Consider the following 55,855-nt stretch of genomic DNA (forward strand, 5'->3'; position numbering starts at 1 on the left):
CGAGGTGCTCGCCGAGGCGATGAACACGGTCGGCACCACCGGCGATCGCACCGGTCACGCCGAGCGCAACCTGATGACGGACGTGTCCGTCCGGTTCGGGGTCGACGTGCTGAGTGCCAGCACGATGTACACGAGCACCGAACCGTGCGCGATGTGTGCCGCATCGGTGTACTGGGTGGGGGTGCGACGGGTGGTGTTCGGCCTCGCCGGGTCGGTGCTCGCCGCCATGACCGCCGATGGCCCCGACGACGAGTCGCTCTCGCTCCCGTGCGACACGGTGTTCGACGCCGGCGGCCGACCGACCGAGGTCGTCGGCCCGGTGCTGCCCGACGAAGCGGCCGAGCCCCACGAAGGGTTTTGGGTCGACCGTTGAACGCGGTGCGTCCCCGCATCGCCTACTAGCGTCGGGCCCATGAGTTCGACCGCCTCGTCGATGTCGACGATCGACCGCCTCGAGCACGCAGCCGACCTCGGCACCGGCGTTCGCTTCGTCGGCCACTCCGTCGCCCCCGATGGCCCCGTCCACGTCCCGTGGCGCCAGATCCACGACGAGGCGCTGACCGTCGCCGCCGCCCTCCAGGCCAGAGGGTTGCTGCCGGGCGACCACGTCGCCGTGCTCGGACCGACCAGCCGCGAGTTGATGACGATCGTGCGCGGTTGCTGGCTCGCCGGCATCGCCTCGATGGTGCTGCCGTTGCCGATGCGAATGGGTTCGCTCGACGAGTTCGTGAACTCGACTCGTGCGCGCATTCGTCATGGTGACGCCAAGCTCGTGTTGATCGACGACCAGCTCGCTGCGTTCTACGAGGCGACGGCCGGCGATCCGCCGATCGAACCGATGGGCTCCGTGCTGCCCGGGGCGCCCGGGGTGCCGTCGGCCGACCGGTGGGAACGCCCCGATCACGATCCGGAACGGCTCGTGATCCTCCAGTACACGAGCGGGTCGACCAGCGAGCCGAAGGGCGTCATGATCCCCGACCGGGTGCTGTCGGCCAACATCGACGCCTGCTGCGAGGCGGCCGTACTCGGTGTCGGTGAGACGATGGTGTCGTGGTTGCCGCTGTACCACGACATGGGGCTCGTCGGGTTCCTGGCGCTCCCGATGACCAAGGGCGTCGACCTGGTGCAGGCCGCCCCGCAGGATTTCATGGCCAAGCCGGGCAACTGGATGCAGTGGATCTCCGAGTACGGCGGCACGGCCACGGCCGGCCCGAACTTCTCGTGGGTGCTCGCGACCCGCGCGCTCAAGCGTGCGGAAGGGCTCGACCTGTCGACGCTGACCCTGGCGCTGAGCGGTGCCGAGCCGGTCGACCCGAAGGCGGTCGATGCGTTCGTCGCCGCCGCCGAACCGTTCGGGTTCCGGGCCGGCAGCGTGTTCCCGGCGTTCGGCATGGCCGAGACCGCGATCGGAGCATCGTTCCCGAAGCGCGGTGCGGGGCTGCAGTGCGACACGGTCGACCGGGAGGTGCTCGAACGCACCCGGGTCGCGAAACCGATCGAGATCGACGACCCCGACGACCTCGCGGTCCGTGCCCGACGGCTCCCGATGCTCGGCACCGCCGTGCCCGGGATGGAGATGAAGGTCGCCGATCCCGACACCCGCGACGAGCTGCCCGAACGCCACGTCGGCGAGCTGCTGCTGCGCGGCACGTCGGTCACGCCCGGCTACTACAAGCGCGAGGCGGCCACGCAGGCGCTGTTCCACGACGGCTGGCTCTGCACCGGCGACCTCGCGTACATGCTCGACGGTCAGCTGATCCTCTGCGGGCGGATCAAGGACGTCATCATCGTCGGCGGTCGCAACGTGTTCCCGGAGGACATCGAGCGAGCGGTCGGCGGACTCGACGGAGTGCGCGCCGGCAACGTGATCGCGTTCGGCATGGAGGGGTACAAGGGCAAGGAATCGGTCGTGGTGGTCGCCGAGGTGCGCGCCGACGATCTCGACGTCGTGCGTCACGACATCCATCACCGCACGCTCGAGGTCTGTGGTCTGCCACCTCGCGACATCATGCTGGTTCGACCGGGCACGCTGCCCAAGACCAGCTCGGGCAAGCTCCAGCGCGCGAAGTGCAAAGAGCACTACCTCGCCGAAGACCTCGAACTCGTCGACGCCGGCTGAGATCGGCCGGGAACCGATGACGCCCGGCCCACGTCCAACCTCCATGCTGCACCGCATCGCCCGTGCCTCGCGCCTGCTCGTCGTGGCGGCCCTACTCGGCGTGGCCGGGGCCTCGGTCGGGTCGGCGCCGGCGGCCGCGTGCAGCTGCACGCTCTGGACGGCCCGCCAGATCGTGGGCGACGCGCTCGCGATCGTTTCCGGCGAACCGATCGACCGATGGGACGAGACGATCGATGGCTTCGACCGCAACGTCTGGGCGTTCGAGGTCGACGAACGCTGGGTCGGCGACACACCGGATGTCATCGAGATCCAAGCCGAGGCGGGCGAGAGCTCGTGCGGGCCACCGGCTGAGGTGGGCCCGTCGATTCTCCGCCTGGGCTGGCGGGCGTCGAACGGGCGGTTCGACGTGACGACGGGTTGTGGTGCCCACACCGTGAGTCGTGACGTGCTCGACCGGCTGTTCGAACCGCCCGAGCTGGTGGAGGGCGAGCCGGTCGCGGTCGTGAGTGCCGACGCCGGTGGGCACGCGGCGATGCTGGCCGATGCGGACGGTCGCGCCCTGGGATACCTGCCCGGCGAGGGAGAGACCCACGGGCTGGCGCCCTGCCCGGGCGGCGAGCACTTCGTGCAGCTGCGCGGAGGGCCCGGCGACCAGCACGGCATGGTCCGGTCGTTCGAACTCGCGACCTGGAGCTACGACGGGTGGACCGAGGTGGGTGTGGTGCCGGTGGAGTCACCCGAGGCGATCGAGACCGCGGAAACGATCGTCTGCAACGCGCCCCACGCCGGCGACGTCGTGGTCGTGTGGTCCACCTACTCCGACGCCACCAGGGTGGTCGACGGTGTCGCCACGGTGGAGGCGCGGGCACCGGAGCGGCCGATCGACATCGTGGGCCCCGACGACGCCTCCTTCAGGTTGGTGCGTGAACAGCCGCCACGGGTGGCGGCGGGAGCGACGACGTCCGAGGTCGTGTGGGATCTGGGTGACGGCTGGACCCGGACGATCCGTGGCGACGACCTGATGTCGGTGCTCGCGATCGGCGACGGATGGGAACTGACCGTCGACGACTGGCGTGAGACGTCGCCCGACACGTCGGAGTCCGGCTTCCGGGTGATTCGGGCCGGGCCGGACGGTCGTGCGACCGCCACGTCCGAGTTCGTGCCGATCCGTTCGCTCGGCTGGACGAGCGGTCTGCTGATCCCGCCCGAGCGTCGCAGCCTCGACGGTCTCGAGCCGAGCGTGCCACCACCGCTCTTCGTTCGAACCGGAACAGCCGTCGAGGCCCCGTCGCCGACGACCGTCGAACCGACCCGACCGACCGACGTGCGGGAGTCGGCCGATGCGCCGGAGCCGACCGATACCGCCCAGGCGGGCGGAGGGGTCGACGACGAACCGGGCGATCGGGCCGACGACGACGATGGCATGTCGCCGCGATGGATCTCCGGCGGTCTGCTGGTGCTCGTCGTTGCTGCGGCCGGCGTGCTCCTCGCTCGGCGCGGTCGGCATCGATGATGTCACGGCGCCGACTCGCTCGCCTCGGAGCGATCGCACTGCTCGTGGGTGCCGTCGCCGGTGCATCGGTCGGTCACGGAGCGGTGGTTGCGTGCTCGTGCTCGATCCCGGACCTGGCCGCTGACCTCGAGCGGGCGAGGATCATCGTCAGCGGTCAGACGGTCGACTTCCGGGAAGAGATCGTGGACGAGACGCAGATCGGTCGCCGATGGCTGGTCGAGGTCGACGAGCGGTATCGCGGTGAGACACCCGATGTCCTCGAGGTCGTGCTCGACACCGAGTTGCACTCGTGTTCCGACACGCGTGTCTCGCTCCCGCAGGTCATGCTGCTCGTTCGTCGAAACGACGGTGCCTACGAACTCCCCGAGTGCATCTCGACGCCGACCGAGTCCGACCTCGTGCCGTTCTTCGACGAGCCGTGGCCGGCGACCGCCGATGGTCCTCCGGTGGCGATCGGCAAGGCAACGACCGGGGATCACGACCTGGCGCTGGTCGACGACGCTGGGGGAGTGGTCGGCTATCTCCCCGGTGTCGGGCGCACGATCGGCCTGTCGAACTGTCCCGGCGACACGCATTTCGTGCAGCTCCGGACACCGACGCGGCTCACCAGGAGCCTCGACCCGCGCACAGCGGTCGAACTCGTGCGATGGCGGTACGGCGAGGCCGCGCCCGCCGAGGTGATCGAGATCGACGCAACGATCACGCAGTACCTCGACGGCGGCGCCGGAATACCCGTCAACTGCCGGGGTGCCGATGGGAACGACGTCGGCATCGAGGCGGAGGCGGTGCTCGCCGGCAAGCGCGTCACCGGCATCGAGTACGTCGGTGGTTCGTTCGCTGCGAGCGAGGACGTCTTCGACCAGGTCACGGCGTTCGGACGAGTCATCGTGCTCGGCCCCGGCGACCTCGCGTTCGTTCCATCGGACGGGGTGATCCGTCCGCCGTTGGTCGACGGCGACAATGAATCGGGTCCCGCCATCGCGGTCGAATTGCCCGACGGTGTGCCCGAGTTCACCGGTTGGGAGAACTACCAGTCCGTTCGACCGACGCCCGCGGGATGGGAGGTCACCGTTCGTGAGTACGGCGATCACGTCGACACGTTCTTCGTCGTCGACGTCACCGTCGACGGCGAGGCCACCCTGGTCGATCGGGCCGTCGGTACCGCGTCGGCCCGCGGACCGGCGATCGTCATCGCGTCGTCGATCCGGCGTGGATTGACCGATCTCGGTAGCACGTCGGCGGCTCCGTTGTTCGACCGCTCCGGGGAACGGATCGAGTTGCCGGCGCCGACCCTGCCGCCCGTCGTCGAGACGGCGGCGACGACCGTCGAGCGGACTCCGACTCCTGCCCAGACCGCTGACGCGGTGACGGACGATGCCACACCGGTGGCGGACGCGGACGGCGAGGCGCCGTGGGCGCGCTGGGCGACGGCAGCCTTGCTCGTACTCGTCGTCCTCGGCGCCGTCGGATTCGTCGTGCGGCGCCGCGCGACGCGGTGACGCGGCGAACGGAGGGGGTCCGAACCCCTCCGTTCGATACCGGCCGGTCGCGCCGAGGCTCAGACGCCGGCGTAGTGCTGTTCGAGCTCGGCGACCTGATGTTCGCTCAAGAGGTGGTCGCCGTTGGCCTTGGGCGCCGACTTGATCCATCGCTTGTCCCACGGCACGACGACCTGTCCCGTGCCGGTGACGTACGAACCCTGGATCGGAACGTAATGGGCTGCTCGGAGCGGGCCGGGATCGACGACCAGCCAGTTCGGCGTCATCGATCCGTCGTCGCTCGTGGCCGGATCGGTGTAGATCACGTCGACCACGCGGCCGACGCCGTCGCCGTGTTCATCGACCACCTGGTGTCCGGTGTAGGTGGGGCGAGTCTCGCCGTGTTCCGTCATGTGAAGCCTCCAGGAGTGCAGGCCCGCTGTCATCATTCTGTAACAATCGGACCGGTCATGGCAAGTCACCTGATGGGATGATGGACACGTGAAGGTCGTGTACACACTGCGACATCGCCTGCACCACCCCGAACAGGAGATCGAGGGTGGTCGGGCGCAGGAGCCCTTCGAACACCCCGGGCGCGCCGAGATCATCCGGGCCGCGCTGGCCGCCGACGACACGTTCGAGTTCGTCGCACCCGACGAGTGGGGCACGGCGCCGATCGAGGCCGTGCACGACCCCGGGCTGGTCGCGTTCCTCGAGACCGCGTGGGAGGAGTATCAACAGCATCATCCGTACACGCACGACGTGGTGCCCGACGTGTTCGCGCTCCCGGCGATCAGGGCGGGGATGGGCGCGGCCAAGGAGCCGACCGCGATCGGCATGCGGCTCGGCTGGTGGTGTTTCGAGACCACGACGCCGCTGACACACGGCACGTACGCCGCGGCTCGTTCGTCGGTCGACGTGGCGTTGACCGCCGCCGACCACGTGCTCGGCGGCGACCCGGTCGCCTACGGCCTGTGTCGGCCCCCGGGGCACCACGCCGCTCGCGACGCGTACGGCGGCTACTGCTTCTTCAACAACGCGGCCGTCGCCGCCAACCACCTCGCGGTCAGCACCGGCAGCAAGGTCGCCGTGCTCGACGTCGACTACCACCACGGCAACGGGACCCAGCAGATCTTCTACGGCCGTGACGACGTGCAGTTCGTCTCGCTGCACGGCGACCCGGATCGCGCCTACCCGTACCTCACCGGATTCCGCGACGAGCGGGGCGCCGGCGTCGGAACGGGCACCACGTCGAACTATCCGCTGGCTGCCGAGACCGAGGACGACGACTACCTCGACGCGCTGGGCGCGGCGTGCGCCGACATCGCGGCGTTCGGCGCCGACCTGGTCGTGGTCTCACTCGGACTCGACACGTACTACGACGACCCGATCAGCGACCTGGCGGTCACACCCGACGGGTTCGAGCGGTCCGGTGCGATGATTCGCGAGTTGGGGCTCCCGACGGTCGTCCTGCAAGAGGGTGGCTACGCCACCGAGGAGTTGGGTGAGAACGCCCGCCGTTGGCTCCGGGGGATCAACTCGCCGGGGCGCCACGCCGACCGGGGCTGATGATCCGGATCACGGTCGCCGCGACCGCCACCATCGTCAGCAGGATCGCCAGCGCCTGATACGCGCGGTTGACCGTGTCGGTGCCCGCCATGCCGGCATGGATCGCGGCGGTCCACACGAGTCCGTACGAGAGCACGTGGATCCCTCGCCACACCCGCTTCGAGAGCCGGTGTCGGAGATACGACGTCGCCTGCACGGCGACGAGGACGTAGAACGAGAACACGCCAACCGCCACGGCGAGGGGCCGGTAGTCGCTGGTGCCCGGCACAAGGAGTTCGGTGAACCCGAACTCGACGTACCCGTCGAGATAGAGCCCCAGCATGTGGAGCCCGGTCATCACGAGTGCCATGCCGCCGAGCCACTTGTGCAGGTCGAGGAGCCACGCCGGCCGGTCGATCGGGCGGAGCGCCCGGGTGGCGAGGAGGACCCCCCACACCACGCTGAGCACGAGGAGGACCAGCGCGACGATGCCCGAGCTCCGTGACAGGTACCACCAGGTCTGTTCGCTCATCGTCGGAACGCCTCCCAGCCGGGCGTGGCGACGACGCCCGCCGATGTCGTGATCGCGGCGGCGAGCCCTCGGCGCCGGCACACGGTGATCGCGTCGGTCGCTCCCCGACTGAAGGCGACCTTGGTGAACGCCTCGGCCCACGCGGCGGTGCCCGCGATCACCGTGCACGACTCGACGTCGGTGCCGGCGCTGCGCAGCGTGGACGGGTCGACCAGGTGGTGCCGGTGCTCGCCGTCGGTCGTCCACGTTCGGATCCGTGACGTCGACGTCGCGACGGCACCGTGTGTGATCTCGACCACCTCGCCCGTCCCGTCGATCGAGATCGGCCAGGCGGCGCCCGCCGGCGGCGTGCCCTCGGCGCGCAGGTCGCCACCGACCTCGACGAGTGCTCCGGTGGCGCCGGCGGCGAGGATCTCGTCGACGATCAAGTCGGCGGCGAGCCCCTTGCCGAGTCCTCCGGGGTCGAGCGTGGTGCCGGGTGGCAGCATCACCACTCGGTCGGACGAGCGCGTGACGATCTCGTCCGGGCGGCCGCGGACCCCGGTCCCCGGCGCGAGGGACGTGGTCCGGTCGGCGCGGTCCCGACTCGCTCCGTAGCCGAGATGGACGAGCGTGCCCAGCAGGGTCGGATCGAAGGCTCCATCCGTCGCGTGCCACGCCTGCACGAGCGCCTCGACGAGTCGGAACGTCGGCTCGCTGACCTGTCGCAACGTGCCGGCCGAGGTGTTCAGTTCGCTGATCTCGCTGGACGGCAGGAACCGGCTCCACCGCTGCTCCAACTCGTGCAGGCGCCCGATGGCTCGGGCGGCGACCCGGTCGCCCTCGACCTTGTCGGGTTCGGACGTGACGACGACGGAGGCGTCGCAGCTCATGACGTGCGTCCTGGCCCGGGTGGTCACGACGCCGGTGATTCGGGTGTCAACTGCCGCCACTCGACGCCTCCGGTGCTGCTGCTGACGCCGGAGCCGCGACCGGAGCGGGTGCCGGGGTCGGCACCGCGACCGTGACCGGTTGGGGGCTCGGCGGCGGTGGTGCGACGGCCGGCGCGTTCGAGGCCGTCGCGGTCTGAGGGGAGGTCGGCGTCGTGGCCGACAGCGGTGCTGCGTCGAGTTCGCCGTCGATGGCGGCGCGGGCGACCGCGTCGGTGTCGATCGGACGGCCGGTCTGTCCGTCGATCACCACCACGATCACTTGGGCCGGAGCGGGCGCAGCGGCGAGCGTGGTCGGTGTCGGTGTCGGTGTCGGTGTCGGTGTCGGTGTCGGCGTCGGTGTCGTGACGGACTCGCTCGCACCGGTCGCCGGTTCGAGGGTCGATGCCTGCTGGGACCGCCCTTCGGCGATGCCGTAGCCGGCCATCATGCCGAGCATCGCCGTGGTGGACGCGCCCACCGTGATCACCTTGGCGGAGAGGGCCGGCGATCGCCGCCGGACGGCAGCCGTCCCGGCGGGCGGCGCAGCGGGCGGTGGTTGCCGGGCCGTCGTCGGTTCGTCGACGGTGGCGGACCGACGGGCCTGCAGCCGGGCGAGCCGTTCCGCCCGGTCGTCAGTCGTCGTCACGGTCGTCGTCATCCTCGTCATCGCGATCGTCGTCATGATCATCGTCGTCGCGATCGTCGTCGTCATGATCGTCGTCATGATCGTCGTCGTGATCGTCGTCCCGGTCGTCGTCGTCATGATCATCGTCACGGTCGTCGTCGTCATGATCATCGTCACGGTCGTCGTCGTGCGGCGTGGTGGTCGTCGGGCCGTTCGTGGGGATGGCCTCCGACGAGACCGACGGTGTGATCACGCTGCCGTCGAAGCTCGCCTCGAACTCCACTCGGACGGTGGCGGACGTGAACTCGACCTCGACGTCGTTGTCGTCGCGGTCCTCCTCGGTCGATGCGACGGTCCAACCGGCGGCCGCCTCGGCGTTCACCAGGATCAGGCGTCCATCGACGACGTCGACGGTGACGACGCCGGACGCGCCCACGTTGAACGCCGTCAGGAACTCTGCCGTGGAGGGTGCCGACGTCGTGGGAGCGATCGTCGCCGCGTCGGGCACCGACGTGGTGACCACGGTGGTCGAGGTCGTCCCGTCGTCATCGTCGTCGTCGTTGTTGTTGTTGTCGTCGTCGCTGTCGTCGATCGTCGTCGGGGGCACGGTGAGGTCGACCGTGGCCGCCGGCGGCAGCACGGCGGCCGAGGCCGCCGATTCGTCCGCCGCGCCGTCGAGGATCTGGGTGTTGACGAGCGCGGCGGCCGATCCGGCGCCGAGCACGCCGACGATCGAGAGGACGGTGGCGATCTTCGTCTTCATGGTGACTCCTGGTGGTTGAGATCCGAACGCGGATCTGCGGGTGGGTACGAACGACGGTACGGATCCATCGGCCAACGACGAGGCGGCAACGATCCAAGAAACGTCCAAGAACGGGCCCGGGAACGCGAGAACGGCCGATCGGTCCTGGCATCGGTTGCGTTCGGCGGCGATGATGTCGCCGTGAAGGTCCTGTTGGTCGAAGACGACGCTTCGATCGCGCGCTCGCTGTCCGAGTCACTCGAGATGGCCGGGTGCTCGGTCACCCACGTCGCCACCGGTCGGGAAGCCGTCGGCGCCGAACTGGGCGACATCGTCCTGCTCGACCTGGGTCTGCCGGACATGGACGGGTACGACGTGTGCCGCCGCATCCGTGAACGCTCCGGCGTGCCGATCATCGTCATCACCGCTCGCGGCGAGGAGTTCGATCGCGTGCTCGGCCTCGAACTCGGTGCTGACGACTATGTGGTCAAACCGTTCGGTTTCCGCGAACTGATGGCCAGGATGCGTGCCGTTCGTCGCCGTTTCGAAGGGGCGCCGGGCGATCCCGACGCGGTGGCCGACGATGCTGCCGATGTGTTGCGGTGCGGGCCGCTGGCCGTGGACCGTCGCACGCATCGGGTCACGCTCGACGGGCCGGATGGCCCGGTCGAGATCGCACTCACGCCGAAGGAGTTCGGACTCCTGGCCTATCTCCTGGAAGACCCCGGCGCCGTTCGGACCCGGACCGACATCATCGAGCACGTCTGGGACGCCAACTGGTTCGGGCCGACCAAGACACTCGACGCCCACGTCGCCGGGATCCGACGCAAGCTCGGTGATCCCGGCTGGGTGCTGGCAGTGCGCGGGGTGGGCTTCCGGATCGAGGACCCCGGCCGATGAGGACCCGCCTGTTGCTGGTGATGGTCGGTGTCGTGGCGATCGTGCTGTTCGTGCACGACGTGCCACTCGCCCGACATCTCGAGCGGGTCGAACGCGACCGGCTGACGACCGGCCTCGAACGCGACGCGTTCATCCTGGCCGGACGGGCGGAGGAGGCGCTCGAAGCCGGGACGACCGGTTCCGACCCGGTCATCCGGGCGATCGTGGCCCGGTTCAACGCCGAGGAGGGTGTGCGGGTCGCGATCGTCGATTCCGATCTGGTCGGTGTGCTCGGGTCGGATGCCGACGTGGAGGGGGAGGACTACTCCAACCGTCCGGAGATGCAGCAGGCACTGACGGGTGCTCCTGACACCGGCCAGCGGTACTCGCAAACGCTCGGCGAGGACCTCTTCTTCGTGGCGGTCCCGGTGCTGTCGGGCGACGAGATCGTGGGGGTCGTGCGCCTGAGCGCGCCCGAGCGGGTCGTCGCCGATCGCGTGAACGGCAAGGTGCGGGGGCTGACGGTCGTCGCCGGTATCTCGCTCCTGATCGCCGTGGCGGTGGCCTGGCTGTTCGCACGGAGCGTCACCCGACCGCTCGACGAGTTGGAAGCCGCCACCGACCAGCTCGCTTCCGGCGATCTCGGTGCTCGCGCGAACAACGCCGAGGGGCCGCCCGAGGTACGTCGTCTTGCGGACTCGTTCAACTCGATGGCGTCACGATTGCAGCGCCTGGTCGATCAGCAACGCAGCTTGGCGGGCGATGCCTCACATCAGCTTCGGACACCGTTGACCGCGCTGCGCCTCCGGCTCGAGCAGGCGGCGATGTCGGTCGAGGCCGGCGATCCGGCCGCGGAAGCGATCGAGGAGGCGCTCAACGAGACCGAGCGCCTCCGGCGGATGATCGAAGGGCTCCTGGTGCTCAGCCGGGCCGAGGACACCTCGTCGGCGATCGAGGTGACCGATGTCGGGGCGATCACCCGCGATCGGGCCGAGTACTGGCGTCCGTTGGCCCAGGAGCGCGGCGTGTCGATCGTGGTCGAGTCCCCGATGTCGATCGAGGCCAGCGCGGTCGCCGGTGGCGTCGAGCAGATCGTCGACAACCTGATCGACAACGCGCTGGAGGTTTCGCCCGATGGTGCGACCTTGCGGCTCGTCATCGAGCAGCTCGACGGATCGGTGGCGCTGCACGTGATCGACGAAGGGCCTGGTCTGGGCGAGGAACAGCGCGAGCGTGCCTTCGAGCGCTTCTGGCGGTCGAAGGATGCGGCCGTCGGCGGTTCGGGGCTCGGTTTGGCGATCGTCCGGCAACTGGCAGCCGCGGGCGAGGGATCGGCGGTGCTTCGCGAAGCGCCGGGCGGCGGGATCGACGCCGTCGTGACGCTCAGATCGCCTTGAGCGCGTCCATGACCGGGAGCCATCGCTCGGGGTCGCTCTCGTACGGTGCGTAGAACGACACGCGGTCGATCACGTCGCCGTACCTGCGCTCCAGCTCGGGCGCGATCGTCTCGGGGGGACCGACGACGGCGAACGTGTTGAGGATCTCGTCGTCGATCAACGTGCCCATCTGTTCCCATTCGCCCCGCTTGGACAGGGCGTTCAGCTCATCCTGCAGGCCGCCCCACCCGTGGAGGTCGAGCACCTTGCGATACGCGGGCGTCGAGCCGTAGAACGCGATCTGCTGTCGGGTGGCGACCGCCGCCTGCTCGATCTGCTCGTCGGTCGTGCCGGTCACCACGAACGACGGGCCGACGATCTCGAAGTCGTCGAGGCGTTTGCCCGCCTTGGCGCGGCCGCGTTCGAGCGCCGGGATCGTGACCTCGCGCAGGTAGCGCTCGGTCGTGAACCCGTGGCAGAAGAAGCCGTCGCACACCTCACCGGCGACTTCGGTCATCAGCTCGCCCACGCCGGCGAGGAAGATCTTGGGGACCCCGAAGTCGCCGAGCTCCTTCGCATCGGGCGCGAAGAACGGGGTCATCAGCGTGTGCTTGTAGTACTCGCCGCGGAACTGGAGGGGCGTACCGTGCTCCCAGGTGTCCCAGATCGCGCGGATCGCCTGGATCATCTCGCGCATGCGCGCGGCCGGATGGCTCCACTCCATCGAGAACCGCTTGGTGATGTGCGGTTTGATCTGGCTGCCGAGACCGAGCACGAATCGACCCTGCGACAGCGCCTGCAGGTCCCAGCCGATGTTGGCGAGCAGCATCGGGTTCCGGGCGAAGGCAACCGCGATCGACGTGCCGAGTTCGATCGTCTCGGTGCGTTCGGCCGCGACCGCGAGCGGGAGGAACGGGTCGTGTGCGGTCTCGGCCGTCCACACGCCCGAGTAGCCCGCCGTCTCCAACTCGGCGGCTCGTCGACCGGCCTGCGAAATGGAGCCGTTGAGTCCGGTGTCGATCTTCATGACCGGTCACGGTACCTGCCCCGTCGTATCGGGTTGGCGTCGAGAATCGGCTCGGTATACTGGTCCGATGCGCCCCTCGGTCAGAACTCACCTGCTGTCGATCGTCGCCTTGTCGGTGGTCGCGACGGCCGCCTGCGGTACGTCGTCCGGCGACGACACCGCCTCGGCGACATCGTGCGCGCCGGCGTCGGACATCGACGACGGGCCGATTCGGGTCGCGGCCACGGTCGCTCCGATCACCAACATCGTGTCGGTGGTCGCTGCGGGGTCGGGCATCGAGATCGAGGGAATCGTGCCCGAGGGTGTCAACAGCCACCTGTACGAGCCGTCGCCGGGTGCCGCCGCCACCATCGAGTCCGCCGACGTCGTGTTCCTCAACGGGCTCGACCTGGAGGCGCCGACCAAACAGCTCGCGCTCGCGAACATCGACGACGGTGTGGTGTGCGAACTCGGCAACGAGATCCTGCCCGAGGACGCCTACCTGTTCGACTTCTCGTTCCCCGAGTCGGCCGGCTCCCCGAACCCGCACCTGTGGACCAACCCGCCGATGGCCCGGGCATACGCCGCGGTGGTGCGCGACGTGTTGACGGTGATCGACCCCGATCATGCCGACGTGTTCGCGGCGAACGACGCGGCGTTCGCCGAGCGGGTCGAGGCGCTCGACGCGGCGATCCGCACCGCGAGTGGGACGCTCGCACCCGAGGAGCGCCTACTGCTGACGTACCACGACGCGTACGCCTACTTCGCCGAGGAGTACGACTGGTCGGTGGTGGGTGCGGTGCAACCGTCGTCGTTCGACGAGCCGACGCCGCGCGAGGTGGCGTCGCTCATCGAGCAGGTCCGCGATGCCGGCGTCACGGCGATCTTCGGCAGCGAGGTGTTCCCGTCGCCGGTGCTCCGTCAGATCGCGGACGAGACCGGCGTCGAGTACGTCGACGACCTGCGCGACGACGACCTGCCGGGGGATCCGGGTGACGTCGGCCACTCGTGGCTCGGGTTGATGCAGGTCAACATGGTCACGATCATCGAAGCGCTCGGCGGAGACGCCTCCGCGATCGCCGAACTCGACGTGACCCCTGACGCAGACGACGTGGCGGCCTACGCGCAGTAGCCGAGGGCTCGGTCAGTCCTGGTCGCGCAGGAACTGTTCGAGTTCGGCAGCCAACTCGTCGCCGGACGCCAGTTCCATCGACGGGCCACCGTCGATCACGTCGACGACGTCGTCGGACGCGTCGTAGATCTGCTCGAGTTGATCGATCATCTTGGCGTGCTCGTCGTTGCCGCTGATCATGCCGTCGAGACGCCGTCCCTGCACCAGGACCTCGCTGCGCAGCGCCGTCGCGTCGATCACGACCTGGGTGGCTTCACGGAGCCCGTCGAGCAACGCCACGCTCGCGGCCGGGTACGCCATGGCCGCGATGTAGTGGGGGACCTGCGCCCAGACGCCGAGCGACGGGATGCCGCGGTCGTGCATCTCACGTTCGAGCGCGGCGGCGACCCCGGCGGGCACGTCGATCGAGCTCCGCAGGAACGGCACGCGTGCCAGCACGTCTTGCGACGGGCTGCTGACCGACAGTCGGGGGCTGCGCGTGTGCGGCACGGCGAACGGGTACGCACCGAGATGGACCATGTGGCTGACGCCCAGGATCGACGCGAGATCGCCGACCAGGCGGGTGAAACGGTGCCAGGCCATGTCGGGTTCGGGCCCGGAGAGCACCAGGAGGTCGCGGCCGGTCTGGTCGGTGCCGACCGACAGGGTGATCCGTTCCCAGTGGAGCACCGAGTGCAGGCCCTCGCGGAGTTCCATCACCGGGCGTCGGGCCCGGTAGTCGACGTACGTGTCGTCGTCGAACTCGATGATGGGCGAGGTCGCGGCCTCGTCGTGGATGGCATCGACGGCAGCGAGTGCAGCGCCGCCGGCGTCGATCCACCCCGTGAGCATGACGATGAGCACCGGGTCGACCAGTCGTGGCTGGTCGACCAACCACCGGAAGCTGTCGTCGGTCACGTGTCGAAGGGTACCCGCGCCCCGGCCCGCCCCCTGATTCGTCGGGGGACCCGCCGGTAGGGTGATCCACATGGCCATCGATGTGACCGACGCAACCTTCCAGACCGAGGTCATCGAGCGTTCGGCGACCACCGCCGTCGTGCTCGACCTCTGGGCTCCGTGGTGCGGCCCGTGCAAGACGCTGGGCCCGATCCTCGAGAAGGTGGTCGACGAGACCGGCGGCAAGGCCGTGCTGGTCAAGGTCGACATCGACGAGAACCCGGGGATCGCACAGGCCTTCCGTGTCCCGTCGATCCCGATGGTCGTCGGCTTCAAGGACGGCCAGCCGGTCGACGCGTTCATGGGCGCCCAGGGCGAGCAGGAGTGCCGCGAGTTCGTCGAGCGGTTGCTGCCGAGCCAGGAGGAGAACACGCTCGTCCAACTGATCGAGGCCGGTGACGAGGCATCGCTGCGCCAGGCACTCGAGATGGACCCGAGCAACGAGGACGCGATCGTCGCGCTCGCCGAACTACTGGTCGACGCCGGTCAGCCCGACGAAGCGCTGGCGCTGCTGGCCCGCATCCCCGACTCCGAGCGCACCCGCGTGGTGGCCGCCAAGGCCCGCGTCGGCATCGCTCCCGACGACGACTACGACATGAAGCTCACCGGCCTGCTCGACCAGGTCAAGACCGACGACGAGGCCCGGCAGCAGTTCGTCGACATTCTCGAGCTGATGGGGCCGCACGATCCCCGCACCGCGGCGTACCGCAAGCAGCTCACCGCACGCCTGTTCTGACCCGCGCCTGTTCTGGCCCGGCGTGGCGCTGGTCGGGCGCGTGGTGCTGGCCCGGAGTCTGTGTTGATCGGGCGTGGTGCTGGCCCTGAGTGGTGTTGGTCGGGCGTGGTGCTGGCCCGGCATGACCGTGCTCAGCCGCACGATCATGGGGCTGCTCCCCTCCAACTGAGTGGTGTTGGTCGGGCGTGGTGCTGGCCCTGAGTGGTGTTGGTCGGGCGTGGTGCTGGCCCGGCATGACCGTGCTCAGCCGCACGATCATGGGGCTGCTCCCCTCCAACTGAGTGGTGTTGGTCGGGCGTGGTGCTGGCCCTGAGTGGTGTTGGTCGGGCGTGGTGCTGGCCCTGAGTGGTGTTGGTCGGGCGTGGTGCTGGCCCGGCATGACCGTGCTCAGCCGCACGATCATGGGGCTGCTCCCCTCCAACTGAGTGGTGTTGGTCGGGCGCGGTGCTGGCCCTGAGTGGTGTTGGTCGGGCGTGGTGCTGGCCCTGAGTGGTGTTGGTCGGGCGCGGGGCTGGCCCGGCGTCTGTGCGGATCGGGCGCGGTGCTGGCCCGGGTGTCTGTGTTGATCCGGCGTGGTGTTGATCTGGCGTCTGTGCTGGTCGGGCGTGGTGCTTGTCCGCCGTTGTCCTGACCTCGCGCTACTTCTGCCCGCGCGACGCGACTTCTGACCGGGGGCCCGATGAGTCGCCCGGCCTGGGGGCCGGTATCCTTGGCCCTTCCGACTTCCTCCCGTCGAGCGTGCGCGACTGCGCACCGTCCCCGGAGGTCGTCGATGACTGCGGAACTCCCACCTCGTCCCGAGCCGCCCCGTCGGTGGAGCGAGACCGTGCAGGTCTGGTTGGCCTGGTTCGGCCCGGCCCGTTTGATCGTGTCGGCGGTGAGCGTCGTGGTGGTCGCAGCCGGCGTTGCGTGGCTCGTCCGGGCACCGGGGCCCACGACCGAGGCCGGGTTGCCGTTCGGTACGGCGGTGGTGACGGCAGCGACGGGGTCGGCGGCGGTGACGGCTGCGACCTTGCCGCCCCCGGCGACGGCCCCGCCGACGTCGGCGGTCGCGGGCGGACCGGTGATCGTGCACGTCGCGGGCATGGTGGCCGCGCCGGGGGTGTACGAGCTCGACGCGGACGCCCGGGTGCACACGGCGATCGATGCGGCGGGCGGGGCGTCGGCCGACGCCGACCTCGATGGTCTGAACCTCGCCGCCGATGTCGCCGACGGCCAGCGGATCTACGTGCCGCGGGTCGGTGAGGTCGACCCGTCGACCGTGCCGTCGGGGCCGAGCCCGGTGGAGTCCGCCGTCGGCGACGCCCACGAGTCCACCGCACCGATCGATCTCAACACGGCGTCGGCGTCGCAGCTCGAACAACTGCCGGGAATCGGCCCGGCCACCGCGGCGGCGATCATCGACGATCGCGACCGTCACGGTCCGTTCGCCGCGGTGTCCGACCTCGAACGCGTGCCCGGGATCGGGCCGGCCAAACTCGCCGCGATCGCCGATCGGGTGACGGTGTGATCAGGCGATCAGTGACTCGCCGAGGATCGCCGTCGCGGCGATCAGCGCGGCCGAGGCGCCGAGCACGACGGCGATCGTCAACCAGAACAGTTCACGACCGAAATCACGCCACGTCGCGATCGGCGACGCCGTTGCCCTCCGTGAGGCCAGGAAGCCGAGGAGCAGCCAGAGCGGAACGCTCGCCAGCACGGCGAGCGGGTACCGGGCATCGTCGGCGAGCGGTGCGCCGGCGATCAGGAGCCCCGGTGCCGCCGACACACCGGCGACCAGCCCGATCAGCCCCGATGTGCGACCGTCACCGATCCGGAGTGCGATCACCGAGATCGCGCCGAGCACGGCCATGGGCGTCAGCCCCAGCAGCGGGCCGAGCAGGCGGATGCGTGCCCGATACCAGCGAGGACCGGCAGTGAGCGGGGCCGTCGTCGGTTCGGGGCCCGGCTGGTCGTGGCGAACGTCGGTAACGATGCGACGAGCCTATGGGCTCGTGCCGGAGCTCGCGCGCCAACCGTTCACCGACCGATTCGTCGCCGGCGCCGCGTTCGTGACGGCGGTGGGCTGCTGGTGGCACGACCGTCGACTCGTCGCCGCGGCCGCGATCGGCCTGCTGGTCGTCCTCGGCCGTGCCGAGCCGCGCGCTCGGGCGGTGCTGGTGGTGACCGTTCTGGCGGTCACCGCCCTGGTCCGGGCCGATGTCGCCTGGTCGGGGCTGGCGCCGTCCCACCTGGGCGGCTACGAGGGAGAGATCCGGCTCGTCGACGACCCGCAGCCATACGGCGCCGCCACCCGCGTGATCGTCGAGATCGAGGGCGAGCGTTTCGAGCTCTGGGCTCGAGGGCGCGCGATTCGGATCCGTGTCGCCACGTGGCGGGCCGGCGAATCGGTGGTGGCCAGCGGGCAGCGTCGAGCGTTGCAGCCCGAGCGGCAGTCGAGAGTCGCCTGGCAGCACGTGGTCGGCGAGTTCCGGGTCGACTGGGTCAGCGACGTACGTCCCGGGAGCCCGGTGGCCACCGCCTCGAACCGGGTCCGGGCGGCGCTCGAGCGTGCGGCGGCCCAGTTGCCGGCCGACGACGGTGCGCTGTTCCGCGGTCTCGTCGTCGGCGACGACCGGGACCAGCCGCGGGAGATGATCGAGCGGTTTCGTGCCAGCGGGCTCTCACACCTCACGGCGGTCTCGGGACAGAACGTGTCGTTCGTCTTGACGGCGGCGGCACCGCTGTTGCGGGCCCTGCGGCCGTGGTGGCGGTGGGTGGTGACGCTCGGGTTGATCCTGTGGTTCGTGAGCCTGACCAGGTTCGAACCGTCGATCGTCAGGGCGGGGGCGATGGCCTCGCTGTCGGCGACGGCGTTCGTGCTGGGGCGCGAGCGGTCGCCGGTCCGACTGCTGTGGCTGGCGGTGACGGGGCTGCTGCTGATCGATCCGCTGTTGGTGCGGTCGGTCGGGTTCTGGTTGTCGGTGGGCGCGACGTGGGGCGTCGCGGCGCTCGGTCCCCGTCTGGCCGAGCGCCTGTCGGCGCTGCGGTTCTTGGCGACGCCGCTCGGGGTGACGCTCGGCGCCCAGGTCGGCGTCGTCGTGCCGGCGGTGATGGTGTTCGGTCGGCTCCCGCTCGTGAGCATCCCGGCCAACCTGCTGGCGGTGCCGGTGGCCGGGTTCGTGATGCTCTACGGCCTGCCGGCCGGATTGTTCGCGGGGGCGGTGCCGTGGGTGGCGCCGGTGGTGATGTTTCCGTGCAGGGTCGGGGTCCGGTGGGTCGACACGGTGTCGGTGCTGGGTGCCCGCGTGGAGCCCGGAGGATCGGCCACCTGGGTGGGTTGGGGGATCCTCGTGGTGGTGGTCGCCGCGATCGCTGCTATGAATCGTGGTCGCCATGGGAGTCCATCTGCTGACCGGTGACGACGAGTCGATCCTGCGCTCGAAGGCGCACGACCTCGTCGCGCAACTCGTCGGCGACGGCGAACGCAGCCTGATGGTCGACGAGTTCGACGGCGAGGAGTACGAGCTGCGCGAAGCGGTCGACGCGGCCCAGACACTGCCGTTCCTCACCGATCGTCGGGTGGTCGTGGCTCGCGGCGTCGGCCGGTTCAACGCCGACGACCTCGTGTCGCTGCTCGGTTATCTCGACAACCCGCTCGACTCGACGGAGTTCGTGCTGATCGCCGGTGGCGGCCGTCTGTCGAAGAAGTTGACCGACGCGGTCAAGGCCTCCGGCGGGCACGTGACGAGCACGAGTCCGCCCAACCGGCCCAAGGACCGTCAGGCCTGGGTCAGGGCCGAGGCCGAGGGGCACGGCATCCGGCTCGACGGCGCAGCTGCCGCCCGGATCGCCGACCAGCTCGGCGACGACGTCGGGCGGCTCGACGGCATCCTCTCGGTCATCCGCTCGACGTACGGCGAGGGCGTCAAGATCTCGTCGGTCGAGGTCGAGCCGTTCCTCGGTGAGGCCGGCGGCGTACCGCCGTGGGACTTCACCGACGCCATCGACGCCGGGCAGACCGGCAAGGCGCTCACGCTGATGGCCCGCATGATCCACGGTGGCGAACGACACCCGTTGCAGATCATGGCGATCCTGCACAACCACTACGCCAAGCTCGCACGTCTCGACGGCGTCGATGCCCGGAGCGAAGCCGATGCGGCTGCGGCGATGGGTATCAAGCCCGGGTTCCCCGCCAAGAAGGCGCTCGCCAACTACCGGCGGTTGGCCGGCGGGGGAGTGCAGCGGGCGATCCAGCTGCTCGCCAAGGCCGACAGTGACCTGCGCGGCGACACCGACCTCAGCCCGGAGTTGGTGATGGAAGTCCTCGTGGCCCGGCTCAGTCGCCTCGGCGCCCGCCGCTGACGCAAAGCGGCTGGCGAGCGGAGCCGGCGGTCCTGGCCTTGGCTGCGGCCGGTGGCGACGCGCGGGCGATTCCGATCTCGGCCACGAACTGGTGGTGGAGGTGCTGGTGGCCCTGTTGAGTCGATCGGGCGCCGGCGCTGACGGAACTCAGCGGCGGGGAGCGGCCGTGCTCGCCAGCTCGGCCGAGGTGAACGGCCCGACCGCACGGTCTTCGGCCACGAAGTGGTAGAGCGCCACGCCGAACACGCCGCGGGTGGCCCCGGCGAACACGGCGGCGGCGACGGCGATCACGAGCCCGGCCACGACGAGCACGCCGCCGACCAGGCCCCAGCCCGTACCGCTCGCCATCAGGGCGACCCCGCCGACGACGGCGGCGGCGCCGATGATCGTGAACACGGTGCCGATGCCGCCGATGACGAAGTTGCCGGTGACCTGCTGCCCCCAGCGGTTCTTGACGAGTGAGCTGGAGCGCTTGATCGCCTCGATCGGCCCGATGCCTTCGAGTGCGAGGACCGGAATCACGAGGAACGTGAGGAGGCCCCAGATCGCCGCGCCGAACGACGCCGCGATGCGGCCGGCGAGACCGCCACGGTCACGGAGGACGGCGAACGCGACCGACACGAGCGCCGAGACGAGCGCCCAGCCGGCGATCATCGGAATCCGGTTCTTCGCGATCTGGCGGGCAGCGTCGACGTCGGGTTCACGGCCGTCGAGCGCGTCGTTCGCGGCGGCGGCGAGGATCACGTTGTAGTAGATGACGATGAACGACGCCGCGTACGAGCCCAGCGCGATCAGGATGTATCCGACCAGGCGCGTGGCGTCGGAGTCGGCGTTCGCGAGGAACACACCGGGGCCAGCGAGCACGAGCGCTGCGACCAGCGCCAGGACGCCGCCCGTCAGGGGCAGCTTCGCCAGCCGGGGGTTGCGGCGGACCACCGACCATGCCTTCTTGGTCAGTTCCCAACCCTGCTTCATCCGAGTGAACATGTGCGCAGGGTACCCGTGACGCGACGAAGCCCGGGGCGATGGCCCCGGGCTTCGTGCAGATCTGTGGTCGAACGGCGTCAGGCGCTTGCGTTGACCTTCTTCATGAGGCGGCTCTTCTGGCGAGCGGCGGCGTTCTTGTGGATGACGCCCTTCTGGGCGGCCATGTCGATCTTCTTGATCGCCGCGGCGACCTTCTCGTCGCTCGACTCGTCGCCGATCGAGTTGACGGCCGACTTCATGCGGCTCTTCAGCTCGCTGCGGACCGCCTTGTTGCGCTCGGCGGCCTTGGCGTTGGTGAGAATGCGCTTCTTCTGGCTCTTGATGTTCGCCACGGGGTGACCCTCTTCTTGTCGATCGTTCGCTCGGTGGGACTCCAACGAGCAGCGCATTGAGACTATCGGCGTGCCCGGAGCAACCCCAACGTCGGATCGACGCTGCATGAACCCCTGATCGGCGCACGCTCGGGCACGATTAGCGTACGGCGCCGTGGCAGCACCGCCGTACGAAGATCTCACGATGCGGGCGCAGGTCCACCGGCTTCGCCAGGTCGCGCTCGCAGCGACGGATGCGTACCCCTTCGAGGTGCGCCGTCTTCGCCTGCTCCTGCACGCCTACAACACGACGTTCCGGGTCGACACGACCGACGGCCGCCGGTTCGCGCTGCGGATCAACACCAACAGTCTGAAGAGCGACGCCAACCTCGATGCCGAGGTCGCCTGGCTCGACGCGATCTCACGCGAGACCGAGGTGGTGGTGCCGACACCGCAGCGCACGTGTGACGAGCGGCTGCGCACCGACGTGCGGTTCGAGCCGCTCCAGCGGTCGCTCCCGGTCGTGGTCATGTCGTGGCTGCCGGGCCGCGATCTCGATGACGGCACGCCGGACGGGTTCCGGGCGCTCGGGCGGACGATGGCCCTGCTCCACGAGCACGCGCTGACCTGGACCCCGCCCACCGGGGCGGCGTTCCCGATGCACGACGCGGTGCTGTTCGACATCCCGAACGTGCTCGCGACCGATCATCCGCTCCTCACCGACGAGTCGAGGGCGCTGTTCGCCGAGGCGCTGGGGCGTGGCCAGCAGGCGTACGACGACGTGCTCGCGTCGGGCCCGGTGATCCCGATCCATGCCGACCTCCACGGCGGCAACGCCAAGTGGTTGCGCGGACGGCTGTCGGTGTTCGACTTCGACGATGCGGCCACGGGCGTGCCCCTCCAGGACCTGGCGATCTCTTCGTACTACCTGCGTGACGACGACGTCGGCGAGCAGGCGCTGCTGGCGGGCTACGAGGAGGTTCGGCCCCGGCCGGCGACGCCGACCGCCGACTACGAGGCGATCGTGGCCGCGCGCAATGTGCTCCTGGCGAACGAAGTGCTCCGGATGTCGACCGCCGACATGCGTGAGATCGCGCCCACGTTCCTCGCCAACTCGGTGCTGCGCCTGCGTGCCTTCCTCGACACCGGGGTGTACCGGCGCGAGGTCGACGGCGTGGTGCCGCTGCCCGGCTGAGTCCATGAGCCGTTCGGTCAGCCGGTCTGCTCGTCAGGCGGCGGGGTTGCTGCGGTCGTTGGTGGGGCCGGTCCAGTGGGTCACGCCGTCGGGGCGGGTCCAGGTGGCGGACCGGTCGGGTTGCACCGTCAGCTCCCACCCGCCCTCGTGGACCAGGTGGTGATGGGTTTCGCACACCGGAGCGAGGTCCCTGACACATTGTCAGTCCGACCTTCAGGATTGCTCGACTCACGAAACCCCAACAGAGGAAGGCCGCGCAGACAGACAAACGCCGAAGCCAGGGGGCGAGAGTGAGAGAGTCGACATGCATTAGGGTTCCCGCACGGTGGTAGAGCAGAAGCGTATTGAGATCCTTGAAGAAGGGCGCATCGGCGTGTTCTATCGGTGGGCCGATACTGCGCTGGTCAAAGACGCCGATCCAGAACGAGGATGGATAATCCGCTCTGGGCCTTGGGTTCATATCGATACCATCGACGAGAGCGAAGTTCCACGGTCGCTGGGGCTGCTCGGCGACGACGACGAAGTGGCACCAACAGCGCTGCTCGGTCGGGTCAATGGCGGCACCGTTGTCGCTTTCGAACTGCAAGATCGAGGAGGAACCGCAGTCATCGTCGGCGAACAGTTGTCGACGCGGCAATACAGAGCTCGAACCGTCGCTGTCAATGCCCCACTGTCTCGGATCAGAAGTTCCGGAGTCCTACAGATGCGCGTCGACTTCGCGTCGCTAGAGGTGTTCTCTCGCCTTGCCGTGGCAAGAGAGGAATGGGGCTACGCGGAGGATAGGACCGTCAAGAGTTACCAGTTGACATTGGACAACGAGCAAGCGGATCAATCGGCCTCGATGCGACGCGGCCGGCGCATCGCGCTGGGCAGCAAGTGGTCTGTTGGCGGGCCGATGACAGACCGTCGGGTGTCCGTGCCTACGTCGATCATCATCGAGTCGCAAAAACCCTGCGTGGTCTTCGAGCTTCTGCGACCACTACTTGAGATCCAGAATCTCTTGAGCACGCTCCATTCCGGTTTTGTCAATGCCGTTGGCGCTGCGCTCACGCTCGACCTGGAACCCGATGACAGAGAGGCGAACGGCAACCAACCAGTGGCTTGCTGGTCCGGACCGCTATTCCAGCATCCGCCGCACGTCGCGTCACCATCCAACTCATGGCCGACGATGACGCTCAATGACTTGGGCGGAGTTGCCGGGCTAGCACGCTGGGTCAACTTGGCAGAAGACCACCCCCGGGCCGTTGGGCCAGCAGTGGCACCTTTCCGGTATGGCCCGATGGTTGCCGAATCTGACCTGTTGACACTCGGGGCTAGCTTCGAGTATTGGGTTGCAGCTCACCGCAAGAGTGGAGCGCAATGGGCGCGAGCAACGATGCGGAAAGGAACGCGGTCACACCGAAAGGTCATGGAGTCGGCGACTCTGCAGGCGGGCAAGCCGTTCGCAATTTGGGTTGCAGATCGGGCGGCCTGGTGCGATGACTTCACGAACGCGTATGAAGAACTCAAACATGACCCGTCGTTCTCCATCGATGAAGACTTGCTTCATGATCTTGTGCAGAGCGCACGCCATCTGCTCTTTGGACTTCTGGCCGATCGCGTCGCACGGAGTAGGACACCGACCCGAAAGCTCTTCGGGCCCAACAGCCTGTTCCAGCTGAGCTCAAGGTTTCGGCAACGCTACGCTGCGTGAGAGATAGCGGCGGTCAAGGCCGGCCGGAGGCCGCCCGGAGGGCCTGGCCTTGAGGGCTGCGGTCACCTGTCGCATGCATCATTGGGTTCGAGGTCGGGCTGCAGGCCCGGCCTCCTTCTTGCCTCTTGCCCCTGGAATGTCACCGGTGTAAGTTGAGCGTTCGGTCGGGTCGTCTGCATGGCTGCGGCGACCGGGTCAGTACCCGTAATCGTTCTGGCGCCATGTCAACCGGACGTGGCAGTCCAGCTTCTCAGACGGCCCCCGGTAGCAGCCTCCAAGCTTCTTGGAGGTTCCCGTGTCTCGGGCCCAGTTTTCGTCAGCCGTTCGCACCCATGTCGACGCCGTAGGCGTCGAGCGCCCGCAGGGCGCTTCTTTACTTGAAATACCAACGAAACTCGTCAGCCCTGCTGGGGGTGTTGACGGGGACTACAAGCGTGTGATTCGCTGTGTCTGCCCGAACAGACAGGACGGCCTCCCGTATGGGCCAAGATCGCGGCCGGCAACGCGTGCCGGGATACGGGCGCTCCCGATCTGGAGCGCAGTCAAACTTGAGCGGCTCTTCCGAACGGCTGCACCCGCGACCGGCAACGCGTGCCGGGGTTCGGACACTCCGGGCGCGGGGTGTGGGCACCAGTCCTTGGTCCTGCGCTCGGTTTGGAGGTCCCCCATGGGGAGCTTGGTTGTTCGGTTTCACGCTTCGACGTCGGGGATGGTCGCGCCATGACGGCGGACCGTTCCCCGCTCGACATCGATTCTGCGGTTGCTCAGTTGGCGGTGGTGAGTCCTCGCTATCAGTGGTCGTTGACGTTGGTGAAAGATGCTCACGAGGCCGGTGGTTGCTTCGGTCGAGTCGGCAAGTCCGAGCGCATCACGGGTGGGGTTCCTGATCCTGAGCGGTCGGCCGCTGAGGCTGCTCGACGAGCACGCAAGAAGGTGCGCCGCTACTGCGTCGCGAACCGTCTCAACCGGTTCGGCACGCTCACCTATGACGGTGCCGGCTGCCATGACCCTGCCCAGGTCAAAGCTGACGTTGCCGGTTTCTGGCGTGAGCTTCGCCGGCTGACTGGTGGTAAGTCGTTCCCGTACCTGTGGACCACGGAGTGGCACAAGACCGACCACGGCCTCCACGTGCACTTCGCAGTTGGTCGTTTCATCAAACGCTCGTTGATCGGCGAGGCGTGGGGATGGGGCACGATCGAGGGCCGCGGCTTTCCCCACATCAAACTGATCGGTGACCTCCCGGTCGGTGCAGGTGTGGTTGGCGAGGCGCGGCGCGCTGCGTCCTATCTGTCGAAGTACGTCGGCAAGGACTTCGACGCGCAACGGTTCCCTGCGGGTTGGCACCGATACGAGGTTGCCGAGGGATTCCAGCCAGCCGAGACGCGGTTGTTCGGTCGCACCGAATCGGAGGTGTTGTCGAAGGCCTCGGCGATCATGGGGCGCCGCCCCGACGTGTACTGGTCCTCCCGTCAGGAACCTGACTGGGACCGTCCCGCAGCGGTCTGGGTGCAGTGGTCATGAGCGGCTTCGATCTAGCGGCGTTCGTAGAGGCGTCCTGCGAGCGGTCGGGTGTGCCGGTCAAGTTGTCCGATTCCGTGGTGCGTGACCGGGTGGCGTTGTTGCTGTCGGGTCGGGCGGTCCGTGGTGACGCGCCAGCGTCACGCGGACGCCGACCGTCAGACCCGCCAGACCAGACCGACCCTGTTCGGATCGAAGACGGGACTTCGTTTGTCGGTGCCAGCGATCACAGCGTGGTCCAGGACGGCTTTGACGATGGCGTGTTGCCGGGTGAGGTTGAGATCGACCCACTGAGCGCGTAGAGCATCACCGTCGCCGACGAATCCGGCCACGGCGTCGTTGCGGGTTGCTCGAGCCAAACGACGTTCGCCGTCTTGCATCCGGGCTTCGATCGGGTTCCGTGCTGCCATCCACTCGCGGGCGTTGATTTGTTTCGTCGCGTAGAGCTCTGCCAGTTCGTCGAGTTGCTCGCGGTCCTGGGCGACTGACTCGGCAAGTGCTGCGGTGTGTTCGTCCTGTGCTGCTCGCCCGGCGATCACATCAGCCATCTCCGGGGTGTCGAGCCGATACAACACCGCGTCGGCCACCAACTGTTCGACGGGGTCGGCCACGACTGTGAGTCGGCCACAACCACGATGGTCCGGCCCCGCCAGGCACACGTAGCGGCGGCTGTTCGCACGTCGCGACGAAAAAAGCGTGTGACCACACTTGCCACAGCGCAACATGCCAGTGAGCAGATACGACCTCGGGGCACGTCGCCCGCTGGTGCGTTTCTGCTCGATCATCGCCAACACCTTCGCATGCTCGACCTCGGTGATGATCGGCTCCCACACCGCTGTTCCGACAACGGTCCCATTGTGGGCGCGCAGACCCGCCATTCGTGGGTTGGCGATCATGTCGCGAATCGTCGTCGTGCGCCACGGTTTGCCATACACGGTCGTAATTCCCTGATCGTCCAGCCACACCGCCAACGACCGCAGACTCTCGCCAGCGAGGAACCGGGCCACCAGCGTCCGGACCACATCGGCCTCGTCGGGGCGATGCGTGACTCGATCCTCGTCGAACCCGAACGGTCGTCGTGATCCGCCATGAGGACGACCCTCGGCTGCGACCTCGACCATCTTGCGTTGAATCCGACGGCTCTTCGTCGCCGACTCGTTCGCTGCGATCGCCCCCATGATCCGCAACATGACCAGCCCGTCGCCGTCCGTCACGTCTACAGCTACACCCTGAGCAAAGCGCACATCACGGACGCCGGCGTCGCGAAGCAGCTCAACGAACTGCTCCAACTCCATCTGGTTCCTGGTCAACCGATCCTGGTGATACACGATCACGGCATCACGCACCCCGTCGCGCAGATCTTCCAGCATCCGCTCATACGCCGGTCGTCGTTTGCCGGAGTAGGCCGAGATGTCGTTGTCGACGTATTCCTCCGCGACCTTCCAGCCCTCGCGCTCGGCCACCGCGTGGCAGTCAGCCAACTGCCGTTTCACGCCGGCTGCGGTGCCCTCCTGGTCCGACGAGATGCGGGCGTACAGGGCTGCGGCGGTGGGCGTCGTCACCTAGGTGAGATTAACAGAGGTTGAGGTCGTCGAGGTCGGTGTTGCCGCCGTGCTGCCACGGGGTGGTGTGATGGATGCGGCAGTCGTCGATGCCGACGTTGCACCCCGGGAAGACACACGTCGCGTGCATGGCTTCGATGGCGGTCCGCTGCTCGGGTGTCGCCAGCCGTTTCGACCGACCCTCGTCGAGGGCGACGCCGGCACCATCGAGCACGACCGGGATGATGTCGGCCTCGCAGGCGAGGCGCCGCATCGTCTCGATCGGGACCGGCATTCCGGAGTCGGTCTCGCAGAGCGAACCGGCCGAGTCGGTCAGGTTGGCGAGGTCGACGTGGACGACGAGTCGGCCGTTGGTGCCCTGCCCGTCGGTCACCGCCTCGACGACGGCGTCGACGGTGAGTCGGTCCCAGGTGGGCGTGGGGCCGGCGGTCTGCTGCGACCGACGGCGTAGCCGCCCTCGGGCCGACTGGATGGCGGACCAGATGGCTCGGTCGGTGACCGGGTCGCACTCGATCAGGGTCTTGCACATCCCGGTGGTGGCGTCGGTCCAGCGGGTCACCTTCGACTGCGCCCGCTGGCGCTCGAGTTCGTCTTCGGCGGCCTGGGCGTTGTGCCGCGCCCGGATGCTCCTGGCGAGATCGCGACACCCTTTGCCGAACCGGTCGACGCCCTGCTCGCGAGCTTCGGCGAGCAGTGACTCGGCCTCGCCGACGAACTCGGCTCGCTCGACGTCGTCGAGGTTGCGGGTCGCGTTGGCGATCGCGTCGACGTGACCGGCGGTCACCGTGCCGCCGTCGAGCGCGTCTTCGAACGACGGCATCGAGGTGCACACCTCCTCGCGGTCGGCGGCTGCCTTGGCATCTTTCGACGACTGCCGGCCGTGGTCGGACAGCGCGTGCTCGGGTTGCGAAGCCCGGCCCTCGGCGGCCAGCTGCCGCTGGCGCCGGGTGGCTCGCACCTGGCGTGCGTCGCACCACGAACGGACCGTGGCGACGGCCTCCAGGTAACCCGCCAGCTCGTCGCTGTCGAGAACGTCGGGGTCGGTGTCGCGCACCGTGCTGAGTGCCCGGTCGATCGATCTCGTCTGATCGTTCGGTGGCATGGGTTCCTCCTTTCGATGAGGTGAAAGAAGGGGAAGTCGGTGAAACCCATCATAGTCGAACATGTGTTCGAGACACAAGGAAAACCTCCCGGAAATCGAGGTCTTTCGCGGTGAGTTCGGCCCCGACGGAGCGACGCAGAAGCGTCGAGGTCGACTCCCGACCCGGCCGCTGTGAGGTGTGACCTCGACATCACAAACCGTGCCGTTCGCGAGCGCGCATCTCGCAGGATCCAGGACGGGCTGAAGTCGTCGCGGCCTTGCAAGTATCTGGCGCTGCGCTTGGGTAGATATGTCGGTGATCCACCCGCCTGCTTGTTCCGTCGGTGACGATGGTGCAGCGGGCGTGATCGGAGGATCACATGAAGCCCATTTCGTTTCCGAAGCTGACGCTTCCTGACCCGGGTTCGCGCGTCGCCCCGACCCTCGGCCACCGGCTCGTCGACGACTATCTCGAGTCGGTGCATGCGCGGCTTCGACCGAACTCGACGTTGGCGGTTGTCTACGACTTGAAGGTGTTCTTCACCGTCATCGACGTCGACCCGCTCGACGTCCGACGCCGTCACGTGCTCGAGTTCATCCGCGTGCAGCGGACCGGTTCGGCCCATGCGACGGTGGTCCCGATGGACCAGTCCGACGGGTTGGCGTTGTCGACGATCCGACGTCGCCTGTCGACGCTCGCGGGGTTCTATGCGCACCTCGTCGCACTCGGAGAACTCGACCACAACCCGGTGCAGCGCGGCATGCCAGTGCGTGCCCCCGTGACCCGCGACCGACGTGTGATCCCACTGGTCCGACCGATCCGACACCTGCCACAGATCCTCGATCACGACGACGTGAACAAGTTGGTCGGAGCGCTCCGGAAGGAGCGGGATCGGGCGATGATCGACGCGATGCTGCTCGCCGGTCTGCGGCGTTGCGAAGTGCTCGGCCTGCGACTCCAGGACATTCGTTGGGGTGAACGCCGCTTGTTCATCGCTGACGGCAAGGGCGGCCATCAACGCATCGTGCCGATCTCGCCGCGCTTCTTCGACACGCTCCGCCGCTATCTGGACAACGAGCGACCGGCGGACGCGGAGACGCCGTTCGTGTTCGTCGTGTTGAAAGGACCCAACCGTGGCCGCCCGCTCACGGCGAAGGGGCTCGATGAGATCATGTTGGGTGCGCGCACGCGTGCCGGGCTCGAGCATGCGACGTGTCACGAGCTGCGCCACACCTGTTTCACCCGGCTCCGCGAGGCCGGCATGGCACTCGAAGCACTCCAAGCCCAAGCCGGTCACCGCTCGATCTCAGCAACGCAGATCTACCTGCACCTCGCCAACGATTGGCTCGCCGGCGAGTACATACGTGCAGCTCAAGCCGTTGATGCCCAGGCTGCACTCGGCCGCCAGGTCGTGGCGTCATGACCATGCTCGCGATCGAACACGAGCCCGTCGACGAGCGCTGGGCACGCATCGGCGCACACGCTCCGGTCCTCGCTGCGACTGCCCGCAGCTACATGGATCAGATTTCGGTGACCGCTCGACCGGGCACGATCAACTCGGTCGATGTCGCCTTGCGATTGTTCGCCAGCTGGATCATCGACCACGACCCCGCCGTCGTGTCGCTGCGACAGGTCAACCGTCGACACATCGAGCACTACAAGCTCTGGCTCGCCACCCGTGAGAACCAGCACGGCCAGCCGCTCAAGAAGTCGACGATCAATCTTCGGTTGTCGATGCTGCGCGTTGTCATCGAGCGGCTCATCGAATGGGACCATCCCGACACACCGACGAGGAACCCGATCATGTGGACCGACCTTCCCAAGATGGACGAGCCGCTTCCGAAGTTCCTCGACGACGACCAGGCCGCCAAGTTCATGGCCGCCGCAGTCCGACTTGATCCACAACGACGACTCATCGTCGAGATGCTGGCCCGCACCGGACTGCGCGTCACCGAGTTCTGTGAGCTCACCGACGACGCCATCGTGAAGATGAACGAGACGAACTGGCTGCGGGTGCCGGTCGGCAAACTCCACACCGATCGCTACGTCCCGCTGCATCCCTCGCTGATCGAGTTGCACCGGGACTGGCTGGCCTGGAACGGCCCGAACGACACCGGCCAGCTCATCTCGAACAAGGGCAGGCCACTGTCCGTCGACGTCGTTCGTCGCGTCGTGAAAGCCTGCGCCCGGATCGCCGGGATCGGCCACGTCCATCCCCACCAATTGCGTCACACGCTCGCGACGCAGTCGATCAACAACGGCATGAGCCTCGAAGCTGTGTCCGCGATGTTGGGGCACCGATCGATGCGCATGACCCTCGTCTACGCCCGCATCGCAGACCGCACCGTCGCCGACGAATACTTCGCCGCCGCCGACAAAGTCGACCAGCTCTACCAGACCCACTTGACAACATCACCGGCATAAGGGCCGATCTGCGGTGCGTGCTCGTCTGATGCGGCCGCGTTGCGCGGTCGGAGCACCGATGCCTGGTTTATCGAGTGCGCGTCGTGCGCTGACCCCGACGAGCAGAATGCCGGTTCCTGAGCGGCTGTAGCTGGCAGCGATGGCCGTCACTACGGGCGCCGGCACGCGCATGACCGGCGTGCTGATGACCACGACCATGGCTGGCGTCGAACGTGCGCGCATGCAGCGGCTCGCGTCAGCCGTAGCGGACGAGCTCTTCGAATGGGCCGATCGCCAGCCCGTCGCGGATCTCGCGATCGCCGAGCGGCGCGCCGAGCTCGATCGTCACCGCGGAGGGCGGGTTGCCGGGACACGGCTGTGTGCTGCCCTCGGGCGGGATCACGGCGAACGCGACTCGCACGGCGTCGTCCGTCTCGACCACCTGCGGGCCGAGGAGCTGGTCGCCCATCTCACGGCCGCCGGCACACCCGAACTCGGTGACGAGCAGGTGCAGCGCGGTGCTGTCAGGCGTCGGCGCCGGGCGATCGGGGTTGAGCTCCCACTCGACACTGTTCAAGCCGGGCGGCAGGACACGGCGGACATCGCAGTCGCTCGCGCCGGACAACCCCGACACCGCCCATCCGGCCCGGGTGAGCTCGAGCGGCACCAGCGTGAAGCTCGACCCGTTCGGCGAGATGACGGTCGCCCACTCGTCGGTCAGATCGAGCAGCCACCACTCGAGTTGGTCGGGGACGTAGGTGAAGTCGTCGGAACCCGACGCCTCGTCGATCGTGTCCTGGAGCTCGGGGAAGTCGGCGAGCGGGCGCAGCGGCTGGATCGCGCCGAGCGTGAACCGTATGCCGGCGCATTCGACGGCGGTGTCGGGCGGATAGGTGCCGTCGGCGCCCGGCAAGTCGATCACGTCGAGCGTCGAGCCGGGTTCGATCGCGGGCGGCAGATCGTCGACCACGGTCGCGTCGAGGCACGCCATTTCGACTGCCACGCGCTCGGCGACGGCGGCCGCGATGGCGCGCTGCTCGTCCGGGGTGACCGGCCTCGAGGCGTGGAGTTCGACCCGGATCCGGAGCCCTCCACCCGACGAACCGTCCACCGGCAGGTCCGGATCCTGGAGGAGCGGCGTCAACGCTTCCTGTGCGGCGAGCAGGTCGTCTTCGGTGAAGTCCACCTGCACGACGTCGAATGCGACGCCCCATTCGCCGATCGGCCGATCGTCCTCGATCGCAGGTCGCGGGTCGACGCCGACGTCGTCAGTCGGGCGGGGACGTCGTTCGGCGAGCGCGGCGCGGTGTGGAGCCGGGTCGTCCGTCACCGCCAAGACGATGGTGCCGCCGGCGTCGCGGTCGATCAAGATGGCCCCGAACACGTCGCGGTGCTCGTTGCCGTACGTGCGGACGACTCCCATGAAGATCTCGTCCGGGTTGGAGGAGCCAGCGAGATCGCCGAGCACGTCGGTCGTCACGTACGGCACGTCGGAGCACGCGACCAGCGCAGCCTCGCGCGATACGGGCGTACCGTCGCCGCCCGGCGACGACGTCGGCGGCTCGGACAAGGGCCCCGTGGTGGGTTCAGACGCCCCCGGTGATGCGGACGGGGGCGCGTCCGGCTCAGACGTTGACGCAGTTTCGGTGGCTGCAGGGCTCGCTGCGGTCGGGCCAGCATCGGTAGTCCGGTCGGCCGTATGACCGCAAGCGGCGAGCATGGTGAGGGCGACGATCGTGACGACCCGAGGCATGTGGTTCAGACGCTCAGCGACGCTCATCGGTTCCCACAGTCTCGCAGCTGTCACGAGCCTGCGATGCCAGCATCGTGAGAGGCTGACACGGCCCGGGCGACCGCACATACCCCACCGCTCGGCCCAACGGCACACCTCGAGCGTCGCGCCACGTGCATTGAAGCGCTTCTGCCCGGCGGGGCGCTCGGTATCACGATCACCGAACGTGGCCCGCGCCCGCCGGTGCCGTACCGCTCGAGCTGCCGGTTCCTGAGCTGGCGCCGTCGGTCACGCGCTGTGTCGACATGCGCTTCTCGACGGGGGCCGGGCGGTCATGAGGTGATGGCGTGGGCACACGTGGATTTGATGGAACCGACTCGGCCTCTGGGGCATCGTTCTTCTGATGGAGCGAGTGGAACCTGACAGAAGTCCAGCAGCGGCGCCAGATGGTGAGCGGTCATTCGACCTCTTCTACGAGGATGCCTGGACACGGAGCGTTCGGCTTGCGGCGTTGCTGACCCAGGACAGCTCGGTGGCCGAGGAGATCGCCCAGGACGCGTTCGTTGCAGTGATGGACCGCTGGTCGAGTCTCGACGAACCGGCCGGCTACCTGTATCGCTGCGTCACGAACGCGGCGATGCTGTACCACCGCTCAGCGGGCACGGCCCGACGAAAGCTCCTACTCGTCGGGATACCCGAACCCGCACGTCCAGAGTTCGATCACTTGGCTGATGCGGTCGCATCGCTCCAGTTTCGTCAGCGTGCCGTCATCGTTCTGCGCTACTACCTGCAGCTCAGCGAACGAGAGATCGCTGATGCGTTGGGCTGTCGACCCGGAACCGTCAAGTCGCTCGCCTCGCGAGCGCTGTCCCGCCTACACAAGGAGTTGTCATGACGACGAACCTGGACGAAGACCTGCGCACCTTGTTCGACGCGCAGACTCGGTCGCTCGGGCTGGGTGCCCGACCGGGTCTCGAACGATCAGTGGGTGCACGAACGTACAGTCTCGAACCAGACGCACCACGCACGGGACTGTGGTGGGCGGCAGCGGCAGTCGCAATCGTTGGGGTCGCTGGCCTCGTGTCGGCAGCCGCGGTGCGAGGCAACGACCACGAACCACCGTCGGTGAACCGACCGGGTCCGTCCTCGGTCCCTGCGGCTCCGCCGAGCTACCCATTGTTTGGCGGCGCCGCATCAGTGGACGCCACGGTCACCGCCGGCGAGTGGACGTCCGAGGTGTACGACCCACCAGTCCTGTACGCCACGCTCGGCCGAGTTGCAGACAATCGCGTCTCCGACATCGTGCACCTCACCATCGCGACGGTCGACACCCCTCAGTCGCCCATGACCGGCGCAGTACGTTCGGAGGAAACGGTCTCGGGCAAGGCCGTCACCCGCTACGCCGTGGACAGCCCCGAGCCGATCCCCGACACCGAGATCCTCGAGTGGAACGTCGGCGGTTTCCGGATCACGATGAACGATAATCCGGTCGCTGACCTTCTTATCGACGTACTGACGCCCGTGATCTCCAACGATCATCGTCGCTCGATCGAGCTACAGAATCCGTTAGCCAACCTGCCACCGGACTGGGAACTGCTCGACGAGCCCGCCGGATTCGACCGAGCGACAGGCCCCAACCTGTCCGCCACGACCGAAGACGGTTCGAGCGTGACACTGCACGTCTGGCCAACACTGATGATGTCCGGTTCGGATTGGACCATCGTCCAGATCGGCACCGAGCGAGCCTTCCTCAACCCACCTCACGAAGGCGTCAGCGACGTCGACGTCGCTGGCCTTGCGTGGCGAACCCCGAACGGCGACTGGGCAGTGCTGACCGGTGTCGGCGACCTCGCCCACCAACTCCAGACGGTGAGCGAAGACATCACCTGGGTCGACTACGACACCTGGCAAGACCGCTACGGACCAGTCGACAAAGACAACGAACCGCAGTCGTCCAGTCCCACCGAAACAACCACCGCCGGCACCGGTCGATAATCCCGGAGCGACAACCCCTTCTGCGCGCTCAGTACGGCACGTACGCGATCGGCCACCCGTCCGAGAATGTGCGCGGGGCCGCGGGTGAGCTGCTTGACGACTCTTCAGGCAGTGGCGTTGCAGGTGAGACGATGCCGCAATGGAACGATCGACATCAACGTCCTGCCCCTAACGGTTCAAGACGCCGACACCCACGAGATGAGAATGATCTTCTACCTCTCGTGCGAGCTCGGGCAGAGACTCTCGGCCGTGGCTATCTGTGCTCGTCTCGGATGGCGTCGACGGCGCGCAGGAGCTCGAGGAGCTGTTCGCGGACTGTCTGTGCGTGAGCACCGAGTCTCTCGTCGGTTTGGGTGAGGACGGGTGCGAAGAGTTCGCCGGCGTGTCGGTGGGCGGCGCGTCCTGCAGCACTGAGTTCGAGTCGGTACGACCGTCCGTCGTCGGCGTTGGGAGTGCGGGTGATGTGGCCGCGCCGTTCGAAACGCTTGACGTAGCTCGACACGGTCGTGGGCGCTGCTGCCATCCAGTGCGCGAGGTCCGACGGTGTCAGCCCTTCGCTCGTCGCCAACACGGAGTAGATCGCGAACTCGTCGGCGTCGAGACCGGACTCCTCGATTGCGGTGTCGATGAGTTGGTGAACGGCGAGAGACGAGCCAGGCCTCGAAGAGCACGTTGCTCGGTCCATGACCGATCGGGCGCTTGGCCGTACGCCCGTTGTCGCCGGTCTTGCTCATGATCCCGAGCCGACGAGTTCACGTTGGTCGGCAGGGTCGGATGCGACAGAGGTGTCGGTGTTCGCTCCGGACAGTCGGGCCGTGGCTGCCTGCACGACGATCGCTGCCACGGCGGCGAGGAGCAGGAGGCCTGCGGCCCACGAGGTGGTGGTCTTTGCTGCCGACGCCACACCGAGCAGGTGGGTCGTGGCGTTCGGGTCCGGGTAGCTGGTCAGTGCCAGCCAGGCGAGGATGTTCTCGAGGTAGTCGAATGCCATCGCCGCGAGTGGGAGAGCGGCGAGCCAGAGAGTCCGACCGGGCCGCGACGAGAGCCGTTTGATGGCGAGGCTCAGCGAGGAGGTCAGGAAGACGCCGATGATGGCCGGGTAGAAGATGTCGGCCAGTTGCATGTTCCGGTAGGTGTCGCGCCCGTTTGTCCCGCAGTCGTCGAGGAACCGCGTCACGCCGTCAGCAGAGGTGAAGAAGCGCATGTCGGGTGGAGCCTGGCCACACGCGGCCTCGACTTCGGGAATCGAGAACGGTGCTGACGACGCGAAGAACATCCAGGCGAACGGGACGAAGATCACCGCGCTCGCGATCCACAGCTTCCACGAGGCGAATCGAGCGACGAACGGCGTGCCAGTGGTGATCTGGGTTGATGACTTCATTGTGGTGGGCTCCCTTAATAATGCGATCTCGCAGTATATTACTGCGAGATCGCACTACATGTCAAGGATTGGATCCTTGACGGGAGATCTCAGGTTGGTGACATCGAGATCGCCCAAGAATGTGCTGCAACGCGAGGCTGAGCGAGAGGCCGAGGCCCGACAGGCCGACCGGCGGCGGCGATAGCCTGGGCGTCCGCCATGGACCTCTCCAAGATCCGCAACTTCTCGATCATCGCGCACATCGATCACGGCAAGTCGACGCTGTCCGACCGGATCCTCGAGATCACCGGAGCGGTACAGACGCGCGACATGAAGGCGCAGTACCTCGACTCCATGGACCTCGAGCGCGAGCGCGGCATCACGATCAAGGCGCAGAACGTCCGGGTCAACTGGAACGACCACGTGTTCCACCTGATCGACACACCGGGGCACGTCGACTTCGGCTACGAGGTCAGCCGATCGCTCGCCGCGTGTGAGGGCGTCGTGCTCGTGGTCGACGCCGCGCAGGGCATCGAGGCGCAGACCCTCGCCAACTGCTATCTGGCGCTCGAGAGCGATCTCGAGATCGTCGCCTGCCTCAACAAGATCGACCTGCCGGCCGCCGATCCCGACCGGTACGCGATGGAGATCGAGAACGTGCTCGGCATCCCTGCCGAGGACATCCTCAAGATCTCGGCCAAGACCGGCGACGGCGTGCCCGAGTTGCTCGACGCGATCGCCGAACGCATCCCGGCGCCCACCGGTGACGCCGATGCACCGCTCCAGGCGTTGATCTTCGACTCGCAGTTCGATCAGTACCGCGGCGTCGTGTCGTCGGTCCGGGTGATGAACGGTGTCATGGAGTCGGGTGCTCGCCTCCACTTCCTCCAGGCCGCCGCCGATCACGAGGCGCTCGAGATCGGTGCCCGCCAGCCGGTTCCGACGCCGCTGAAGGCGCTGGGTCCCGGCGAGGTCGGCTACCTGATCGCGGGCATCAAAGACGTCGGCGACGCCCGCTCCGGCGAGACCGTCACCACGGCCTCGAAGGGGTCCGCCGAGGCGCTGCCCGGCTACCAGGACCCGAAGCCGATGGTCTTCTCCGGCCTGTTCCCGATCGACGGCGACGACTTCGAGAACCTGCGTGACTCGCTCGGCAAGCTCAAGCTCAACGACGCATCGATCACGTACTCGCCCGAATCCTCGGGCGCACTCGGTTTCGGTTTCCGGTGCGGATTCCTCGGCCTCCTCCACATGGAGATCGTCAAGGAGCGGCTCGAGCGCGAGTTCGGGCTGGCCCTGATCGCAACGGCGCCGTCCGTCGAGTACCGCGTCACGCAGACCACCGGCGACGTCACGGTGGTGTCGAACCCGGCCGATCTGCCCGTGGTGCAGAAGATCGACATCATCGAAGAGCCGATCTTCAAGGTCTCGATCATCACGCCCAAGGAGTACACCGGCGCGCTGATGGACCTCTGCCAGAGCCGCCGCGGCGAGATGAAGCGGATGGAGTACCTGTCGCCCGAACGGGTCGAGCTCAACTACGAGGTCCCCCTCGCCGAGGTCGTCGTCGACTTCTTCGATCAGCTCAAGTCGCGCAGCCAGGGGTACGCCAGCCTCGACTACGAACTCGCCGGCTATCAGCGGGCGAACCTCGTCAAGGTCGACATCCTGCTCAACGGCATTCCGGCCGACGCATTCGCCACCATCGTGCACCGTGAGTTCGCCGAGGCGTACGGACGCCGGCTGTGCGAGAAGCTCAAGGAACTGATACCCCGCCAGATGTTCGACGTGCCGATCCAGGCCGCGATCGGCGGCAAGGTGATCTCGCGCGAAACGGTCAAGGCGCGCCGCAAGGACGTGACGGCCAAGTGTTACGGCGGCGACATCAGCCGCAAGCGCAAGCTGCTCGAGAAGCAGAAAGAGGGCAAGAAGAAGATGAAGTCGATCGGGCGGGTCGAAGTGCCCGGCGACGTGTTCATCAACGCCCTCAAACTCGACGACTGAGCCGCCGCGAGCCGTCGGGCGTCGTCCTCAGCGCTCTTCGATGAAGCGCCAGACGGCGGGGAACAGCAGTCCGGCGGCGATCATCTTGACGAGGTCACCGGCGAGGAACGGACGGACGCCCAGCGCCCAGGCGCTGCTCTCCCCGCCGAACATCGGCACGCCGATCACGTGGGCGAGCCACATCGCTCCGACCGTGTACAGCACGACGTTGGCGAGCAGCACCGCCGTGACGAAGGGGACGACCTCGCGGTCGCGGCCTCGGTCGGCGGCGAAGCCCACCATGGCGGCCATCAGGGGGTAGCAGACGAGGTAGCCGCCGGTGGCGCCGGTGAAGTACGACCAGCCGCCGTTCCAGTCGGCGAAGAACGGCAGTCCGACGGCGCCGGCGACGACGAACAGGCCGGTGGAGGCGACGCCCCGTCGAGCGCCCAGTGCCCCACCGAGCAGCACGGCGCCGAACGTCGCCAGGTTGATCGGGACGGGGGTGAACCCCAGCGGGATCCGAATCTGCGAAGCAGCCGCCATGAGCAGCGCGCCGCTCACGACAAGGAGCAACGTGCGGTCGCGCAGGGCCGGAACGATGTCGGCCAGGAGGGGTCGGACGGGGCGCGGCAGCGGGGCGATCAGTTCAGACATGTGGGGGCTCCGTGGGAGGTCGAAGGGGTACGCGAGGACCGTAGCAAAGCCGGGCCGGGGCGGCCGAGTACGGCGGGGTCGGGAAGGGTGACACGAACGGGGGCGGTCGACCGTCGATACTGGCGTGATGGGACGACGCCGAGTGGCCATCGCGCTGACGGCGGCGCTCGCGGTGGTCGGCGGGGTGGCGACGGCGGCGATCACCCGCATCGACGTGGCGGCGACGGTCGGTGAGCAGGCAGAGCGGCTCCTCCCGCCGGTGTCGAGCGTGCCGCTCCCCGGTGATGTCGGCCCGGTCGACACGTCGGAGCCCGACCGCGTCGTGGGGAACGGGACGCCCTCCAGCTGCACGTCGGCAGCCGTGGTCGCCGCGGTGGCCGCCGGCGGTGTGATCACGTTCGACTGCGGCCCCGATCCGGTGACGATCACGATGACGCAGACGGCGAAGGTCGTGAACACGTCGTCGGTCGTCGTGCTCGACGGGGGTGGGCTGGTCACGCTCGACGGCGCCGGCCAACGGCGGATCCTCTACATGAACACGTGCGATCCGGCCCAGATCTGGACCACCCCGCACTGCCAGAACCAGGACCACCCCCGACTCGCGGTGCAGGGCCTGACGTTCGTACGCGGCGACAGCACGGGCGACACGACCGAAGGCGGCGGCGGGGGAGCGATCTTCGTGCGCGGTGGACGTTTCCAGGTGTTCGACAGCGTGTTCGAGGGCAACCGGTGCGACCCGACCGGCCCCGACCTCGGGGGTGCCGCGCTGCGCGTGCTCAGCCAGTACGAGGGGCTCCCCGTCGTGATCGCGCGCAGTTCGTTCCGCGACAACGAGTGCTCGAACGGGCCGGCGGTGTCGAGCATCGGGGTGTCGTGGCGGATCTACAACAGCCAGTTCGAGCGCAACCGCGCGACCGGTGTGGGGGCGAACCCGGCTCGACCCGGTACGCCAGGTGGCGGCAACGGTGGGGCGATCGCGCTCGACGGCAACCTGTTCACCCTCGACGTCGGCGGCGTGCTGATGCGCGACAACGTCGCGAACGAGGGCGGCGGTGCGATCTTCTTCGTGTCGAACAACCGCACCGGCGAACTCCGCATCGACCGGTCGACGCTCGACGGCAACCCGAGCCTCGGGTTCGAGACGTCGGGATATCCGGGCATCTTCTTCCTCGGGCGCGGCGCCCCGCAGGTGACCGCGTCGACGATCCGCTGACGTTCAGTCGGCCTCGGGTCCCCGGGCGCGCACGTCGTCGACCGACCGCATGGCGGCACGCAGGTCGGCGAGCCACTCGTCGGTGTTCCGGCCGACCAGCCGGACACACCATGCCAACGCGTCGGAGCGCGACCGGGCGATGTTGGCGTCGACGAGTGTGTCGAGCACCATGCGCTCGGGTTGCCGCAGCCGTGTCATCGCCGGTGCGGCCAGGTGGCTGAACACCGCGACCTCGTCGCCGACGCGCACCGCCCAGGCGACCTTGCGTTCGAAGCGGTGCTCGGCCTCGCGGGCGATCGCCATGCGTCGGTCGCGGGTGTCTTCCCGGAACGCAGCGATGCGCCCGGCGACGGCCTCGGCCCGGTCGACGGGTGAGGCGTCGTCGCCGACCTCCGGAGCGACGATCGTCACCGTGACGGTGATCTCCTCGCGGTCGACGACGATCGCGGGATCGCCTGCGGCGGTCCACTCGTCGGGGAGTCGGCCGGTGAACCATGAAGCGATGGAGGAGGCGTCGGACATGACACCATCCTCGCGTGGTGCTTACAACATTACAACCTATTCGGGCCGGATCGGCGATAGGAACGTCGCCATGACCGACCGGAGCGAACGCATCGACCAGTTGGTCGCCAGCGCTGACCGGTACGACTCGTTCGCGGAAACGGCAGAACTCATGGGCGATGATGCCGGTGCCGAGCGGTTCCGGGCGCTGGCGTCGCGACGCCGACTCGCCGCGATGGAACTGCTCGACGACTGACGCGGCGATCGACGCGGCGATCGACGCAACCTCGGTCAGCTCGCGGCCAGTTCGTACGCCTCGGTCAGCAGGTCGCACAGCGCACCATCGAGTTCGTCGGGCGAGCGGAGGTTCGCGACGTGCCAGAACGCGCCGCCGTACTCGACGACCTTGCGGGTGATGGTGGGATGGCTCGCTCGTCGTCCGAGCGTGAACGCGAGCGCCACCCACCGATCCTTGGGGCGGAGTTCGGCGAACTTGCGAGGGTTCTTCAGGAAGATGCCCACCGACACGACGTCGAGATGCACCGGCCCGACCGACTCGAGGTGCCGTGTGACCGCGTCGAAGATCGGGCGTTCGTGCGGCGGACCCGTGGCGAAGTACTCGTCGAGCGAAAGCCCAGGCGCACAGTCGTGCGTCTGGCGGTGGCGGCCGAACTGCCGATCGCAGTCGGGGCAGGTCCACCCGCTCACCACAGTTCGGCGACGAGCGCCAGCATCGGGAGAGCGGTGCCGACTCCGAACACCGGCGGCTCGCTCGTCATCGCGTCGGTCGGCGGGATGTCCTGATTGCCGTCGTCCGGACCTCCGTCCATCAGTCGGCCACGTCGACCTTGGCCGTGACCCGGGTCGGGGTCACCCGAACGACCATCTCGGGCGGCACGGCGTTGCGCTTGCCGAACTCCTCGGCGACGTCGGCGCCCATGTAGCGGCCGCCGATGCGGGTGCCCCACGTGAGCAGCTCATCGGGGTCGGTGGACGTGGTCGTGGTGCCGGCGATCGTGACGAACGAGAACGGCGGTCGCTCGTCGTCGAAGCAGATCGCGACGCGACCGTCGCGGAGCAGCGACTTGCCCTTGACGGTCTCGGCGCTGGTCATGAACACCACTTGGTCCTCGCCGTCCGGTCCGGCGCCGCGGTCGAGATCGACCCAGACCGGGGCGACGTGCGGGCTGCCGTCGAGTCGGGTGACGGCGAGCTTGGCGGTGCGGGCCGGCAGGGCCTCGACGAAGTCCTGCCACCACCCGTCCGGAGCGGAGTTGTATCCCATGGTCACATTCTCCCATGCCGCCGCAGGTGCGCTGTCAGCCCGGTACGACTCGATGGAGCATGCGATCCTGAGTGGTGGGGGCGGGATCGTCCGACCGGTCGCATCCCGGTCGAGACGCTGATCGCCAAGCAGTGCCGTATGACCGCTGAAACAGTGGGCCTGCACGACCGAGGCGTCTTGCGTCCGGGGTTCCGTGCCGACATCAACGTCATCGACTTCGACCACCTGCGATTGCACCCGCCGGTCATCGTCAACGATCTCCCCGCCGGTGGATGCCGCATGCTCCAGCGGGCCACCGGCTACCAGTACACGTTCGTCGCCGGCGCCGAGATCATGGCCGCCGGCGAATCGACGGGTGCCACACCGGGTCGTCTGGTGCGCGGCGCACAGCCGGCACCGGCGTAGCCGACACGATCGGCACCTCGAGCGCACGATCGTGCACCGCTCCGGGCAGGATGGCACACCATGGCCGGCACCTTCCGCTCCCTGCGACATCGCAACGCCCGCCTGTTCTTCGTCGGCCTGCTGCTCTCGAACATCGGCACCTGGGTGCAGTTCACGGCGGTCGCGATCCTCGTCGACCGGCTGACGGGCCGGACGACCGCGATCGGGATCCTGACCGCGCTGCAGTTCCTGCCGATGCTGTTCCTCGGCGCGTACGGCGGTGCGGTCGCCGACCAACGCGATCGGCGTCGAATGGCGATGTGGACACAGGGTGGCCTCGCCGCACAGGCGATCGCGCTCGCGGTGTTCGACCTCACCGGCACGATCAACATCGGGGTCATCTACGTGCTGACGTTCCTGCTCGGCCTGATCAACGCGTTCGACAATCCGGCGCGCCGCGGGTTCGTCACCGAACTCGTGCCGCAGGAGGACATCGCCAACGCGATCTCGTTGAACACGGCGACGATGACCGGCTCGCGCATCTTCGGCCCGGCGATCGCCGCGATCCTGGTGGGCCCACTCGGTACCGGCTGGCTGTTCTCGATCAACGCGATCTCGTTCGTGGCGATCCTCGGCAGCCTCTTCTTCCTCGACCAGGCCGCACTCCATCGTGCACCGCGTGTCGCTCGAGGTGGCACGCCGGTCCGAGACGGTCTCCGGTTCGTTCGCCGATCCCCGAACCTGTTCGTCCCGTTCGTCGCGTTCACGGTGATCGCCACCTTCGGCTTCAACCACAACGTCGTGTTCCCGCGGATGTCGCGTGAGGTGTGGGGTGCGGAGTACTGGTTCGGGTGGGTGCTGACCACGATGAGCATCGGCAGCCTGTTCGGTTCGTTGCTGACCGCCAGTCGGCCGGTGGTCACGATCCGCTGGATGGTCGCCAATGCGACCGTGCTGAGCCTCGCCGCCGTCGGTCTGGCCTGGTCGGGATCGGTGTGGTTGGCGCTGCTGCTCGCCGTGCCACTGGGGCTCGGCGGCGCCGGCTTCGTCACGTCGATGAACGCGATCACGCAGCAGGAGTGCCCGCCCGACATGCGCGGCCGCATCCTGGCGCTGACGGCGGTCGCCTTCCTCGGGTCGTATCCGGTCGGCGGCCCGATCACCGGTCTCATCGGTGACTACGTCGGGCTCGAATGGTCGCTCGCCTACGGGGGGTTCGTCACGTTCGGGGGAGTGCTCGGCATCACCTGGTGGGCACTGGGCCGTCGTGAGAGCGCCTCGCGGGTCGACGTGTTGCGGACCTTGCTGGGCTCGTCGACGACGATCGCTCCGAGCCCCAGCGAGCGGCCCTGAGCCGGCGCTCGGTGTTTGCCGAGCAGTCGCAGGGGCCACACTGGTGCCATGACGTCGATCATGTGGTTCCGGAGAGATCTGCGGCTCCGAGACCACCCGGCGTTGAGCGCGGCGGTGAGCGACGGGGCGGTCCTGCCGCTGTTCGTGCTCGACCCGGCATTCGAGGCTGCCGGTGCACCACGCCGTGCCCTGCTCCACGACTGCCTCGCAGCGCTCGATGACGCGACGGGCGGCGCGCTGGTGATCCGCAGCGGCGACCCCACGGTGCTGCTGCCCGACATCGCCGATGAATTCGACGCCTCGACCGTGTACGTCTCACGCGACTACTCGCCGTACGGCCGTCGGCGCGACGAAACCGTCGCCGATGCGCTCCGCGCCGCGGGTCGGCGGCTGTGCGGGGTGGGTTCGCCGTACGCGGTCGCTCCCGGCGAGGTCACGAAGGACGACGGCGACCCGTACTCGGTCTTCACGCCGTTCTCGCGGCGGTGGCGCGATCACGGTTGGGACGACCCCGTCGACGCGCCACGGGCACCCGACTGGGTCGAGGCGCCGTCCGACGGGTTGCCGCCACGCCCTGACGTGCCGTTCGAGATCCCGAGCGCAAGTGAGACGAACGTGATCGCCCGCTGGCGGACCTTCCGCGACGACGGGCTCGACGAGTACGCCGACCGCCGCGACCTGCCGGCCCTGCGTGGCACCAGTGAACTGTCACCGTTCCTCAAGTACGGCGTCGTGCACCCCCGGCAACTGCTGGCGGAGACCGACGGCCGCAACGAGGGTCATCGGGTGTTCCAGACCGAACTGGCGTGGCGCGACTTCTACGCCGACGTGCTGTATCAGCGCCCGCACACCGCCTGGGAGAATCTCGACGACCGCTTCGACCGGATCGATGTCGACACCGGGCCCGAGGCCGAGGAGAAGTTCCGGCGCTGGCAGGAGGGTCGGACCGGGTTCCCGATCGTCGACGCGGGAATGCGGCAACTCCGTGAGATCGGGTGGATGCACAACCGCGTGCGGATGATCGTGGCGAGCTTCCTGGTGAAGGACCTCCACCTGCCCTGGCAGTGGGGCGCCCGCCACTTCATGCAGCATCTGCTCGACGGCGACCTCGCGTCGAACAACCACGGGTGGCAGTGGGCGGCCGGCACCGGCACGGACGCGTCGCCCTACTTCCGGGTGTTCAACCCGACCACGCAGTACGAACGCTGGGACCCGACCGGCGAGTACGCCGCCCGATGGATCACCGAAGTCGGCACGGCCGAGTATCCGGAGCCGATGGTCGACCACCGGGCCGAACGCGAGGAAGCGCTCGCCCGGTACCAGGCGATCAAGTCGTCCTGACGAGCGACCCGGACGCCGCCGACCGCGGCGGTTCGCGCTCCGTTCGGGTGCTCCGGCGGCCATGCCGGTGTCGGTACGGTGAGCGCATGTCCGCTCGACAGGTCGACATCGTGATCGACGCAGCCGACCCCGACGCGCTGCGAGGCTTCTGGGTCGCGGCGATGGGGTACGTGCCGTCCGCAGCGTTCAACCAGTTCCGGTCGGCGGTGCCACCGGCCGGTGAGTCCGGGCCGAAGCTGGTCTTCCAGCAGGTCGACGAACCGCAGACGCCGACCAAGAACCGCCTGCACATCGACATCCTGATCGGCGACGAGATGGAGCGCGAGACCGAACGCCTGGTGGCGCTCGGTGCGAGCGTGCGTTCCGAGCGCATCGACGAAGGCGGTGGCTCGTGGATCGTTCTGGCTGACCCGGAGGGCAACGAGTTCTGCCTGGTGCACGACGCGTGACCGGAGCACTCGACCGCCTGCGCGGTGTCGACATCTCCAGCGGCGCGCCGAGCGCCCGGAACCTGCTCGTCACGCTGTTCGGCGACGCGGTGCTCCCGCACGGACTCGGCGTCCGACTCTCGGTCGGCTCGTTGACCGCCCTGCTCGCGCCGTTCGGCGTGAGCGAGCGCCTGGTGCGCACATCGCTGACCCGATTGGTCAACGACGGTCTGCTCGACGTGGAGTCGGTGGGACGACGGAGCTTCTACGGGGTCGCCGAGTCAGCGGTCGAACTGTTCCGGCAGGCCGACGCTCGCATCTACGGCTCGAGGCTGCGCCCGTGGGACGGCCGGTGGACGATCGTCGTCGTCGACGGTGCCGAAGCGACCGCAGCGGCGAGGGCCCGGCTCCGACAGCGCCTCACCTGGGCCGGTCTCGGCGTCGTCGGGCCGAACGTGATGGCGTCGCCGGTCGTGAGCCCTGAGGAGACGGCGGCGATCATCGAACAGATGGGTGAGTTCGACCACGTGCTCGTGAGCCGTGCCGAGGTGTTCGACGGGGCGAGCACGATCGACGAGGAGGAACTGGCCCGGCGATGCGCCCCGCTCGACGAGGTCGCGGCCGACTACCACGCCTTCGTCGACGACTTCGGCGACATCGATCGTGCGACGTTCGAGGCACTGACACCGGAGGACGCGTCCAAACTCCGGATGTTGCTGATCGCCGCGTACCGGCGGATCGTGCTCGTCGATCCGTTGCTGCCCGAGGCGTTGCTGCCCGACGGGTGGGCGGGCGCCAAGGCCCGCGCGCTGGCGGCGTTCGTGTACGGCGGTTGCGTCGACGCCGCCGAACGCCATCTGGCGGCGGTCGCCGAACCGGCGTCCGGTTCGATCGTGGCCGACGCCAATTGGTTGCACGGGCGCTTCGTCGTCGACGACGCTCGGTGACGCTGCCGGACGGTGTCGCGGGCGTCAGGCGTCGTAGTCGAGGTCGACGTGGTCGGTCGTCGGCCGGGACTGGCACGTGAGCACGTAGCCCCGGGCGACCTCGTCGTCGCTGAGGCCGTAGTTGACCTCCATCTCGACCGATCCGCCCCGGACGACCGCCTGGCACGTGGAGCACACGCCGGACCGGCAACTGAACGGAGCATCGGGACGTACCCGCTGCACGGCGTCGAGCACGGTGTCGCCCTCGTAGAGATCGAACTGCGTCGCCCGACCGTGCAAGGTCGCGCGTCCCGTGGCGACGGCGACGGAGGTCTCGGTGATCGCCTGCGGGGCGAGACTGACCGTGCCCATCTGGTTGGTCGTGAAGATCTCCCGATGCACCGAGCCCTGATCGAGTCCTGCAGCGACGAGCGCCTGCGCGGCTTCCTCGATCAACTCGATCGGACCGCACAGGAACGCGTGATCGACGTCGGCGGGGAGGAAGCCGTGTCGGACGAGATCGTCGAGTCGTACCCGGTCGGGTCGACCGGTGAGCAGGGCGCCCCCGGTCTCTTCGCGGGTGAACGCGAAGTGCACGACGAAGCGATCGAGATGACGATCGCGCAGATCGTGGAGCTCGTCGAGCAGCATCGTCGACTGCGAGGTGCGGTTCACGTAGAGCAGCGTCACGTGTGCTCGCGGTTCGCTCGCGAGGATGGTGGCGGCGATCGAGAAGATCGGGGTGATGCCGCTCCCGGCAGCGAGCAACGTGTATCGCCGGGCCGCATCGGTTTCGAGACGGTGCCCGAAGTGACCGGACGGAGCCATGACGTCGACGATGTCACCCGCCCGGAGTTCGGTGTTGGCCCAGGTCGAGAAGACGCCACCGTCGATGCGCTTGATCGCGACCCGAAGGTCGCCCGACGGTGCCGCCGAGCAGATCGAGTAACTGCGTCTGATCTCGACGCCGTCGAACGTTCGGCGCAGCGTGAGGTGCTGCCCGTGGTCGAACGTGAAGTCGTGATCGGTCACCGGGCGGTGGTCGAACGTGACGATCACGCTGTCGTCGGTGTCGTGGTCGACCGAGGTGACCGTCAGCGGCGCGAACAGATCGTCGATGACGTCGGTGGTCGTCGGCTGGGCCGTCATCAGAGCGCCTTGAACAGTTCGAACGGCTCGGAGCACGACGAGCAGACGTAGCTGGCCTTGCAGGCGGTCGCGCCGAACTGCGAGATCAGCCGTGTGCGACGCGAGCCGCATCGGGGGCAGGCGACCGGCGGATCGACGAACGTGACGCCGGGTTCACCGACCGGTGGCGGGGGAGTGATGCCGGCAGCCCGCAGCCGTTCGCGTCCGCGCTCGGTGATCCAATCGGTGGTCCAGGCCGGGCTGATCGCGAATTGCACGTCGGGCTCGAACCCGGCGGCGACGACGGCAGCGGTGACGTCGTCGCGGATCTGGTCGGTGGCCGGACAGCCGGTATAGGTCGGGGTCAGCACGACGGTGGCGGTGCCGCGCTCGCGGTCGATCTCGACCGAGCGGACGATGCCGAGGTCGCCGATCGTGACGTGCGGGAGTTCGGGGTCGTCGATGTCGCGAACGAGTTCGTCGAGCGCCCCGATGGTCGTCACCATGACGCTCCCGGGTGGGCCCGTGCGAGTACCTGCAACTCGCCGATCAGGTACGAGAAGCCTTCGGAGTGGCGACCGTGTCGACCGCCGGTCTGCATGACGCCGTCGTCGGGCGCCTCGAGTCGGGCCTCGCCCAGCGCCTCGTCGACGACCCGTCGCCACTCGGCGCGGACCGATTCCGGGTCGGCGGCGACGCCGTCGGCGATCAGTTCGTCTTCGACGTGGTCGTGCTCGAACAGTTCGCCGGTGTAGCGCCACAGGTGGTCGATCGCGGCCTGCATGCGGCGGTGGCTCTCGTCGGTGCCGTCGCCGAGTCGAACCACCCAACCACGGCTGTGGCGCAGGTGGTAGGCGGTCTCCTTGACCGCCTTGCCGGCGAGCCCGGCGAGCGTGTCATCGGCCGAGTTCGTCATCGCCTGCCAGTAGGGGAGCGCCATCGCGTCGTGGAGGAACTGTCGGGCGATCAGGTGGGCGAAGTCGTCGTTGGGTTGCTCCACGAGGAGCGGGTTGAGGAACTCGTGCTGTTCGCGCCAGTACGCGTAGTGGTCTTCGGTGCGCACGTGGCCGTCGTCGGCCGGGCCCTCGAGTCCGCCGGCGTAGGTGTACAGACCCCGGGCCTGGCCGATGAGGTCGAGCGCCAGGTTGGACAGCGCCATGTCCTCTTCGATCTCCGGTGCGTGCGTGATCTCCTCGAGGAGGCGCTGGGCGAGGATCAGCGCCCGGTCGCCTTGGCGGAGCACGTAGGTGACGAGCGTCATCACATGTTCGCGACTTCGTCGGGCAATTCGAAGTCGGTGGGGTGGCGGAACGTCTTGTCGGCGGCGGGGTCGAAGAAGGCGTCGCGATCGTCGGGGTCGGAGGCGGTGATCTCGCTCGACTTGACGACCCAGAGACTCACGCCCTCGGATCGCCGGGTGAACAGGTCGCGTGCGTTCTGCAGCGCGAGTTCGGCGTCCGGTGCGTGGACGGTGCCGGCGTGGACGTGACTCACGCCGCGCTTGGCTCGCACGAACACCTCCCAGAGCGGCCAGTCCGACGTGCTGCCCGTCATCGCCCCGCACCCCGCATCACGCTGCTGCCTCCGCGGTGCGGGCGGCCTGCTTGTCGGCGTAGGCGGTGGCGGCCTCGCGGACCCAGGCACCGCGTTCGTGGGCGCCGACGCGGGTGTCGATCCGGCTGCGGTTGCAGGGCCCGTTGCCCTTCACGACGTCCCAGAAGTGGTCCCAGTCGATCGGGCCGTGGACGTAGTGGCCGGTCGATTCGTCGAGGCGCAGCTCGGGGTCGGGGATGGTGAGGTCGAGCAGGTCGGCCTGCGGCACGGTGGCGTCGATGAACTTCTGGCGGAGTTCGTCGTTGCCGAACCGCTTGATGCCCCAGCGCATGTTCTGATCGCCGTGGACCGACTCGGCGTCGGGCGGCCCGAACATCATGATCGACGGCCACCACCACCGATCGAGCGCGGCCTGGGCCATCTCGTGCTGGGCGGGCGTGCCGTTGGCCAGGTCGAGCATGATCTGGAAGCCCTGCCGCTGGTGGAAGCTCTCCTCCTTGCAGATCCGAACCATCGCTCGGGCGTACGGCCCGTAGGAGCATCGGCACAGCGGCACCTGGTTCATGATCGCGGCGCCGTCGACGAGCCAACCGATCGCACCGACGTCGGCCCACGTGAGTGTGGGGTAGTTGAAGATCGACGAGTACTTCTGGCGACCGGTGTGGAGCCGATCGAGCAGTTCTTCGCGAGGCGTGCCGAGCGTCTCGGCCGCGCCGTAGAGGTAGAGCCCGTGGCCGGCCTCGTCTTGCACCTTGGCGGTGAGGATCGCCTTGCGGCGCAGCGAGGGGGCTCGGGTCAGCCAGTTGCCCTCGGGCTGCATGCCGATGATCTCGGAGTGGGCGTGTTGGGCGATCTGACGGACGAGTGTCTTGCGGTACTCGTCGGGCATCCAGTCACGAGGCTCGATGCGATCGTCCGCGTCGATCAGCTCGTCGAAGCGGGCCTGGCGCGTTTCGTCGGTGGACACCATCCCGCCATCTTATGACACACGAACCAGAATGTCCAGGTGTCAGCGTGTGTCATGACGGTCGGTGTCGTGACGGTGTGTGTCGTGACGGTGCGTGTCATGACGGTCGGTGTCGTGGCGGTCCCGGTGCGGCGGGGAGTGTCGGGTTCCCAGCAGAGGAGCGGAGTGGTGGCCAGGGAGGAGCGGAGTGGTGGCCAGGGCGGAGCGGCGTGCCAACATTCGACGATGTCCTTGTTGCCGACCCTCGACGGCCGCCACGGCGATCATGTCGACGCCGTCGTCGTCGACGGTCACACGATGTCGTGGGAGACGCTCGCCGCGTGCGCCGATCGACTCGCGTCGACGATCGCCGGTGCGCCCGCCGTCGCCGTCCCCGGCACCGCGACCGCAGAGACGGTGATCGCCGTCGTCGCCGGGTTGCGAGCCGGGGTGCCCGTCGTGCCGATCCCGGCCGACGCCGGGCCGATGGAGCGTGACCACATCCTCCGTGACTCGGGTGCCGCACTGGTGCTCGGCGATCCGGGATGGCCCGAGGTCGAACTCCCGGTCGTCCCGGTCGACCGTACGGCGCCCGCCCGGTCGGGCGAAGGACCGCCCGCGTCCGACGACGGTGCCGAACCGGCGTTGATCATGTACACGTCGGGCACGACCGGGTTGCCGAAGGGTGTCGTCATCCCGCGTTCGGCCGTCGCCGCCGGGCTCGACGGACTCGCCGACGCCTGGGGGTGGACCCCCGACGACACCCTCGTGCACGGCCTGCCGCTGTTCCACGTCCACGGGCTGGTCCTCGGCGTGCTCGGAGCGCTCCGGGTCGGTTCGAAGTTGTGCCACACCGGTCGTCCGACCGCCGACCGCTACGCCGCTGCGTCGGGGACGATGTACTTCGGCGTGCCGACCGTCTGGTCCAGATTGGTCGCCGAACCGGAGCACGCGAGGGCGTTGGCCTCGGCGCGGCTGCTCGTGTCGGGAAGCGCCGCGCTCCCGGTGCCGGTGTTCGAACAGCTGCGCTCGCTGACCGGTCAGGTACCCGTCGAGCGATACGGCATGACCGAGACGCTGATCACGCTGAGCACGCGGGCCGACGGCGAACGGCGGCCCGGCCACGTCGGCGTCCCGATCGCCGGTGTCGAGACCCGACTCCGCGACGATGCCGGAGCACCCGTCGACCACGACGGCGTGACGATCGGTGGGTTGCAGGTGCGCGGGGCGACCCTGTTCGACGGCTACCTGGGGCTCCCGGAGAAGACGGCCGAGGCGATGACCGACGACGGCTGGTTCGTCACCGGTGACGCCGTCACGATCGGTGACGACGGTTTCCACCGGATCGTGGGTCGGGCCTCGATCGACATCATCAAGACCGGCGGCTACAAGGTCGGCGCGGGCGAAGTCGAGTCGGCGCTCCTGTCACACCCGGCCGTCAGCGAGGCCGCCGTGATCGGGGTGCCCGACGACGATCTCGGGGAGCGGATCGTCGCGGTGGTGGTCGGCGACGACGTCGACGAAGCGGCGCTGATCGACCACGTCGCAGCGCTGCTGTCGGTCCACAAGCGGCCGCGGGAGATCCGGCGGGTGTCGCTCCTGCCCCGCAATGCGATGGGCAAGGTGCAGAAGCAGCAGCTTCGCTAGCTAGCGCAGGCGTTTCGACAGGTCGTTCAGGCGGCGCTTCTCGTCGCTCGTGAGCGAATCGAGGCCGCCGGCGGAGATCTTGTCGAGGAGGACGTCGAGTTCGGCCTGAGCGGCCGCGGCGTCGGGCGACGGCCGGGGCGGGGTCGGCGCGGTCCACGGCCCCTCGACCACCGTCTGCTTCGACCGGGCCTTGGTCGCGGTTCCGCCGGAGCGACGGCGTTTGGGCGTCGACGATCGGCCGGCGCCCGCTCCGGGCATCGGCAGTTTCGGGATCCACGGCAACTGCGTCGCCAGCCCGAAGCTGCGGGCCGCCAGACCGGCGGTGGCGAGCAGGACCAGGAGGAACACGAGGCCGGCACCGTTGCGGTTGCCCGCCAGCTGCAGGATCTGGAGACCCACGATGACGGCGCCGATCACCCAGCCGGGAATGTTGAAGAAGAACCGTGCCGTTGGGTGTTCGGCGATGAACACGATGAAGACGCCGAGCTCGAGGTAGTCGATGCCGGCGACGTTGAGATCGAGCACGGTGGCGAACACGGCCGGGACGATCGTCAGGATGCCGAGGAACCATGCGAAGCGGTTGCGTCCGAGCAGGCCTTCGAGTTCGCGTCCGAAGTACCAGAAGATCGCGATCGTGATCACGGTCCAGAAGTCGGGGCGGTTCGCGAACGGCCAGGTCACGAGCCGCCAGATCTGTCCGCCCCGAACGTCGGAGGCGTCGAGGAAGAGGGGCTCGATCGAGCTCGGGCTGACCGCCCAGACGAACATCGACAGCACACATGCGCCGGCGACGAGCACCGCCGTGCCGACGTCGACGTCGCCCACCTTGAACCACGGGGTGCCGCCGTACCTGCTCTCGGGCGACGAATAGGAGAAACGACCAGCCATCGGCCATCACCGTAGCCCGGCCGATGTCGGATGTGACCGCTCCCCGGCTCCGGTTCCGGTCCGCCGGTCGATCGTCGCCGTCGGATCCCTAACCTGACCGTCGTGATCAAGCGTCCACCCGCCGGCACGATCCCCGAAGCACCGGGCTCGTATCAGTTCAAGGACGCGCGCGGTCGGGTGATCTACGTCGGCAAGGCATCGAACCTGCGTCAACGGCTCTCGAACTACTTCCAGTCGCCCCGCAACCTCCACCCGCGCACCCGGCAGATGGTCGAGACCGCCGAGTCGGTCGAGTGGACGATCGTGCGCAACGAGGTCGAGGCGCTGATGCTCGAGTACTCGTTGATCAAGCAGCACGACCCTCGATTCAACGTTCGACTCCGCGACGACAAGTCGTACCCGTTCCTGGCGGTCACGGTCGACGAGCAGTGGCCGCGGGCGATGGTGATGCGAGGACGCAAGCGCAAGGGCGTCCGGTACTTCGGTCCGTACGCGCACGCCTATGCGATCCGCGACACGCTCGACCTCCTGCTGCGGAGCTTCCCGATCCGCACGTGCAGCGATTCGAAGTTCAAGTCGCACGAGCGACTCGGCAAACCCTGTCTCCTGTTCCACATCGAGAAGTGCGCCGGTCCGTGCGTCGACGAGATCGAGGAGATGCCGTACCGCGAACTCGTGCGTGAGCTGTGCGATTTCCTGGCGGGCGACACCGACGACATCATCGATCGTCTCGACGCCGAGATGCGCAACGCCGCGACCGACCTCGAGTTCGAGAAGGCTGCCCGGCTGCGCGACCGACTGGCTGCGGTCCGCAAGGCGGTCGCGAAGCAGCAGATGGTCGCCGAGAAGAACGAGGACATCGACGTGATCGGCATCGCCGACGACGAACTCGAAGCGTCGGTGCAGATGTTCTTCGTGCGGCGCGGTCGGGTGGTCGGGCGGAAAGGCTTCGTGCTCGACAAGGTCGAGGAACTGACCCCCGGCAAGTTGATCGATCGCATTCTCGAAGCGGTGTACGGCGAGGAGCCGGTCACCGGATACCCCAAGCAAGTGCTGGTGCCGTACCCGCCTGACGACGCGGACACCTACGAGGAGTGGCTCACGCACATGCGCGAGTCGAAGGTGCAGATTCGCGTGCCGCAGCGCGGTGACAAGCGGTCGTTGCTCGAAACCGTCGAGCGCAATGCCAAAGAGGAATTCACCCGGCATCGGATGAAGCGGGCCTCCGACCACAACACCCGCTCGCGGGCACTGACCGATCTCCAGGAGGTGCTGGACCTCCCCGAGGCGCCGTTGCGGATCGAGTGCTACGACATGGCGCATCTACAGGGCACCGACTACGTCGGGTCGATGGTGGTGCTCGAGGACGGTCTGCCCGCCAAGCGCGAGTACCGGCGTTTCAAGGTCAACATCGACGGCAACGACGACTACGCCGCGATGGAGGAGGTGCTCACCCGTCGGCTGCAGGCGTACATCCACGAGCGCGACCAACCGGCGCACGAGCGCGGCGAGAAGCCCGGCAAGTTCGCCTACCCGCCCCAGCTGCTCGTCGTCGACGGCGGCAAGGGCCAGCTCGGGGTCGCGAAGCGGGTCGTCGATCAACTCGGCCTCACCGACGAGATCCCGGTCGCGGGCCTGGCCAAGCAGTTCGAACAGGTCTTCGTGCCCGGACGTTCGGCGCCGGTCGAGATCCCGCGGGGGAGCGAGGCGCTGTTCATGCTCCAGCGGATCCGCGACGAGGCGCACCGGTTCGCCAACACGTTCCACCGAGAGCGGAGGTCGAAGCGGATGACCGCCAGCTCGCTCGACGGGATCCCCGGCCTCGGCGAGGTCAGGAAGAAGAAGCTCGTGGCGGCGATGGGTGGCGTCAACAAGGTGAAGCAGGCGGAGCTCGCCGACCTGCAGGCGCTCAGCTTCCTCCCCGATGCCGTCGCCGAGGCGGTCTACGACAAGTTTCACCCCTGACGGGTCAGCCGCCGGAGACTTCCCGCCGGTGAGCGGGTGGTCGGGATGTGCTCGATGTCAGCTGAGCTGCGCGACGACCTCGTCGTCGAAACGTTGGAACGCCTCACGGCGTGGGCCGGGATCGTCGCCGAGATTGAAGTCGGGCATGATGAACTCGTCGAAACCGAGTTCGGTGTACTCGCCGATGATCTCGACGAGACGGTCGGGGGTGCCGGCGATCGATCGGGGGCCCATCGGCCCGGCGAGGATCTTCTCGGCCTGCGCATCGTCGTCGGTGACGAACACGAGCGCCTGCACCGATGTCCACATCGTGGCCGGATCGCGATCGACCGACTCGCATGCGGCGTCGAACTTGGCGCGGGCGCCGGCGGCCATCGCCGGCCCACCCCACGTGTTCCATTCGTCGGCGTGGCGAGCGGTGATCCTCAACATGCGCGGGCTGCCGGTGCCGACCAGGATCGGCAGCGTCGACTGGATCGGCGCCGGGTCGCACGGCGCGTCGGTGATCGTGTAGACGTCCCCGTCGAACGTGGTTCGGTCGTCGGCCAACAGCGAACGCATGATCTGGATGGCCTCGTCGAATCGGTCGACGCGCTGCTTGGGTGGTTCGAGCTCGATGCCGTAGGCCCGGTGCTCGTTGATCTGCCACCCGGCGCCGATGCCGAGCACCATCCGGCCGTTCGAGATGTGGTCGATCGTCGCCGCACGGTTGGCCAGCACGGCGGGGTGGTGGACCGAGGTGGGTGCCACGAGCGAGCCGATGCGCACCCGTTCGGTCACCGCTGCGATCGCCGGGAGCATGCCCCAGCACTCGTGCGAGTCGCCGGGGGTGAACGATTCGTCGCCGGTGTTCGGCATGTAGTGGTCCGCGTACCAGACGCCGTGCCAACCGGCACCTTCGGCCCATCGGGCGGTGTCGAACACCTCGCTCGGCGATTGGGACATGTTCGGCCAGGCAGAGAACTTCATACGGGCAACGTAACCTCCTCGACTGTGACGAGCGAGTTGGATCGAGATCCGTCCCGAGACCTGTGGGAGGACCACGCCGGATGGTGGATCGACGGATTCACCGACGGGGCCGACCCCGAATACGAGGAGCAGATCCTCCCGCTCGCTGCTGCCGAGCTCGGTGATGCGCACACGATCCTCGACATCGGCTGCGGCGACGGGCAGATCGCACGCATGATGGCCACGGTCGGCGCTCGAGTCGTCGGGATCGACCCGACGTGGAACCAGATCCGGGTGGCGCACGAGCGCGGGGGAGGGCCGGCGTACCTCCGCACCACCGCCGACGAGTTGCCCTTCGCTGACGCCAGTTTCGACGCTGCGGTCGCGTGCCTGGTGTTCGAACACATCGACGCGGTCGACGCAGCGATCGCGGAGGTCGCCCGGGTCGTCAAACCCGGCGGCCGGTTCTGCTTCTTCCTCAATCATCCGCTGTTGCAGACCCCGGGGAGCGGGTGGATCGACGACCACATGATCGACCCGCCCGAGCAGTACTGGCGGATCGGCCCGTACCTCGTGGAGAGCGAGTCGATCGAACAGGTCGAACTCGGCGTCTACATCCGATTCATCCACCGTCCGCTGTCGCGCTACCTGAACACGTTGATCGAGCACGGCCTCGTGCTGGAGCGGATGGTCGAACCGGCGCCGCCGCCCGGATTCCTCGACCGCGCACCCGAGTATCGAGACGCCGCCACCGTCCCACGTCTGCTGTACCTCCGCCTTCGCCGCACCGCGTAGGAGTGAGCGTCGGTCCTGATCGTGCGAGCCCGATCGAGATGGGTTCGATAGGTTCGCTCCGATGAACGGCGGGTCCGGCGACGGCGATCTCGATGTGGACCTCGACGTCGCGCTCGGGCGCGAGATCAGGGCGAGACGATCCCAGGCCGGCCTGTCGCTGCGCGAGCTCGCCAAGCTGGCCGACCTGTCGCCGTCCTT

Annotated in this window: 59 protein-coding genes (2 of these 59 running past the window's edge); 31 read left to right on the forward strand and 28 right to left on the reverse strand. The window is 68.2% G+C overall.

The window, feature by feature from the left end; all coding sequences use genetic code 11:
- The 4 genes in view from R8G01_00275 to R8G01_00290 are tightly spaced (at most 43 nt apart) and all read left to right on the forward strand, a layout consistent with a single transcriptional unit that may run on beyond the window.
- Positions 1-373, forward strand: partial view of a nucleoside deaminase gene (locus tag R8G01_00275; GenBank protein ID MDW3212403.1) — the 3' portion only. The gene continues 116 nt to the left of window position 1, outside the view; only the last 373 of its 489 coding nucleotides appear in the window; the start codon falls outside the window, past its left edge; the stop codon is at positions 371-373.
- Between the two features lie 39 nt (positions 374-412).
- Positions 413-2,119, forward strand: coding sequence for an AMP-binding protein (locus R8G01_00280; protein ID MDW3212404.1), 1,707 nt, complete (start codon positions 413-415; stop codon positions 2,117-2,119).
- A gap of 43 nt (positions 2,120-2,162) precedes the next feature.
- The gene (locus tag R8G01_00285) at positions 2,163-3,632 is read left to right on the forward strand and encodes a hypothetical protein (protein ID MDW3212405.1); all 1,470 of its coding nucleotides are present in this window, start codon (positions 2,163-2,165) and stop codon (positions 3,630-3,632) included.
- The gene (locus R8G01_00290; GenBank protein MDW3212406.1) at positions 3,629-5,131 is read left to right on the forward strand and encodes a hypothetical protein; all 1,503 of its coding nucleotides are present in this window, start codon (positions 3,629-3,631) and stop codon (positions 5,129-5,131) included. The genes R8G01_00285 and R8G01_00290 overlap by 4 nt, the downstream gene beginning before the upstream one ends.
- A 59-nt stretch (positions 5,132-5,190) precedes the next feature.
- Here R8G01_00290 and R8G01_00295 read toward each other — a convergent pair whose 3' ends face one another.
- The gene (locus R8G01_00295; protein MDW3212407.1) at positions 5,191-5,523 is read right to left on the reverse strand and encodes a hypothetical protein; all 333 of its coding nucleotides are present in this window, start codon (positions 5,521-5,523) and stop codon (positions 5,191-5,193) included.
- Between the two features lie 88 nt (positions 5,524-5,611).
- Between R8G01_00295 and R8G01_00300 the strand changes: the two genes are divergently transcribed.
- The gene (locus R8G01_00300) at positions 5,612-6,679 is read left to right on the forward strand and encodes a histone deacetylase family protein (protein MDW3212408.1); all 1,068 of its coding nucleotides are present in this window, start codon (positions 5,612-5,614) and stop codon (positions 6,677-6,679) included.
- Here R8G01_00300 and R8G01_00305 read toward each other — a convergent pair.
- The 4 genes from R8G01_00305 to R8G01_00320 are packed head-to-tail and all read right to left on the reverse strand — an operon-like array spanning position 6,645 to position 9,489.
- Positions 6,645-7,190 carry a ferric reductase-like transmembrane domain-containing protein gene (locus R8G01_00305; GenBank protein ID MDW3212409.1) on the reverse strand — a complete coding sequence of 182 codons (546 nt, stop codon included), beginning with the start codon at positions 7,188-7,190 and terminating at the stop codon, positions 6,645-6,647. The genes R8G01_00300 and R8G01_00305 overlap by 35 nt on opposite strands.
- On the reverse strand, positions 7,187-8,062 hold the full coding sequence (locus R8G01_00310) for an FAD:protein FMN transferase (GenBank protein ID MDW3212410.1): 876 nt from the start codon (positions 8,060-8,062) through the stop codon (positions 7,187-7,189). The genes R8G01_00305 and R8G01_00310 overlap by 4 nt, the downstream gene beginning before the upstream one ends.
- 46 nt (positions 8,063-8,108) lie before the next feature.
- Entirely contained in the window at positions 8,109-8,747 is a 639-nt protein-coding gene (locus R8G01_00315) for a hypothetical protein (protein MDW3212411.1), read from the reverse strand.
- Entirely contained in the window at positions 8,734-9,489 is a 756-nt protein-coding gene (locus tag R8G01_00320) for a hypothetical protein (GenBank protein MDW3212412.1), read from the reverse strand. The genes R8G01_00315 and R8G01_00320 overlap by 14 nt, the downstream gene beginning before the upstream one ends.
- A gap of 180 nt (positions 9,490-9,669) precedes the next feature.
- Here R8G01_00320 and R8G01_00325 point away from each other — a divergent pair, with 180 nt between their 5' ends.
- Positions 9,670-10,368, forward strand: coding sequence for a response regulator transcription factor (locus R8G01_00325; GenBank protein MDW3212413.1), 699 nt, complete (start codon positions 9,670-9,672; stop codon positions 10,366-10,368).
- The gene (locus R8G01_00330; protein MDW3212414.1) at positions 10,365-11,744 is read left to right on the forward strand and encodes an ATP-binding protein; all 1,380 of its coding nucleotides are present in this window, start codon (positions 10,365-10,367) and stop codon (positions 11,742-11,744) included. Before R8G01_00325 ends, R8G01_00330 begins: the two co-directional genes overlap by 4 nt.
- Here the strand turns inward: R8G01_00330 and R8G01_00335 are convergent.
- A complete protein-coding gene (locus R8G01_00335) occupies positions 11,731-12,750 on the reverse strand; it encodes an LLM class F420-dependent oxidoreductase (protein ID MDW3212415.1) in 1,020 nt (339 codons plus the stop codon). The genes R8G01_00330 and R8G01_00335 overlap by 14 nt on opposite strands.
- Positions 12,751-12,817: 67 nt before the next feature.
- Between R8G01_00335 and R8G01_00340 the strand changes: the two genes are divergently transcribed.
- Positions 12,818-13,861 carry a metal ABC transporter substrate-binding protein gene (locus R8G01_00340; protein MDW3212416.1) on the forward strand — a complete coding sequence of 348 codons (1,044 nt, stop codon included), beginning with the start codon at positions 12,818-12,820 and terminating at the stop codon, positions 13,859-13,861.
- 12 nt (positions 13,862-13,873) lie between these two features.
- Here the strand turns inward: R8G01_00340 and R8G01_00345 are convergent, their stop codons facing one another.
- Complete coding sequence (locus R8G01_00345; GenBank protein MDW3212417.1) at positions 13,874-14,758, reverse strand: PAC2 family protein; 885 nt, start codon at positions 14,756-14,758, stop codon at positions 13,874-13,876.
- Positions 14,759-14,828: 70 nt separating this feature from the next.
- Here R8G01_00345 and R8G01_00350 point away from each other — a divergent pair, with 70 nt between their 5' ends.
- Complete coding sequence (locus tag R8G01_00350) at positions 14,829-15,533, forward strand: tetratricopeptide repeat protein (protein MDW3212418.1); 705 nt, start codon at positions 14,829-14,831, stop codon at positions 15,531-15,533.
- 772 nt (positions 15,534-16,305) lie between these two features.
- Complete coding sequence (locus tag R8G01_00355; GenBank protein ID MDW3212419.1) at positions 16,306-17,043, forward strand: ComEA family DNA-binding protein; 738 nt, start codon at positions 16,306-16,308, stop codon at positions 17,041-17,043.
- Here R8G01_00355 and R8G01_00360 read toward each other — a convergent pair whose 3' ends face one another.
- Positions 17,044-17,385 (reverse strand): hypothetical protein, encoded by a 342-nt coding sequence (locus tag R8G01_00360; protein MDW3212420.1) that lies wholly within the window; start codon positions 17,383-17,385, stop codon positions 17,044-17,046.
- 121 nt (positions 17,386-17,506) lie between these two features.
- Between R8G01_00360 and R8G01_00365 the strand changes: the two genes are divergently transcribed.
- Both R8G01_00365 and holA read left to right on the forward strand, forming a co-directional pair.
- Positions 17,507-18,934 (forward strand): ComEC/Rec2 family competence protein, encoded by a 1,428-nt coding sequence (locus tag R8G01_00365; GenBank protein MDW3212421.1) that lies wholly within the window; start codon positions 17,507-17,509, stop codon positions 18,932-18,934.
- The gene (gene holA, locus R8G01_00370; protein ID MDW3212422.1) at positions 18,909-19,877 is read left to right on the forward strand and encodes a DNA polymerase III subunit delta; all 969 of its coding nucleotides are present in this window, start codon (positions 18,909-18,911) and stop codon (positions 19,875-19,877) included. Before R8G01_00365 ends, holA begins: the two co-directional genes overlap by 26 nt.
- A gap of 147 nt (positions 19,878-20,024) precedes the next feature.
- On the opposite strand, the gene R8G01_00375 is transcribed toward holA, so the two are convergent.
- Both R8G01_00375 and rpsT read right to left on the reverse strand, forming a co-directional pair.
- Positions 20,025-20,864, reverse strand: a complete 840-nt coding sequence (locus R8G01_00375; GenBank protein MDW3212423.1) for a DUF6159 family protein — start codon at positions 20,862-20,864, stop codon at positions 20,025-20,027.
- Positions 20,865-20,941: 77 nt separating this feature from the next.
- Positions 20,942-21,196: a 30S ribosomal protein S20 gene (rpsT, locus tag R8G01_00380; protein ID MDW3212424.1), complete on the reverse strand. Its 255-nt coding sequence runs from the start codon at positions 21,194-21,196 to the stop codon at positions 20,942-20,944.
- Between the two features lie 154 nt (positions 21,197-21,350).
- Here rpsT and R8G01_00385 point away from each other — a divergent pair, with 154 nt between their 5' ends.
- Positions 21,351-22,370, forward strand: a complete 1,020-nt coding sequence (locus R8G01_00385) for a phosphotransferase (GenBank protein ID MDW3212425.1) — start codon at positions 21,351-21,353, stop codon at positions 22,368-22,370.
- 33 nt (positions 22,371-22,403) lie between these two features.
- Here R8G01_00385 and R8G01_00390 read toward each other — a convergent pair whose 3' ends face one another.
- Complete coding sequence (locus tag R8G01_00390; protein ID MDW3212426.1) at positions 22,404-22,547, reverse strand: hypothetical protein; 144 nt, start codon at positions 22,545-22,547, stop codon at positions 22,404-22,406.
- 148 nt (positions 22,548-22,695) lie between these two features.
- On the opposite strand from R8G01_00390, the gene R8G01_00395 reads away from it, so the two are divergent.
- Positions 22,696-24,063, forward strand: coding sequence for a hypothetical protein (locus R8G01_00395; protein ID MDW3212427.1), 1,368 nt, complete (start codon positions 22,696-22,698; stop codon positions 24,061-24,063).
- Between the two features lie 720 nt (positions 24,064-24,783).
- Positions 24,784-25,584 (forward strand): hypothetical protein, encoded by an 801-nt coding sequence (locus R8G01_00400; protein MDW3212428.1) that lies wholly within the window; start codon positions 24,784-24,786, stop codon positions 25,582-25,584.
- 155 nt (positions 25,585-25,739) lie between these two features.
- Here the strand turns inward: R8G01_00400 and R8G01_00405 are convergent, their stop codons facing one another.
- Together R8G01_00405 and R8G01_00410 are read right to left on the reverse strand one after the other, a co-directional pair.
- Positions 25,740-27,143 (reverse strand): recombinase family protein, encoded by a 1,404-nt coding sequence (locus tag R8G01_00405; GenBank protein MDW3212429.1) that lies wholly within the window; start codon positions 27,141-27,143, stop codon positions 25,740-25,742.
- Between the two features lie 10 nt (positions 27,144-27,153).
- Positions 27,154-28,245: a DUF222 domain-containing protein gene (locus tag R8G01_00410; GenBank protein ID MDW3212430.1), complete on the reverse strand. Its 1,092-nt coding sequence runs from the start codon at positions 28,243-28,245 to the stop codon at positions 27,154-27,156.
- 359 nt (positions 28,246-28,604) lie between these two features.
- On the opposite strand from R8G01_00410, the gene R8G01_00415 reads away from it, so the two are divergent.
- Together R8G01_00415 and R8G01_00420 are read left to right on the forward strand one after the other, a co-directional pair.
- On the forward strand, positions 28,605-29,648 hold the full coding sequence (locus tag R8G01_00415) for a tyrosine-type recombinase/integrase (GenBank protein MDW3212431.1): 1,044 nt from the start codon (positions 28,605-28,607) through the stop codon (positions 29,646-29,648).
- Positions 29,645-30,649 (forward strand): tyrosine-type recombinase/integrase, encoded by a 1,005-nt coding sequence (locus R8G01_00420; GenBank protein ID MDW3212432.1) that lies wholly within the window; start codon positions 29,645-29,647, stop codon positions 30,647-30,649. Before R8G01_00415 ends, R8G01_00420 begins: the two co-directional genes overlap by 4 nt.
- Before the next feature lie 235 nt (positions 30,650-30,884).
- On the opposite strand, the gene R8G01_00425 is transcribed toward R8G01_00420, so the two are convergent.
- Positions 30,885-32,198 (reverse strand): hypothetical protein, encoded by a 1,314-nt coding sequence (locus tag R8G01_00425; protein MDW3212433.1) that lies wholly within the window; start codon positions 32,196-32,198, stop codon positions 30,885-30,887.
- A gap of 565 nt (positions 32,199-32,763) precedes the next feature.
- Here R8G01_00425 and R8G01_00430 point away from each other — a divergent pair.
- Together R8G01_00430 and R8G01_00435 are read left to right on the forward strand one after the other, a co-directional pair.
- Entirely contained in the window at positions 32,764-33,255 is a 492-nt protein-coding gene (locus tag R8G01_00430) for a sigma-70 family RNA polymerase sigma factor (protein ID MDW3212434.1), read from the forward strand.
- A gap of 341 nt (positions 33,256-33,596) precedes the next feature.
- Positions 33,597-34,355, forward strand: a complete 759-nt coding sequence (locus R8G01_00435) for a hypothetical protein (protein ID MDW3212435.1) — start codon at positions 33,597-33,599, stop codon at positions 34,353-34,355.
- A gap of 253 nt (positions 34,356-34,608) precedes the next feature.
- On the opposite strand, the gene R8G01_00440 is transcribed toward R8G01_00435, so the two are convergent.
- A complete protein-coding gene (locus tag R8G01_00440; protein ID MDW3212436.1) occupies positions 34,609-35,040 on the reverse strand; it encodes a MarR family winged helix-turn-helix transcriptional regulator in 432 nt (143 codons plus the stop codon).
- 45 nt (positions 35,041-35,085) lie between these two features.
- Complete coding sequence (locus R8G01_00445) at positions 35,086-35,736, reverse strand: hypothetical protein (GenBank protein ID MDW3212437.1); 651 nt, start codon at positions 35,734-35,736, stop codon at positions 35,086-35,088.
- 198 nt (positions 35,737-35,934) lie between these two features.
- Between R8G01_00445 and lepA the strand changes: the two genes are divergently transcribed.
- The gene (lepA, locus tag R8G01_00450) at positions 35,935-37,719 is read left to right on the forward strand and encodes a translation elongation factor 4 (GenBank protein ID MDW3212438.1); all 1,785 of its coding nucleotides are present in this window, start codon (positions 35,935-35,937) and stop codon (positions 37,717-37,719) included.
- Positions 37,720-37,746: 27 nt separating this feature from the next.
- Here lepA and R8G01_00455 read toward each other — a convergent pair whose 3' ends face one another.
- Complete coding sequence (locus R8G01_00455; protein MDW3212439.1) at positions 37,747-38,355, reverse strand: biotin transporter BioY; 609 nt, start codon at positions 38,353-38,355, stop codon at positions 37,747-37,749.
- 127 nt (positions 38,356-38,482) lie between these two features.
- Between R8G01_00455 and R8G01_00460 the strand changes: the two genes are divergently transcribed.
- Positions 38,483-39,568: a hypothetical protein gene (locus R8G01_00460; protein MDW3212440.1), complete on the forward strand. Its 1,086-nt coding sequence runs from the start codon at positions 38,483-38,485 to the stop codon at positions 39,566-39,568.
- A 3-nt stretch (positions 39,569-39,571) separates the two neighbouring features.
- Here R8G01_00460 and R8G01_00465 read toward each other — a convergent pair whose 3' ends face one another.
- Positions 39,572-40,090 carry a hypothetical protein gene (locus tag R8G01_00465; GenBank protein ID MDW3212441.1) on the reverse strand — a complete coding sequence of 173 codons (519 nt, stop codon included), beginning with the start codon at positions 40,088-40,090 and terminating at the stop codon, positions 39,572-39,574.
- Between the two features lie 70 nt (positions 40,091-40,160).
- Between R8G01_00465 and R8G01_00470 the strand changes: the two genes are divergently transcribed.
- Positions 40,161-40,325, forward strand: a complete 165-nt coding sequence (locus R8G01_00470) for a hypothetical protein (GenBank protein ID MDW3212442.1) — start codon at positions 40,161-40,163, stop codon at positions 40,323-40,325.
- A 35-nt stretch (positions 40,326-40,360) separates the two neighbouring features.
- Here the strand turns inward: R8G01_00470 and R8G01_00475 are convergent, their stop codons facing one another.
- The 3 genes from R8G01_00475 to R8G01_00485 are packed head-to-tail and all read right to left on the reverse strand — an operon-like array spanning position 40,361 to position 41,354.
- Positions 40,361-40,777: a DUF5655 domain-containing protein gene (locus tag R8G01_00475; GenBank protein MDW3212443.1), complete on the reverse strand. Its 417-nt coding sequence runs from the start codon at positions 40,775-40,777 to the stop codon at positions 40,361-40,363.
- Positions 40,774-40,899 (reverse strand): hypothetical protein, encoded by a 126-nt coding sequence (locus R8G01_00480; GenBank protein MDW3212444.1) that lies wholly within the window; start codon positions 40,897-40,899, stop codon positions 40,774-40,776. The genes R8G01_00475 and R8G01_00480 overlap by 4 nt, the downstream gene beginning before the upstream one ends.
- Positions 40,899-41,354 carry a PPOX class F420-dependent oxidoreductase gene (locus R8G01_00485; protein ID MDW3212445.1) on the reverse strand — a complete coding sequence of 152 codons (456 nt, stop codon included), beginning with the start codon at positions 41,352-41,354 and terminating at the stop codon, positions 40,899-40,901. Before R8G01_00485 ends, R8G01_00480 begins: the two co-directional genes overlap by 1 nt.
- Here R8G01_00485 and R8G01_00490 point away from each other — a divergent pair.
- The 5 genes from R8G01_00490 (at position 41,250) to R8G01_00510 (ending at position 45,807) form a co-directional block, all read left to right on the forward strand.
- Positions 41,250-41,759 carry an amidohydrolase family protein gene (locus tag R8G01_00490; protein ID MDW3212446.1) on the forward strand — a complete coding sequence of 170 codons (510 nt, stop codon included), beginning with the start codon at positions 41,250-41,252 and terminating at the stop codon, positions 41,757-41,759. The two genes, R8G01_00485 and R8G01_00490, sit on opposite strands and share 105 nt — an antisense overlap.
- 60 nt (positions 41,760-41,819) lie before the next feature.
- Positions 41,820-43,091: an MFS transporter gene (locus R8G01_00495; GenBank protein ID MDW3212447.1), complete on the forward strand. Its 1,272-nt coding sequence runs from the start codon at positions 41,820-41,822 to the stop codon at positions 43,089-43,091.
- Between the two features lie 48 nt (positions 43,092-43,139).
- Positions 43,140-44,432, forward strand: a complete 1,293-nt coding sequence (locus tag R8G01_00500) for a deoxyribodipyrimidine photo-lyase (protein MDW3212448.1) — start codon at positions 43,140-43,142, stop codon at positions 44,430-44,432.
- 86 nt (positions 44,433-44,518) lie between these two features.
- Positions 44,519-44,881: a VOC family protein gene (locus R8G01_00505; protein MDW3212449.1), complete on the forward strand. Its 363-nt coding sequence runs from the start codon at positions 44,519-44,521 to the stop codon at positions 44,879-44,881.
- Positions 44,878-45,807 carry a PaaX family transcriptional regulator C-terminal domain-containing protein gene (locus R8G01_00510; GenBank protein MDW3212450.1) on the forward strand — a complete coding sequence of 310 codons (930 nt, stop codon included), beginning with the start codon at positions 44,878-44,880 and terminating at the stop codon, positions 45,805-45,807. The genes R8G01_00505 and R8G01_00510 overlap by 4 nt, the downstream gene beginning before the upstream one ends.
- Before the next feature lie 24 nt (positions 45,808-45,831).
- Here R8G01_00510 and R8G01_00515 read toward each other — a convergent pair whose 3' ends face one another.
- The 5 genes from R8G01_00515 to paaA are packed head-to-tail and all read right to left on the reverse strand — an operon-like array spanning position 45,832 to position 49,438.
- Positions 45,832-46,935, reverse strand: a complete 1,104-nt coding sequence (locus tag R8G01_00515; protein ID MDW3212451.1) for a 2Fe-2S iron-sulfur cluster-binding protein — start codon at positions 46,933-46,935, stop codon at positions 45,832-45,834.
- Entirely contained in the window at positions 46,935-47,420 is a 486-nt protein-coding gene (gene paaD, locus R8G01_00520; protein MDW3212452.1) for a 1,2-phenylacetyl-CoA epoxidase subunit PaaD, read from the reverse strand. The genes R8G01_00515 and paaD overlap by 1 nt, the downstream gene beginning before the upstream one ends.
- Complete coding sequence (gene paaC, locus R8G01_00525) at positions 47,414-48,175, reverse strand: 1,2-phenylacetyl-CoA epoxidase subunit PaaC (GenBank protein MDW3212453.1); 762 nt, start codon at positions 48,173-48,175, stop codon at positions 47,414-47,416. Before paaC ends, paaD begins: the two co-directional genes overlap by 7 nt.
- Complete coding sequence (gene paaB / locus R8G01_00530; protein ID MDW3212454.1) at positions 48,175-48,468, reverse strand: 1,2-phenylacetyl-CoA epoxidase subunit PaaB; 294 nt, start codon at positions 48,466-48,468, stop codon at positions 48,175-48,177. The genes paaC and paaB overlap by 1 nt, the downstream gene beginning before the upstream one ends.
- Positions 48,469-48,484: 16 nt before the next feature.
- Entirely contained in the window at positions 48,485-49,438 is a 954-nt protein-coding gene (gene paaA / locus R8G01_00535) for a 1,2-phenylacetyl-CoA epoxidase subunit PaaA (GenBank protein ID MDW3212455.1), read from the reverse strand.
- A 222-nt stretch (positions 49,439-49,660) separates the two neighbouring features.
- Between paaA and R8G01_00540 the strand changes: the two genes are divergently transcribed.
- Entirely contained in the window at positions 49,661-51,061 is a 1,401-nt protein-coding gene (locus R8G01_00540) for an acyl-CoA synthetase (GenBank protein ID MDW3212456.1), read from the forward strand.
- On the opposite strand, the gene R8G01_00545 is transcribed toward R8G01_00540, so the two are convergent.
- Positions 51,062-51,949, reverse strand: coding sequence for a DUF6576 domain-containing protein (locus tag R8G01_00545; protein ID MDW3212457.1), 888 nt, complete (start codon positions 51,947-51,949; stop codon positions 51,062-51,064). It abuts the gene before it with no gap.
- A 102-nt stretch (positions 51,950-52,051) separates the two neighbouring features.
- Here R8G01_00545 and uvrC point away from each other — a divergent pair, with 102 nt between their 5' ends.
- A complete protein-coding gene (gene uvrC / locus R8G01_00550; protein ID MDW3212458.1) occupies positions 52,052-53,914 on the forward strand; it encodes an excinuclease ABC subunit UvrC in 1,863 nt (620 codons plus the stop codon).
- Between the two features lie 57 nt (positions 53,915-53,971).
- Here uvrC and R8G01_00555 read toward each other — a convergent pair whose 3' ends face one another.
- Positions 53,972-54,958: an LLM class flavin-dependent oxidoreductase gene (locus tag R8G01_00555; protein ID MDW3212459.1), complete on the reverse strand. Its 987-nt coding sequence runs from the start codon at positions 54,956-54,958 to the stop codon at positions 53,972-53,974.
- On the opposite strand from R8G01_00555, the gene R8G01_00560 reads away from it, so the two are divergent.
- Together R8G01_00560 and R8G01_00565 are read left to right on the forward strand one after the other, a co-directional pair.
- On the forward strand, positions 54,908-55,657 hold the full coding sequence (locus R8G01_00560; GenBank protein MDW3212460.1) for a class I SAM-dependent methyltransferase: 750 nt from the start codon (positions 54,908-54,910) through the stop codon (positions 55,655-55,657). The genes R8G01_00555 and R8G01_00560 overlap by 51 nt on opposite strands.
- A 61-nt stretch (positions 55,658-55,718) precedes the next feature.
- Positions 55,719-55,855: the beginning of an XRE family transcriptional regulator gene (locus R8G01_00565; GenBank protein MDW3212461.1), read on the forward strand. Its footprint extends 451 nt past the window's final position; the window shows 137 of its 588 coding nt (coding positions 1-137); the start codon lies at positions 55,719-55,721; its stop codon lies beyond the right edge, outside the window.

The sequence above is a fragment of the Ilumatobacteraceae bacterium genome (genome assembly GCA_033344875.1).
Classification (GTDB): Bacteria; Actinomycetota; Acidimicrobiia; order Acidimicrobiales; family Ilumatobacteraceae; genus Ilumatobacter.

Bases quoted from the DNA above. Each gene is read 5' to 3' on its own strand.
- R8G01_00495 (MDW3212447.1), top strand. From the start codon at position 41,820: ATGGCCGGCACCTTCCGCTCCCTGCGACATCGCAACGCCCGCCTGTTC.
- R8G01_00365 (MDW3212421.1), top strand. From the start codon at position 17,507: ATGCGACGAGCCTATGGGCTCGTGCCGGAGCTCGCGCGCCAACCGTTC.
- R8G01_00375 (MDW3212423.1), bottom strand. From the start codon at position 20,864: ATGTTCACTCGGATGAAGCAGGGTTGGGAACTGACCAAGAAGGCATGG.
- R8G01_00340 (MDW3212416.1), top strand. From the start codon at position 12,818: ATGCGCCCCTCGGTCAGAACTCACCTGCTGTCGATCGTCGCCTTGTCG.
- R8G01_00420 (MDW3212432.1), top strand. From the start codon at position 29,645: ATGACCATGCTCGCGATCGAACACGAGCCCGTCGACGAGCGCTGGGCA.
- paaB (MDW3212454.1), bottom strand. From the start codon at position 48,468: ATGACGGGCAGCACGTCGGACTGGCCGCTCTGGGAGGTGTTCGTGCGA.
- paaA (MDW3212455.1), bottom strand. From the start codon at position 49,438: ATGGTGTCCACCGACGAAACGCGCCAGGCCCGCTTCGACGAGCTGATC.
- R8G01_00285 (MDW3212405.1), top strand. From the start codon at position 2,163: ATGCTGCACCGCATCGCCCGTGCCTCGCGCCTGCTCGTCGTGGCGGCC.
- R8G01_00350 (MDW3212418.1), top strand. From the start codon at position 14,829: ATGGCCATCGATGTGACCGACGCAACCTTCCAGACCGAGGTCATCGAG.
- R8G01_00455 (MDW3212439.1), bottom strand. From the start codon at position 38,355: ATGTCTGAACTGATCGCCCCGCTGCCGCGCCCCGTCCGACCCCTCCTG.
- R8G01_00295 (MDW3212407.1), bottom strand. From the start codon at position 5,523: ATGACGGAACACGGCGAGACTCGCCCCACCTACACCGGACACCAGGTG.
- R8G01_00500 (MDW3212448.1), top strand. From the start codon at position 43,140: ATGACGTCGATCATGTGGTTCCGGAGAGATCTGCGGCTCCGAGACCAC.
- R8G01_00400 (MDW3212428.1), top strand. From the start codon at position 24,784: ATGACGGCGGACCGTTCCCCGCTCGACATCGATTCTGCGGTTGCTCAG.
- R8G01_00465 (MDW3212441.1), bottom strand. From the start codon at position 40,090: ATGTCCGACGCCTCCTCCATCGCTTCATGGTTCACCGGCCGACTCCCC.
- R8G01_00480 (MDW3212444.1), bottom strand. From the start codon at position 40,899: ATGGACGGAGGTCCGGACGACGGCAATCAGGACATCCCGCCGACCGAC.
- R8G01_00410 (MDW3212430.1), bottom strand. From the start codon at position 28,245: ATGCCACCGAACGATCAGACGAGATCGATCGACCGGGCACTCAGCACG.
- R8G01_00505 (MDW3212449.1), top strand. From the start codon at position 44,519: ATGTCCGCTCGACAGGTCGACATCGTGATCGACGCAGCCGACCCCGAC.
- R8G01_00485 (MDW3212445.1), bottom strand. From the start codon at position 41,354: ATGGGATACAACTCCGCTCCGGACGGGTGGTGGCAGGACTTCGTCGAG.
- R8G01_00305 (MDW3212409.1), bottom strand. From the start codon at position 7,190: ATGAGCGAACAGACCTGGTGGTACCTGTCACGGAGCTCGGGCATCGTC.
- R8G01_00335 (MDW3212415.1), bottom strand. From the start codon at position 12,750: ATGAAGATCGACACCGGACTCAACGGCTCCATTTCGCAGGCCGGTCGA.
- R8G01_00460 (MDW3212440.1), top strand. From the start codon at position 38,483: ATGGGACGACGCCGAGTGGCCATCGCGCTGACGGCGGCGCTCGCGGTG.
- paaC (MDW3212453.1), bottom strand. From the start codon at position 48,175: ATGACGCTCGTCACCTACGTGCTCCGCCAAGGCGACCGGGCGCTGATC.
- R8G01_00415 (MDW3212431.1), top strand. From the start codon at position 28,605: ATGAAGCCCATTTCGTTTCCGAAGCTGACGCTTCCTGACCCGGGTTCG.
- R8G01_00355 (MDW3212419.1), top strand. From the start codon at position 16,306: ATGACTGCGGAACTCCCACCTCGTCCCGAGCCGCCCCGTCGGTGGAGC.
- lepA (MDW3212438.1), top strand. From the start codon at position 35,935: ATGGACCTCTCCAAGATCCGCAACTTCTCGATCATCGCGCACATCGAT.
- holA (MDW3212422.1), top strand. From the start codon at position 18,909: ATGGGAGTCCATCTGCTGACCGGTGACGACGAGTCGATCCTGCGCTCG.
- R8G01_00330 (MDW3212414.1), top strand. From the start codon at position 10,365: ATGAGGACCCGCCTGTTGCTGGTGATGGTCGGTGTCGTGGCGATCGTG.
- R8G01_00470 (MDW3212442.1), top strand. From the start codon at position 40,161: ATGACCGACCGGAGCGAACGCATCGACCAGTTGGTCGCCAGCGCTGAC.
- R8G01_00430 (MDW3212434.1), top strand. From the start codon at position 32,764: ATGGAGCGAGTGGAACCTGACAGAAGTCCAGCAGCGGCGCCAGATGGT.
- R8G01_00440 (MDW3212436.1), bottom strand. From the start codon at position 35,040: ATGGACCGAGCAACGTGCTCTTCGAGGCCTGGCTCGTCTCTCGCCGTT.
- R8G01_00545 (MDW3212457.1), bottom strand. From the start codon at position 51,949: ATGGCTGGTCGTTTCTCCTATTCGTCGCCCGAGAGCAGGTACGGCGGC.
- R8G01_00280 (MDW3212404.1), top strand. From the start codon at position 413: ATGAGTTCGACCGCCTCGTCGATGTCGACGATCGACCGCCTCGAGCAC.
- R8G01_00445 (MDW3212437.1), bottom strand. From the start codon at position 35,736: ATGAAGTCATCAACCCAGATCACCACTGGCACGCCGTTCGTCGCTCGA.
- R8G01_00320 (MDW3212412.1), bottom strand. From the start codon at position 9,489: ATGAAGACGAAGATCGCCACCGTCCTCTCGATCGTCGGCGTGCTCGGC.
- paaD (MDW3212452.1), bottom strand. From the start codon at position 47,420: ATGGTGACGACCATCGGGGCGCTCGACGAACTCGTTCGCGACATCGAC.
- R8G01_00540 (MDW3212456.1), top strand. From the start codon at position 49,661: ATGTCCTTGTTGCCGACCCTCGACGGCCGCCACGGCGATCATGTCGAC.
- R8G01_00515 (MDW3212451.1), bottom strand. From the start codon at position 46,935: ATGACGGCCCAGCCGACGACCACCGACGTCATCGACGATCTGTTCGCG.
- R8G01_00290 (MDW3212406.1), top strand. From the start codon at position 3,629: ATGATGTCACGGCGCCGACTCGCTCGCCTCGGAGCGATCGCACTGCTC.
- R8G01_00360 (MDW3212420.1), bottom strand. From the start codon at position 17,385: ATGGCCGTGCTCGGCGCGATCTCGGTGATCGCACTCCGGATCGGTGAC.
- R8G01_00310 (MDW3212410.1), bottom strand. From the start codon at position 8,062: ATGAGCTGCGACGCCTCCGTCGTCGTCACGTCCGAACCCGACAAGGTC.